The organism is Verrucomicrobiales bacterium, assembly GCA_016793885.1.
GTDB lineage: Bacteria > Verrucomicrobiota > Verrucomicrobiia > Limisphaerales > UBA11320 > UBA11320.
In genome coordinates this window covers 1-42,824 of sequence record JAEUHE010000216.1, presented here as the reverse complement: position 1 = coordinate 42,824, position 42,824 = coordinate 1, and the positions used below count along the sequence as shown (strand labels likewise).

Sequence of the window (42,824 nt, the reverse complement as noted above, 5' to 3'; positions counted from 1 at the left end):
GAGCTTGGCTCTGCCAAAGAGCGCGTTAATTTCCGTCGGGGTGGTTTGGTGAGGGAGAGCGGTAGGTTTGCTTTGCATCAACCCTTATTGCATCAACCCCTTCCACCAATACCACCCTCTTTCCACTTCGGAGTTCGGGTTAAAAGTGGGTGAGATTCAGTTTGAACTCAGCGGGTGATTCCGTGCGATGGTGCGGGCTTTCAGCCCTCAGCGTGTGTGTGGTGACGAAACCTGGGGTTGTCACCCCAGGCTGGGAGGGTGCTGGGCCTGTGGCCCGCGGGTGCCAACCCCAATGATGAATCCGGTTGGAATCTGGGATTAAGGTTCCGGGCTGAATTTGGTATTAGGTCGGAAGCTCGTGCTGCTGGAGCACCAAGGGTGCGTGCTATCCCAGCCTGGGGTGACAACCCCAGGTGTAACGATCCCCCTCCCATCAAGGGCTGAAAGCCCGGCATAAGGCCGCCGAGTCCGTTGGGACTTCACCACCTTTCTCACCCACTTCTAATCACACCCGGGGCTCCCCCAGTGTTTGATTTCGGATTGTCCCGGGCCGGAGGAAAGCTAAGATCTCAGCATGAGTGAGTTCACGCGCATTCTCAACGCTGCTCAACAGGGTGATCCCAAGGCCGCCAAAGAGTTGCTTCCCCCGGTCTATGAGGAATTACGCCGGTTGGCCGGTCAAAAGATGGCCCATGAAGCCGCCAACACCCTCCAACCCACCGCGCTCGTCCACGAGGTTTGGCTGCGTCTGACGGCCAAAGAGACCCCCTACGAGTTCCAGAACCGCGCCCACTTTTTCGCCGCGGCCGCCGAGGCGATGCGCCGGATCCTGATTGAGAACGCACGCCGCAAGGCCAGACAAAAGCGCGGAGGCCAATGGGAAAAGGTGGATCTAGATGATGTCCACATCGCCATGGAAACCGATCCATTACGACCCATACCCTAACTGGACAGGATTTTAGACTCGACGAAACAAGCTCTCGACTCACACTCAACTTGAAGAACGGAAAAGTCGGCAAAACAGGAGCTATTTTCGAGGAACCCATCTCCACGAACTCAAAAAAATAACCATCGAAAACTATGTCCGTACCACGAACTTTCTTCCTAAGCTTGGGTCTCGCGACCTTGCTAGAGCTCAGTCTTCTCCTCAGCCTGCCAGCCGCGGAACCCGGGCACGCCGCCTCGGCGGCAACGCTGGTCAGCGCAACGGCTCAGGATACGACAGGCTTACCCGCAGCTGGCATGCTGGACCCCGATTTCGTGCCGGACATAGGTCTTGGCGACGAAGGCATACCTTTCGATAACGCCCTGAGACGAGGAATTCTGATCCAACCGGATGATAAGATTCTGATCGGTGGCTACGGCCTCACGCGATTGCATCCCGATGGCAAACGGGATACGAACTTCATATCAGGGATCCCGAAGTCGAACGAGTTCGTGACCGAGTTTTTCTTCGTTACCGACATCACTCTCGATACTCAGGGTCGCATCCTGGTCTGCGGAACTTTCCCTTCGGTTCACGACATCGCGAGACAGGGCATCGCACGTCTCCATCCGGACGGCCAACTCGATGAGTCCTTCGACCCAGGCAAACTCATCGAGGGAGGAATCGTAAAGACACTGGCCGTCCAAACCAACGGCCAGATCCTGATCGCCGGAACTTTCACCTCGGTCGGCGGTCTTTCGCGACGTGGCATCGCTCGACTCAATGAGGAGGGCACCCATGATACCAGCTTTGATCCCCTGGCAGGAGCCACACCCACTTTTATCAACTCGATACTGATTCAAGAGGATGGCGCTCTGCTTGTCTCGGGCCCGTTTACCGCGCTCAACGCCCTGATCCGACTGAAGGCGGATGGAACCCCGGACTCAAGCTTTTCGATACCGGTATTCCTTAGCGTTGCATCGAGTCCACGCGGCTCGATGTATACCGCGCTCCAACGAGATGGACGAATCATCGCGGCAGGCGATTTTGTCAATGCCGGCGCCAGCTTACGCGGGGAAAAGCGACCAGGCCTCGCAAGGTTCTATGCGAGTGATGAGCCCTTCTTCCCGCCGTCATTCGTCAGCGACTCCATGCGGCGTCTCCCCGAAGGTCAATCTTCGTTCCGGATCTCCGGAGCCCCGCGCTTCCGCATCGTCACCGAAGCGGCGAGTCGACTGGATCCGCCCGATTGGACTCCCATTCGGACAAACATCATGGGAAAGACGGCGTTGACCCTCTTCGATAATGCGGCCTCGCTCTATCCGAATCGCTTTTATCGGCTAGTGTCGCCCTAACCGGCTTCGGTGGGAACCAGTTTGAACCGCGGATGACTCGGATTTCACGGATGAGATGAAGAACCGAGCTCCTGGAAGGAGGAATTCTTACCACCTGGTCTGTGGGATAGGATCGCACCCCGGCAGTCTTCCTCCTCTGAATCCGTGTCATCCGAGAAATCTGTGGTTAAAGAACCTCGCTGCACGCCCAAGCGCACCTCACCGTGAAGCCCGCTTGGATTCAGTCTTCCAATACTGAGGAAGGCCCTTTTTGGTATCCACCAGGATTTCAAAAATGGCGCGCTTCTTTTCGGAAGAAAGGACCGCGAATTCCGGACTCGAATCACGTTCGGTCAGCACTTCCCAAAGCCGACGATACAATCGCTCCTTCAGTTTCTCAGGCAACTCATCGAAGGCAGGCGAATAAATCAGATAGCTGCAGGGATACTTGAACAACCGGGTCTGCAGATCAAACTCCCGCAACGAACGCCCTTGGCGATCTTTGATCCCTTGGGCGGAGAAAGTTTGCGCGAACTCGCTCGACCCGCGCACCTGGGCCGTGAGCGGCGCTTCTTCTGTGAAGAGCAGATATCTCAGGAAGCCTTCTGACGCAGTTTTGAGATAGTTCACATGACCATACATCTGAAGCGCAATGGTCGCTTCATATTGGAGCCGGGTCAGGAAATTGTGCATGTGCGACTGATGCTCCATTACCATCAACGCAACAATGTCGCTGTGCGGAGTCGGATAACTCTTGAGCTCGAAGAACCGGCTTAAGTCAGTCACATTCCCGAGATAGTTGGGCTCCTTGCGCTGCCGTTCGAACGCTTCTTTTCCAATCAGATTGCCCCGGTGCAGCTGAGGTCCGTGCGAGCCGGTAACGTACCATCCGCCCCATCGATCTTGAAACGGAGTGCGATGATTGACCAAGGAGGTTCCGCTGGTGAGATCGACCACCCCCGATTCATCCGTCTCGAACGAGCGCACCAGATGTCCCGGTACCCCCATGGTCTTGCCACTCGCATGGCATTCGACGCAGGCATCGGTGCGAACAAACTTGGGCTTCACCTTGGGATTCTGTTCCAAGGTGTAAAAGACACCACCCAGCTTGGGATCGACCGAAGTAAATTCCAACAAGGGCGAGCCGAGCACGTAACCGACATAGGCGTCATCACTGTAAAACACGGCCCGGGGAGCATGGGGAGAAATGCGCTCCCTTTGGAAGGATGTCTTCGAGAACACGAGCATCTGCGACTGAGTCGACACTCCCAACTCCCGCAGCACCGCGAGCAGATACCCAAACTGCGGATGAAACTCCAAATTGACTTGGCCCGAGTCGATCCGCTCCTGGAGCCGCTGCACCGGTCCACGAGCCTCGGTTTTGTTGTAGCGAATGGTGTCCTCCTCGAAGGGCATCATGTGGGTGGCACCCTGATAGTCATCCGCTTGCAGGACCAAACCGCTCCCGCACAACGCGAGCAACAACCACGCGTGGAGGAAGGTTGGGGCCGGCCGACCGAACTCAAAGGCTCGCTTTTCTTTCATGACACCAGAGACGATAGCAGGGATATCCATCGGGCGTTTCATCACCAACCCAACTTATCACAATCCCAGCTACTATCTTTGACGTAAGTCAAAGCGACGCCACACAAAAATTGTTAAGGCCTAGCCGAGGCTTGAACCTGGAACCGCAGGACAGAGTTCTATCTGCGAAAGACACTTGGGCCGGGCACCAGGGATTAAATGTCGCCTGGGGGGATCGAACCGAATCCCGACTCGTCTGGTGTCCAGCCGTCCCCATCGCTGATGGAACCGAACGGAGGCTATCGAAATGAGGAAGGGAAGCGGAGACCTGAGGGAGCAACTCCGCGAACCCGGCGTGAGAGGCGTCAATGCAGGCATAACCTTAAGCTTAGGCGGCGGCCGAGGTTGCGGCGTTGATCAAGCGTTCGATCCGCTCCCGCGCTTCAAAGAAGATCGGGCTTTCTTCGGTTGTCCAGAAAAGCTCGCTCAGACGCGCCTGCTCGAGGCGAGGCGAGACATCGATCAGGGAGGGCCGGACCGGGTTCGCTTCGTTCAACTTAGGAGACGTCCAACGACCTTTGGGATAAGGATTTGCATTCATAGGAACCTTGTTCTTTTAGATGGCTTATCAAGTGTTTCATTCGTGATGGGATGCTCTGGTGAGTCGCTCGACTCGAGCATCCATTACCTAACACTACGGTTCCCACTCCTCTAATCTTTCAACCGGAAGCGCAAAAAAAGTCCCGCGCCGATGCAAACCACGACTAAACCGAGGGCAGCCACCGCCGCCCGCGACCGCTGAGCCAACACTGCCCCCGATTCTGAGCGCTGAGTTGCGCGGTCGACCACCGAAGCCACGCCGCCGGATACTGCAGCCGAAGGTTGGCCGGCGGCAGAGCCGAAGGAAAGCCCGTCCTGAGCACCTACTATCTGGGCGGGCGATTCGTCCTCGAGTGTGACCTCCTGATACCCCTGAGATGGACTCTGGCCGGTGCCTCGCTTGTTTAGAATACGACTGGCCTCAATCCGGACCAGTGGATTTTCCGGATCGAAGCCCAGGCTCTGCGCCAATTGGGATTGCAGGTCGGACCTCCATCGCAGCGGCAAACGAACGCCCTGGGTCCACGAGATGTCGATGCCACACTCGCAATCAGCCCCAATGATGGAGAGTACTTTCAGGAGGTTGGCGGACGAGATTTCCTCACCTCGCAGCGCATTTCCGATCCATCGGCCCTTGCCGTAAAAAACCGCAGCTATCGGGAGGTCCGACGGCAGTGAATCCAGCCCCAGACTCCAGAGCAGAATCTTCTCCGTGGTGAGACCCGATGCGGGCAACTCCAGCAGAACGGGCGGTTCGGCGATGGCTTTCGGCAGCGACTTCATCTGCCCCTGGATTTGGGCGATGGCCTCCAGAATCGTCTCGCGCGCCCGCCGATTCGCCTCGGGGCGGGTCCCCTCCACCAACAGAACTGCCGCGAAGGTCTGGCTGACGCTCCGTACGATCTCCTCGCGCTTGGGTGACGACCACAGTCCCTTGAGCAACTCTGCCCAAGCTGCCGAGAACCGAGAATCGAAGGGCGGGAAAGGGACGTGAAGAACCTGTCCACTGGGAGAGACCAACGCCCCGACGCTCACGCCCGGGACGGACGAAACCGGGCGATACTTGAGACCAGGATGATCGGGTTCCGAGGCCACCTCGACGGCCACGAACCGAAGGTTCGTTTCAACCTCCAATTCTGCCCCCTGCTCCTTCATCGTTCGGATCGCTTCAGGCGGCATGGAGGCATCGAGGTAAGCATACAAGGTGTATCCCTCCCCCCCGACCTCGACGAACCCGATGTCGCGGACATTGTAGCGGCACGCGGAAGCTTCAAGGCCACCCCAGCAGAGCGCGAGCCCTATCCAGAGTAGCAACCATCGCGAGGTGGAGAAGAAGCGGTTCATCGTTGGAGCCTTCCTATCTACACAAACAGGATAAAGGTCGAAGCTCAAGGAGAAGTGCTGGCTCGGGTCGGGGAGAGGTGTGATTAGAAGTGGGTAAGACGGGGGTCGAATTCAGTGGGTCATTCCCTGTGATGGTACGGGCTTTCAGCCCTAGGCGCGTCTGGGGAGACGAAACCTGGGGTTGTCACCCCAGGCTGGGATGGTGCTGGGCCTGTGGCCCGCGGGCTTGAGCCCCGGTGATGATTCCCATAGGAATGTGGGGGTAGGCTTCTGTGCTGCAATTGGTATTGGGTCGGAAGCTCGTCGCGCTTGAGCACCAACGGTGCGTCCTATCCCAGCCTGGGGTGATAACCCCAGGTAAACATCCCCCCTTCCCATCAAGGGCTGAAAGCCCGGCATAAGTCCGCCGAGTCCATCGCGACTTCACCACCCCCCTGCCCAACGCCCAATCTTGACGTTTGGAGGGAAGGCCCGTATTAGGTTCGAGCTTATTTATGCCGACTTACGAATACGTCTGTGACAAATGCGGTCATGCGTTTGAATTCTTTCACTCGATGACCGCGAAGCCGCTCACGACTTGTCCGAAAGAACTCTGTCCCAAGAAAACCTGGGGCAAGGGCAAGGTGTCCAAGCAGTTGAGTGCGGGGGCGGGCCTTATCTTTAAGGGAACGGGCTTCTACATTACCGATTACCGCAGCCAGAACTACAAAGATGGCGCGAAGAAGGATTCAACCGCTTCCTCCAGCAGCTCGAGTTCGACCTCCAGCAGCAGCTCCGACAAACCCGCTAGCTCGGCCGCTTCCAGCAGCAGCAGCAGCACCCCGACGCCGGCGGCTCCCGCTCCGGCTGCGACTAAGCCCAAGTCGGAGAAGAAGAAGTAAGTCCGGGCCTACAGCCAGAGATCAGCCGCCCGGGTTTCCGGGCACCTGAGACTGCTCAAGAATGGCATCAATCGTCTGGATGGCATTGCCTTCCAATCGATTATTGACGTAAAGATAGGATCTCTTGGGCTTACCCTCCTTCACCGTCCGCTGAATCAGCCCGGCGGCAGCCAGCCGGGCCTCCGGGTAGGCCTCTTTAAGCTCGGCATAGGGGCTGAAGCGGGCAACCGCATCGGCGTAGGCCCGACCTGGCTTCAACAGCAGTCGCGCCGCTGCAACCTCTGGATAAGCGAACGCACTGGCGATTGCCATCTGTTCGGCGAGGGGAGGCATGGCTTCCCAGCTATTGAAAACCGGGGCCACCCCCCGCTGGGCCAACATCTGAAAATACTCGGGCTGTAAGAAGGTCGCGTTGCGGATCTCGACTCCGTAATCCCATCCAGCAGGCAGCCGCTTCAAGAATTCATCCAACGCGTCCACAAAATCGCGGCCGCGCAGAAAGTCCGAAGCGTGAAAGCGAGTGAACTCAAACATCAGCACCCCCACCCGATCCCGAAATTCTGCGCAGGGCCCCAAGAAAAGCTCCTCAAACTTGGCCGCGTTCAGAAAGTCAGGATTCGGTTTCCCCGCCCGGTGCCCAAAGCGTGGGAGGTTGGGAAACCGTTTCAGGGTGATGTCGTCGGTCACTTTGAAAGAAAACCGAAAATCAGGGGGAACGCTGTCCATCCAGCCCGTTAGCTGATCACGCGTGGGAAAGGCATAGTAGGCCGCATCCACCCCCACGCTCTTGAAGACCTCAGCATATTCGCTCAGGCACATCCGCTGAAACCGGGCATCGGAAAACCGCCCTCGATAGACATATCGCGCCTCCTCATACAGCTGCCCAATCCAGCCAGCGTATTTCCAGGAGGAGGTGCCCAGATACACCCCCCGTTGGGCTAACCAGGCCAACTTGGGTCGGATCCGCTCGACCACTTGGGCGCGGCCGGAGTTGCCGTTGTCGAATGGCAGTTTGAGGGTCATCTCGAGTAAGCCCGATCAACGGCCGTGGCCGGACGGACGAGGAGCCAGGATGGACTGGAGTGACCCACTAGGCAATCTCCGGAAGGGGGAGGCTAGGAGGTGGGATCAGAACCGGGCGAGATTCAGGTTATATTCAGCCGGTAACTCCCTGAAATGGTACGGGCTTTCAGCCCTTAGCGTTTGTGGGGTGACGAGACCTGGGGTTGTCACCCGAGGCTGGGATGGTGCTGGGCCTGTGGCCCGCGTACACCGACACTACTGCTCAACTCCATTCGAATCGGGGCTGAATGGCCTAGGCTAGGTTTGGTATTGGGTCGTGGGCTCGTAGGGCTTAAGCACCAACGGTGCGTGCTATCCCAGCCTGGTGTGACAACCCCAGGTAAACATCCTTTTCCCCATCCAGGGCTGAAAGCCCGGTATAAGCCCGCGTGCCTGTCGCGATTTCCCCACCTTTCTCACCCAATTGTAATCACACCCGTAGCCAAGCTCATCTCCGCTGCACATCGGATCTTTGCCCAAACGAAGCTAGATTCACCCCCCATTTGATATTCCTAAGAAACTAGCTTAGGGTGCCATCAGGTTTTGGTTTACCGACCTGGAATCAGGTCGATAACCCATCAGGATCGGCCAGAGGGGTCCTCTTGGGCGGACGCCCTGCGGATGGCCGGTCTGGGAAGAGTAGCCAGTTCTGCTCGTTGATTGGGAACCAGGCGCCTATGAAGGTGATCACGCCGAACTGCCGGGTGCAGTTCACTGCGGAAGATGTCGAGTTCATTACGAAGGTATTGGACCGGGACGGAAATCGAGACAGCGAGCGGGCCAGCTGCCTGACCGAGCTTCTGGCCGACGAAGCATCGCGGGATGTGCTCTTGGACAACGAAGCCCTGCTGCAAGCCCTGATGGATTTACGGGGCTGTCTCCGGATCTCCTCCCATTGTTACTTTTACATCCTGGTCAGGCATGCCCTCCGACGGGCAGGGATCCAGGAACGGGAGGTCGCGGACTATATAGCAGAGGTGCTGAGCGAGTTCTCACGCGCGGATCGCCTCCACATCAAATCATCCCCCACGGGCCAGCCCATGGAATACTTCTTTGAGATGCTGGCGGCGTTGAAGGAGGCCGATGACCTCAGCCAATTCTTGATTCGGGCCCATATGGGCAACCAATCACTCTTTATGACCGGGGTGTTCCCGAGCCGAATTCGCAGCCGGTGCGAATCGCGGGGATTCCCCGGCCTCGATTATTACGAATCTCTAGGACAATCCAGCTTTCGTGAGGCCAGTCACCATCGACTGGCCGAGCGTTATCACCTCGCTGAGGTGTTCGACAACCTGGGAGCCCACTTCCATCAAGCTCGGCAGGCCCTCAACGACCTGGCTGACCGGGTTTTCTCCGTCGGAGAGGATTATCGGTCCATCGATGCCCTGCTCCGACGGTTCGGGACGTTGTGAAACCCGCTTGCAGGGGCTGAGACCGGCGGTCTAGCATCCGGCACCAATGAAAGTCCTGGTGCTCAACGGACCGAATCTCAACCTCCTGGGCTTGCGCGAGCCGGGTGTCTACGGACGAACCACACTCGCGCAGATCGAAGCGTTGATGTCGGATCGAGCCAAGGCCCTGAACGTCGAGATCGACTTCCGGCAGACTAACCACGAAGGACAACTCATCGATTGGATTCATGAATCGAGAGAAACCCACGCGGCCCTGGTGCTGAATGCCGGTGCCTACACCCACACCAGCGTCGCGCTCCGCGACGCCATCGCCGGAAGCGGACTCCCGACCGTCGAAGTCCATCTTTCCAACATCCACGCCCGCGAGGAATTCCGCCACCGCTCCCTGATCGCAGCCGTTTGCCGCGGTCAAATCGCCGGTTTCGGTCCTCACTCCTACGTTCTCGGCCTGGAAGCGGCCGTTAACATTATCGGAGCGAAAAACACGGCTTAACTCCGGGATCTTTCAAGGTAATTCAGGCAGATTCAGGGAACTATCCCCGTTGCTGGGCAGGATTTTTTACTGCTTGACGGTTGCAATCACGCTCCCTAACGTCCGCCCCAATCGCAGATCACTACCGGCAGGGTCGAGGATCGACACTGGCCTGGTTTACTTTGATGAATAGACTATCCAGCTTACCGACAAGAAGCTTACCGACAAAAGTCGCCGCCAACCGGGAGGGCCTATCGTGGACCTAAAGGATATCAAGGCGATCATCGAACTGATGAAGAAGAACTCGATCTCCGAGTTCGAACTGGAACGGCAGGACTTTAAGGTTAAGCTCAAGCGCGGTTTAGGCCAAAGCGCTGAAGATACGAGCTTCACCTACCTTCCTACCGGCGGAGGGGGCCATCAAGCCCTACCGTCCTCCGCTCCGGCTCCCGCCGCCTCCAGCGACGAGGCCGAGATTAAGTCCCCCATGATCGGCACCTTTTACCGCTCCCCGTCCCCGGAATCAGGTTCCTATGTGGAGGTCGGATCCGAGGTTAATCCTGACACCGTGGTCTGCATTATCGAGGCCATGAAGGTCATGAACGAGATCAAGGCTGAGGTCCGCGGAGTGATCACCCAGGTGATGCTCGACAACGCCAAGCCGGTGGAATTTAACCAACCGCTGTTCAAGATCCGGCCACTGTAAAGATTCGCGGGGAAGTGGGGTTCCTTATGACAAGGCTCCCCAGCCAGCCCCATCCGCTAACCGAGCCCGTTCCATGTTCGAGAAAATCCTGGTAGCCAACCGCGGGGAAATTGCCGTTCGGATCATCCGTGCCTGCAAAGAGTTAAACATTAAGACCGTCGCGGTCTACTCCGAGGCAGATGCCAACTCGATCCATGTGCAACTGGCCGACGAAGCCATCTGCATTGGCAAGAACCCCAGTTCCGAAAGCTACCTCCGGATCGATCGCATCATCAGCGCTGCGGAGATCGCGGACGTGGACGCCATTCACCCCGGATACGGCTTCCTTTCCGAAAACGCCCATTTCGCCGAGGTCTGCGAGAGCTGCAACATCCGCTTCATCGGGCCCAGCTCGCGCGCCATGAACGCGCTGGAAAACAAGGCCACCAGCCGGAATCTGGCCCGCAAGGCCGGGGTGCCCTGCCCTCCTGGATCGGAAGGTTTGGTCGAAAACGAGGCCGATGCCCTCACGATTGCGAAGAAAATTGGCTATCCGGTCATGATCAAGGCCATCGCCGGGGGCGGTGGACGGGGCATGCGAGTAGCCCACAACGATATTTCGCTGGTCAAAGGGTATCACACAGCCCGGACCGAGGCGGAAAAAGCCTTCGGCAACTCAGGGGTCTACATCGAGAAGTTCATCGAGAACCCTCACCATATCGAGTTTCAGATCCTGGGGGACAACCGCGGGAATATCATCCACCTCGGCGAGCGTGATTGCTCGATCCAGCGACGGAACCAGAAAGTCGTCGAGGAAACCCCGTCCCCGCTGATCGAAAACAAGTTCAAAGACCTGCGCAAGAAGATGGGCAAAGCGGCGGTTCGCATCGCCGAAGTTGCCCAGTATTCCAATGCCGGAACCGTGGAGTTCGTCGTGGACGAAAAGGGGAATTTCTACTTCCTCGAGGTCAACAAGCGAATCCAGGTGGAGCATCCGATCACCGAGGAAGTCACCGGCGTCGACCTGGTCAAACAGCAGATTATGATCGCCATGGGCGAGCCGCTGCGCTTGTCCCAGAGCGACATCGTCTTCAAGGGTCATGCCATCGAATGCCGCATCAATGCGGAGGATCCATTCGATGACTTCCGTCCATCCCCGGGCCGAATCGAGATGTATTACGCCCCCGGTGGACGCGGGGTTCGCGTCGATAGCCATGCTTATGCCGGCTACACCATCCCTCCCCACTACGACTCGATGATTGGGAAACTGATCACCTATGGACGGGACCGCCGCGACGCCATGGACAAGATGAGCCGAGCGCTCAGCGAATACATGATCACGGGTGTCAAAACCACGATCCCCTTCGAACAGGCGATCCTCCAGGACCCCAACTTCCGCCGAGGCGTGTATTCCACCAACTTCATCGAACAGCTGCTGGGCGGTGCTCGCCGCGAGTTGTTCGAGGATCGAGCCTAATAGCTCTATGGACTGCGGTGGCATGACACCGCTTTTCCTTCGCCCTAGTTTAGCCCCTCCAAGAGAGTCGTTTACAATGGGCACACCGGCAGCCACTCCGCCCTGCGCAGGAAAAGCGGAGACATGTCTCCGCAGTCCATAGCCAACGCCATCATGATCCCCCGCGTCTCGCTCTACACTTTCGTGGATGCCGCCTATCTGCACGGCCGCTCACCTCGGGCGGTCGCGCAAGCGCTGTGCGATGGGGGCTCCGACTTGATCCAACTTCGAGCTAAAGGCCTCCCCGAGTCCCAAGTCCGCGCAATGGCCGAGGAGATCCAACCGATCACCCGGGCCGCTGGGGTAGCATTGGTCATCAACGATTATCCCGATATCGCCGTCGATGTCGGGGCGGAGTATTGTCACCTTGGCCAAGAAGATTTTTTTGAGAGCGGCAAAGCCCAGATTCAAGAACTCGCCGCCAGCGCCAAAGGTGTCCGTTTCGGCCTCAGCACCCATGCCCCCGAACAGGCGAAACGCGCAATCGCTGCCGGACCCGACTATATCGCTATAGGACCGATTTATCGCACCGGAACGAAGCCTACAGCTCACCCTGTGACCTTAGAATACGTCCGTTGGGCCGGCATCCACGTAACTCTGCCGTGGTTTGCAATTGGCGGAATCACCCTCGAGAACCTTCCCGAAGTGGTTGAAGCTGGGGCCACCCGAATCTGTGTGGTCTCGGCCATCCTGAATGCCCCTGACATCACCCAAGCTTGTCAGATGTTCAAGAACCGCCTAGCTTCCGCCATCGGATCGCCCTGAACTGGGTGAGGCCGCGAACGGAAAGCACAGCGCGATTTTCAGCAACTCAGCTAACAACACATGAGCGTCTTGATAGTCGGTTCAACCGCCCTCGATTCCATCAAAACCCCCAAAGCGGAGAATCCCCGTCTACTCGGAGGGTCAGCCAGCCACGCGGCCGTGGCGGCAAGTTTCTTTTCCCCGGTCAAAATGGTAGGGGTGGTGGGGCATGATTTTCCCAAGAAGTACATCGCCCTATACCGAAAGCACGGAATCGATCTGGCCGGCCTCCAAATCGAAGAGGGCAAGACCTTTCATTGGTCGGGAGAGTATGAGGTCAACATGAACAACCGTCGCACCCTGGCCACCGAGCTAGGCGTGTTCGAAAAGTTCTCCCCCTCCCTCCCCGACACCCACAAATCCACCCCCTACCTTCTGTTGGCGAACATCGCCCCGGCCCTGCAGCACCATGTCCTGGACCAGATGTGGAAGCCGAAGTTCGTCATCGCCGACACGATGGATCTTTGGTTGAACATCGCCCTGGACGACCTGCTGAAGCTGCTCAAGCGCATCGACGCGCTCGTGCTGAACGACAGCGAAGCGCACCAGCTAACCTCGTCTGACAACACCATCGAGGCGGCCAAGCGCATTCACAAGCTGGGACCCAAACACGTCATCATCAAAAAAGGGGAGCACGGCTCCATCCTTTCCAATCGGGATGGTCTGTTCGTGTGCCCCGCCTATCCGTTGCGCAAGGTGGTGGATCCAACCGGCGCAGGCGACAGCTTCGTCGGTGCCCTGATGGGATACCTAGCCTCCAACCGAGGAGCCGCAGAAAAAAATCTTCGTCGAGCCATGATCCACGGCAGCGTCGTAGCATCGATCTGCTGCGAAGGTTTCGGCCTCACCCGAACCACTCGAGCCACCCGCAAAGAGATCAACAAGCGTGTGAAAGAGCTCGAGCAATTGACGCGGTTCTAAGCACGGCCGAACTGTTATGAGTGATGTCGCAAGTAGTCCCAGCGCAGTCAACCTAGCCTACGTGGAGGAGCTCTTCGAAGCCTATCAGCGCGATCCGAGCTCAGTCCCTCAAGAATGGCATCAATACTTTGCGACGCAGATCAACGGCGACGCTTGGCCGGATCGCCGCACCCTGGGCCCCAGCTTTCCCGTCCGCAGCGTCTTTAGTCCGCCCTCCGCCCGGTCGGCCGATGAAGAGACACCCATCGACCAGGTTAAGCTGGCCGACTTCCAGAACCGCGTGGAACAGCTGGTTCGAAACTATCGGGTCCGCGGCCACTACCTGGCCAAGGTGGACCCCCTGGGGCTCCCACGATTTTCCCCTCAGGAGCTGAGCAACGACTACTTTGGCTTCACTCCCGACGAAATGAATCGCCGGGTCCACATCCACACCTTCCAGCACTCCGGCCGTTTGACGCTGGGGGGGCTGATGGAGAAGCTCCGCAACACCTACACGCGCTCGATCGGGGTGGAGTACATGCACATCGACGACATCGAGCTCCGTCGCTGGCTCCAACGGCGGATGGAAGGCACCGAAAACCGCCTCCAGCTCACCCGCCCGGAACAGCTCCGCATCTTGACCCGGCTGACGGACGCCACGATCTTCGAAGAGTTCATCCGGAAGAAATTCGTGGGTGCCAAGAGCTTCTCGCTCGAGGGGTGCGAAAGCCTCATCCCCTTCCTCGACTTGGCGATCGAGAAATCCGCCGAGCAGGGCGTCAAAGAAATCATTTTCGGCATGGCCCACCGGGGACGTCTCAACGTTCTCGCGAACATCATGGGCAAGAGCGTCCGACAGATTTTCCGCGAGTTCGCCGACAAGGACCCTCAGCTCTATCGGGGCCGCGGGGATGTTAAGTATCACCTGGGTCACAGCAACGACTGGGTCACGTCTACCGGCAGGCGGGTGCATCTGTCGCTGTGTTTCAATCCAAGCCACCTGGAATACGTCAACCCGGTGGCGATGGGTCGGGTCCGAGCCAAACAGGACCGGGTGAACGACACGGAACGAAACGGCTCGATGGCCATTCTGATCCATGGGGACGCGGCTTTTGCGGGCGAAGGCGTGGTCCAGGAGTCGCTGAACCTCAGCGATCTTGCCGGGTATCGAGTCGGCGGAGTGCTCCACGTCATCGTCAACAACCAGATCGGATTCACCACCTCGCCTCGCGATGCCCGGTCGGGCTCCTACTGCACGGACATCGCCAAGATGCTTCAGTCGCCCATCTTTCATGTGAACGGCGAGGATCCTGAGGCCGTGGCCCAGGCGGTGCGCCTGGCGTTGGATTTCCGGACCACCTTCAAGCGGGATGTGTTCATTGACATGTACGGCTATCGCCGACTCGGACACAACGAGACCGACGAGCCCGCATTTACGCAACCGGTGATGTATCGCGCCATCGAGCAGCGAAAAACCGTGCGCGAGGGTTATCTCGAGCACTTGCTCAAGCTGGGTGGCGTCAGCCGCGAGGAAGCGGATCGCATCGTGGAGGAGCGAAAGCAGTTCCTAGAGAAGGAGCTGAGTGAATCCACCAGTGAGAACTATCAGTTTCCGAGCGAGAAGCAGCTTGGCATTTGGGCGCGCAGCAGTTTTATCGGCGGACGAGAGCAAGACGCGAAGGACGAGGAGACCGGGGTTCCGATCGAACGACTCACCAAGTTGCTCGAGGTGCAAACGCGCATACCTGAGGGGTTCAAGCCGCACCCCAAGATTGCGAAGCTGTTGGAGACCCGACGCGACATGAGCGCCGGCAAACAGCCTCTCGACTGGGCGGCGGCCGAAGCGCTTGCCTTCGCCACGCTCGCGGCCGACGGCTATTCCATCAGGTTAAGCGGCCAAGATTGCGGTCGCGGAACATTCAGCCATCGGCACGCGGTTTTGCATGATATCGAAGGCGACCGCGTCCATGTGCCACTGCAGCACCTCGGCGTCAGCCAGGCACCCGTGGAGATCTTCAACAGCCCGTTGAGTGAGATTTCGGTGCTCGGATTCGACTACGGCTACAGCCTGGAGTGCCCCGACGGCCTGGTCATGTGGGAGGCCCAGTTCGGAGACTTTGCGAACGCCGCTCAGGTGATCATCGACCAGTTTATTGTCAGCGCGGAAGACAAATGGCGACGGCTTTCTGGTCTGGTCATGCTGTTGCCGCATGGATTTGAGGGACAAGGTCCGGAGCACTCCAGCGCGCGGCTCGAACGTTTCTTGGCCCTGGCAGCCGAGGATAACATCCAGGTGGCGTACCCAAGCAGCCCGGCCCAATATTTCCACTTGCTCCGCCGTCAGGTGATCCGGACGTGGCGCAAGCCGCTCGTGGTGATGACCCCCAAGAGCCTGCTTCGAAACACGGAGGCCACCTCACCGCTGGCTGAACTGAGCCATGGGACCTTCCGCCGGATCATCCCCGACCGTAATCCTCCTACCAAGGCCACCCGACTCGTGTTTTGCACTGGCAAGGTCTTCTACGAACTCGAGAAGCAACGGCTGTCGCTCCGCCGCGATGATGTCGCGATCATCCGACTCGAACAGCTGTATCCGCTCAACCGAAGCGAGCTGGAATCCATTCTAGCGCCCTACGCCGACGGAACCCAGCTCTTCTGGGTCCAGGAGGAGCCGGAGAACATGGGCGCGTGGCGATACCTGCGCCAGATCTTTGGCGAACGTTTCCTTGGACGATTCCCCGTCCAAGTCGTGAGCCGCCCCGCCTCAGCCAGCCCGGCCACCGGCTCGTATAACAGCCATCGGCAAGAGCAGGCAGAACTGCTCACCCGGGCTTTCGCCTGATCCTATTTAAGTCACTTTCCCCTCATTACGCACTATGGCCACAGAACTGAAAGTCCCGGCGGTCGGAGAGTCGGTCACAGAAGTCCAGATCGGCGAATGGCTGAAGCCGGAAGGCAGCGCCGTCCGCAAAGACGAGAATCTGGTCAGCATCGAATCCGAGAAAGCCACCATTGAAATCCCGGCTCCAGCGGATGGTGTTCTCGAAAAGATCCTTCGCAAGAAGGGAGACATCGCCAAGGTCGGTGAGGTCATCGCACATCTCGGCACGGGCACCGGAGCCGTCGCTCCCGCCCCGGCCGCCCCGGCAGCCGCGGAAAAAGCGTCCACGCCTACACCTGCCGCGGCGGCACCCGCCAAGGGTTCGGATAAGATCATGCCGGCCGCCGCGCGTGTGCTGGCCGAAAACCGGGTAGACGCCTCCAAAGTGACCCCCACCGGTCCGGGCGGCCGCCTGCTGAAGGAAGATGTGCAAGCCCACCTGGTCGGGGCTGCGCCCGCTCCGACACCGGCCCCCGTCAAGTCGGCTCCAGCAGCAGCTGTCGCTTCTGGGCTCTCCACCGGGCGCGAGGAAGAGTCAGTCCCCATGAGCCCGCTGCGACGAACGGTCGCCAAACGCCTGGTCGAAGCCCAGAACACCATGGCGATGCTGACGACCTTCAACGAGGTGGACATGTCGGCCATCATGTCTCTGCGCAAAAGCTATCAAGAAGCCTTCCTGGCCAAGTACAACGTCAAGCTGGGGTTCATGTCCTTCTTCGTGAAGGCGGCCGTGGATGCGCTCCGGCTGGTGCCGCAGCTCAATGCCGAAATCCGCGGGACCAACGTCATCTACCGCAATTATCAAGATGTCGGGGTTGCCATCGGCGGAGGCAAGGGACTGGTGGTGCCAGTCCTGCGCGGGGCCGATCGTATGAGCTTCGCCGAGGTGGAAGTGGCCATCAATGAGTTCGCCAAACGCGCGAAGGACAACAAGATCAAGATGGAGGAATTGGAAGGGGGCACCTTCACCATTAGCAATGGCGGTGTTTATGGTTCCCTCCTTTCCACCCCGATCATCAATCCGCCCCAAAGCGGAATTCTGGGACTTCATTCCATCCAAGAACGTCCCATCGCCCTGGAGGGTCAGGTGGTGATCCGTCCCATGATGTATCTGGCGCTTAGCTATGATCATCGAATTGTCGACGGCCGGGAGGCAGTGACCTTCCTCAAGCGCATCAAGGAAGTGATCGAGAACCCGGCACGCATCCTTTTGGAGGTTTAGACCGCTGCCAGCCGAACATCAAACCCCATTCACGACCTATGGCGGACAAATCTTTTGACTTGGTGGTCATCGGGGCGGGCCCAGGTGGCTATGTGGCGGCGATCCGAGCCGCTCAGCTCGGCTGGTCGGTGGCTTGCATCGAGAAGGAGCCGGCGCTGGGCGGCACCTGTCTGCGCGTCGGCTGCATTCCCAGCAAAGCGCTGCTGGAGTCGAGCGAGCAATTCCACAACGCGCAGCACGGGCTCAAAGCCCACGGCATCCTGGTCAACCAGGTGCAACTCGACCTGGCTGCGATGTTGAAGCGGAAAACGCAGATCGTGACAACCCTCACCAAGGGAATCGAAGCGCTGTTCAAAAAGAACAAGGTCACCCGCTTTTCCGGCCACGCCACCCTGCTGGGAACGTCGCGAGTCCTGGTGAAGGGCGAAAAAGAATCCACGGAGATCTCGGCCAAACAGATTCTGCTCGCCACCGGCAGCCGCTCAGCTCCGCTGCCCGGAGTGGTGCTGGATGGAGATCGGGTGGGGACCAGCACGGAAGCGCTCTCGTACTCCGAGGTACCCAAACATCTGGTGGTGATCGGGGCCGGGGTGATCGGGCTCGAGCTGGGCTCCGTCTGGAACCGGCTGGGCGCCAAGGTCACCGTGCTCGAGTATTGCGACCGAATCCTCCCCGGCATGGACGCCGAACTCGCGGCCGAGGCCCGCAAGGTGTTCGAAAAGCAAGGTTTGAACTTCAAGCTCGGGGCTAAGGTCACCTCCGCCAAAGCCAACGGCAACCAAGTTGTGGTCGAGGCCCAAGGCCAGGAACCCATCACCTGCGACCGGGTCCTGCTCGCCGTGGGTCGCAGTCCCAACACCGAAGGATTGGGGCTGGAGTCGGTGGGCATTCAGCCCGATGCGAAAGGACGAATCCCCGTGGATGCCCAGTTCCGCACCACCGCCGCAGGCATTTATGCCATCGGTGACGTGATCGCCGGGCCGATGCTGGCGCATAAGGCTGAGGAAGAAGGCATCGCCTGTGTGGAGCAGATGATCACTGGCCATGGCCATGTGGATTACAATACCATCCCGAGCGTCGTCTACACCCACCCCGAGATCGCCTCGGTGGGCCGGACGGAGGAAGAGCTGCAGAAGGCCGGTATCACCTATTCCAAAGGGCTTTTTCCCTTTCTCGCCAGTGGCCGAGCCCGTGCTCTCGGCGAAACCGAAGGTCGCGTGAAGGTTCTCGCCGATGCGACAACCGATCGGGTTCTTGGAGTTCATATTCTCGGGCCCCATGCCGGCGATCTGATCGCCGAAGCTGCGGTCGCCATGACCTTCCACGCCAGCGCGGAAGACATTGCGCGCAGCTGCCATGCCCACCCGACCTTGGCCGAGGCGCTCAAAGAGGCCGCGATGGCCGTCAGCAACCGGGCCATCCATTTCTAGCTCATCCGCCTCAGCGAGTCACTCCCTCCGAGGCTCCACGCCCAGGAGGTGCCGCACAAAGAAATCCGCGCGACGCCGCTTGCCATACGGGGACTCGGCTGCTCCGTGGCCCGCCCCGGGAATCACCAGCAAATCAAAGTCCTTATCGGCCTTCACCAGAGCGTTCACCACCTGCATCGTCGAGGCAGGATCTACGTTACGATCCAACTCGCCGACCACCAACAAGAGCTTTCCCTGCAGACGATGTGCCTGCGTTACATTGGACTGTTCCTCGTAGTGCTTGCCTATAGGCCATCCCATCCACTGCTCGTTCCACCAGATCTTGTCCATCCGGTTGTCGTGGCAGCCGCAATCAGAAACAGCCGCCTTGTAGAAATCCCCATGGGCCAGCATCGCCCGGGTGGAGTTCTGTCCGCCGGCGCTTCCCCCATAGATGCCAACGCGGGTGAGATCCATGAAGGCATACTTCTCGGCCGCTGCCTTCATCCAAGCGATGCGATCGGGAAACCCTCCATCCCCCAGATTGCGCCAGCAGACATCATGAAACTTCTTGGATCGATTGCTGGTGCCCATCCCATCGATTTGAACCACCACGAACCCCAGCTCAGCCAACTCGGCCACCGAGCCGCGCTGAAGTGCCGCGAAGGCTTTGGGAACGTGTGAGTCGTGAGGTCCGGCATAGATGTATTCGATCACCGGATACTTGCGGGCCGGATCGAAGTTGGTGGGTCGATAGATGACCCCATAGATCTCAGTTGCTCCGTCACGGCCCCTCGCCATGAACCGTTCCGGCGCTTTCCATCCGGTGGCGATCAACTCCGAGAGGTCACCTTGCTCCAGGGATACAATCAGTCCTCCGTCAGAAGCCCGTCGCAGTTCATGGGTTGGCGGCGCATCCACTCGCGAGTAAGTGTCAACGGCGAATCGACGATCGGGGGACCATTGAAGTGAATGCGTGCCATCGCCTTCGGTCAGGAGCATCAGCCCGGTGCCGTCCAGGTTTATCCGAGCATGATGCACCTGATAGGGATCCTGGCCGGATCGAATGCCTCCGGCTCGAAACCACACCTGCCGCAACTCCTCGTCGATTCGGTCCACTCCCAGCACCACCCACTCGCCCCGGGTGATCTGATTCTTCACTCGGCCGTTGGTCGCATCATACAGATAAAGGTGATTCCATCCGTCGCGCTCGGACATCCAGACCAACTCCTTGGTCCGATCCAGCCAATGCAGGGATTGTTTGCCGGAGTAGCTGATAAAGGTCTCGGCCCGTTCGTCGACGAGCACCTGAACTTCGCCCTTGGAGGCACTGACCCCAAGAACGCGCAGCACTTGGTGTCCGCGCTGGTTGTAAGTGAACGTAAAACGAGAGGAGTCGCTCTCCCAGCGCAGGTCCAGGTCGCCGCTCTCCGTGAATGGATTCGGAAAAAGTTCATCCTTGATCTGGATTGCCTGAGCGGACTCCGCGTCGAAAAGGACCGGATGCGGATGGGGGAGCCGGTCCCCGGGTTTGAAGTAGTCGTAGGACTGAAGCTTCGGCTGCACTTGATCAGGGGGAGCCGATTCGATCATGTATACCTTGTGTTCCGCAACCGCAGTGACACGAGTGCCGACCAGCTTCTTGGAATCGGGGGACCAACTGACGGATTCGCTATAAGCCTCCCCTAGCCCGCCATCAAAACTCAGCTGGGATTCTTTTCCCGTGATGGTGGACCGCAGATAGATGTTGTGGTTACGAACAAAAGCGATCCATTTTTTATCGGGGGAACGTCCACGCAGGGACTCTTCGGGTTCGGCTTGTGGCCGTCCACGGCCGCGTCGTCGTCCTTCGGCTCGCGCCTCCCGATTTTCCTCACCGATCACCGCGATGGAGGTGAGCTCCGCTGCCGTGAATCGGCCCAGTTCTCGCTCGCCTTCGCGAGTTTCCACCATCCACACATGACCGACATAGGTGTGTTGTGAGCGCCGTTCGCCAGCCCCGATTCGGCCATAGGTTTGTTTCTTTCCCTCCGCATCCAACCAGAAGAGCTCCACTCCCCCCATCGTGCGATTGTCAAAAATGATGTGCGTCTCGGCTCCGGTCCGACGACTTGCCCGAGCCGAGGGATCGGAGGGCAAGCTGGAGGCGGTTCCCGGAACCTCCTTAAGCTCGTAGGTATTCGTTGCGCATTCCCAGGCTTTGCCCTGCACCTGAACCACCAACGCGGCCCCATTGGTAGTGTATGCCAGCGAATCCACCGGCAGCCGTTCCGCTGAGACGGGCTTCCCCAACGCCCGACTCAGGGCTTCAGCGAGACGGGCATGGTCGAACGCGAGAACCTTGGTACCCTGCTCGGCATCCACCAACACAAACTGGGAATTCCCTCCGGCCAGCTCGCGTCGATACCAAAACCGAGCCTGATTGGTCAGCCAGCGCGGCTCGATTCGAAGGTTAAGGACTTTGTTCTCGGTCAACCGACGCAGTTGCGCGGAACGGTCGTAATCCGCTCGGGTGCCTTGTCCGCAAGCCGGAGAGGCCACCAAGGCCGCAAGCATCCCGAGCGCCAAGCAGAATCGTTGATAAATCGAGGTTTCCATGGACCGATAACGTTCGAAGCACACTGCCGGGCACAAACGGTCGCGTCAACCGCTTGATCCCAATCCGAGAGGACTGACCAGATATGGAGTGCGGCAGCCCTCTGCCGCTTTAGCCCCCCCGGCGGAGCCGGGATCCGCTCTCCTCACCCATTTCGATTCCTTCCCCAACAAATCTTGCTTTTCCTTTTGACACTCGGAGTCGGAAGAATACTCTCAGGCCATCGGCTCTGTGGTATCTGCCGACCCTAAAGCTCTCACTGAAAAGGATGTCAGTGAGTTTTTTTATTCCTCATTTTGCTTTTCCTCGATCGCTCTCGAGCTTAACAGAGAGCCGGATGTCCCGATTACCGAATACTCACAACTGTTTCGCCTGCGGGGTCAAAAACCAGTCCGGTCTCCAGTTAGCCATGGAGACCGACGGGAAGCAGGTCTGGGCCGCTTTCACCCCACGACAGGAGCATGCCGGGTTCTTCCATGCCGTGCACGGTGGTTTGATCACCACGGCGCTGGATGAGGTCATGGCCTGGGCGATCATCGCCAGCACGAAGAAGCCGGCCTATAGCGCTGAACTGAGCGTTCGCTTCATGAAGCCCATTGGGATCGGCGAAACCACGCGAGTCAGTGGAGAAATTACGCTCAACCGGAGAAACCGGCTGTTCGAAACGCGCGGGGAGATCCGAAACCAGGCGGGAGAGCTTTGTGCCACGGCCACAGGCAAGTACCTCCCGCTCCCCCCCTCACAACTGGAAACCGCTTTGCTCGATTTCCCAGCGGAGGCCCGGAGCTACTTCAGAGATTGAAGCTGGATGCTGTTCCGCTCCAGGATCGTTCCATCCACCATATCTAAGTCGGTGAGGGCCTTGTTGAAATCCAAGAGAGCCTGGTTCTCGGCGGATCGCGCTTGGGTTAGGGCATCCTGGCGCTTAAGAACCTCAGTGGGCTGGACGACGCCGCTATCCAGCTTCTTCTGCTCGGCAGCCAAGGCTTCCTCGGCAAATTCACGCGCAAGCCGGGTGGCCTTGATACGCATGGAACTGGAGCTGATCGCGCTGACCGTGTCGTCAATTTCGATCAATACCTGCTGTTCTTTTTGTTCCAACTCAAGCAGCACCTGCTCCTGGTTGACTTTGGCTCGCTTCAGATTGGCCCGCTCCGCCTGCATGGTGAACGGAACCGAGAAGGTGACGCCGTAGGAGTGATACGGTTGGTTGTTCCGACCGATGTCGTGGAAAGCCCCACCCAAATCAGCCGGGGTGCCGGGATGTGTGGAGATGGAATCCAACCCCCGACGACCGTAGCCCCCCGTCAAGTCCAGAACAGGATACATCTGATTCCGAGCGAAACGGAGGTTGATCCGTTGCTGTTCCGCCCGAAAGAAGTAACTTCGGTAATCCGGGCGCTTGGCCAAGCCATTTTTCCAGCTCTCCTGCAGGTCAACCCCCCGCCGCTCGATGGCCAGCAACTTTTGGATGGGTTCCACCTTGGAGGTTGCCACTTCGGGATATTTGCGGGTGAAGTAACCCTTAAGACGACTCTCCGCAAGATTCCGTTCATGCAGCGCCGAGTAGTAGCCGGAAAGCTCGGTTTGGGCCTTGGATTCCGCCTCCTTGTCTTCCAAAGGCGCCGCCGTTCCAATCTCAACCTTTCGACGGATATCACGAGCCAGCTGCGTTGCGAGTTCGTGCGCCGACAGGCGAACCTTGATTCGTTCATCCGCCGCAACGAGTTCATAGTAGGACTTCTGGACGTCCCGGACGACCGTCATGACGATGTTTTCAAACTCCAGGTCCGAAATATCTCGGTTCAGCTTGGCAATCCGGATGGTTCGGCGCTCGGAGTTGATCCAGAAGTCCCGGAGCAAGGGCTGGGTGAGACTGAAGGCACCGACATCCGTGCTGTACTGGTCTAGGGCGTTTCCACCGCTGTTACCCGTCACATGGTTCAAGGAAAGACCAACCCGATACTCGGTCCCAAAGGGCAGTCGGCCAGAAATGCTGGGGGACGCGCTATCGGTGACGTTTTCTGATCCCGGGGAAGGAACCCCAGCGCTCGTCTGGAACTGGCCCTCGCGAACGTCCTCACGTCGGCCGGCAGTCAGGCCAAACACTGGATCATACGAACCATAGGCGGCCTTGAGGTCGTAGCCAACGCCCTCGCCTCGCACCCGCTCAATCGCTATCTGGAGATTGTTCTGCAACGCCCGCACCACGGCCTCCTCCAAGGTCAAACGCAGGATCGGTCGATTCGTCGATGAATCCTGGGCCTGGACGGAAGTCCAGACACTGCAGAGAATCAGAGCCGTCAGATGTCGAAGTCGCATTAGGGGTAGCATCGCTGAAAAACTTCCCTGCCGTCAATTCCCCGATCATGCGGCCGACCGAACCACCTTTTGGACCTTTTCCGGGTCGGTCGCCGACCAGGCAAACTCCGAGGCTCGAAGCTCCCGCCCCATCGGAACCCGCGCATTGCGATAAGTCATCGCGCTGGCCACCGGACCGCTCGCAGAGAGATGAAACTCACGCGCCTTGGAAAGCTTCCGGATTTTATCAAAATTGCGATCGCTGATCCCCCCACCGGGCATGATAACGATCCGCTGACCCGCCCGCCGAACGAGTTCGGCGATCAGGTCGATGCCTTCCAGAACGGTGCGCTCCTGGCCGGAGGTCAGCACCCGGCGAACTCCCAGTTGAATCAGCGCATCGAGGGCTTTGAAAGGATCGGGAGTGACATCGAAGGCACGATGGAAGGTAATTGGCAAGGGACCGGCCAAGCGCATCAAGAGTTGGGTGCGTTTAACGTCCACCGTGCCGTCCCGCTTCAGCAGTCCCAGGACAATACCATCGGCACCCCACTCTCGCGCCAAGCGAACGTCCTCCTTCATCACTTCAAACTCGGCCTCCGAGTAGCAAAAGTCTGCCCCGCGCGGACGGATGATCACATAAACCGGGAGGCGTACCGCCCGGCGCACCCCCAAGATCAGCCCGGCGCTCGGAGTCGTCCCCCCTTCGAACAAGTTCTGGCAGAGTTCGACACGATGCGCCCCGCCTTTTTCCGCCGCCAAGGCGGACTGGATGGAGTCGATGCAGATTTCGATTTGAACCGGTTGACGCGAAGCCATGGGACGTAGGCATAGCGGAAAACCATTTCCAGGACAACGAGAACTAGCACCCCCCCGACACTCCGAGCTCATACTCCAACACGTAGTCATCCATCACAAATCCGCCCCCGATATCCACGCACACCTCGGCACGCTGCCGGAATCCATAGGCCCGGTAGGCCTGCAAGGCGGTGGTATTCCGCTTATTCACACAGAGGGCCAGCCGCTTTCCGCCTGCCTCGCGGGCCCGAACTGCGGCCGCCTGCAGCAGAGCCTTCCCGTAACGCTTTCGCTGGTGGTCGGGATGAACATAAAGCTTGTGCAGCTTGAATTCGCTGGGATCCGGCGTCGGCCCCACGGCGGCAAATCCCACCATCGCTCCCGGAGATCCAATGTGCAAATAGACGACACCTTCCATCAGCAACTCGCGGCGCAGGCGATCGTGGGAATACATCTCTCCCAGCATGTACTCGATCTGGTCGGTGGAGATAATCCCGGGGTAATGGGCATGCCATATGAGGCTGGCCAACCGGGCGAGCTCAGAGAGATCTTCAACCCGAGTAGGCACCACTGCGGCGACGGGAGCACTGATCGGTCGTGCGTTTGAATCATCCGGTTCAGCCATAGGGCGAAAAGTATCGAAACCGCACCCGCGCGAACAAGAACCGAGCCTCAGCCCGCCTCACTCTCCGCCGGCAAGGTGAAATGAAAGGTGCTTCCTTTGTCGATCTCGCTGTTGACCCACACCTCTCCACCATGGATCTGGACAATGTGCTTAACAATCGCCAAGCCCAACCCCGTCCCGCCAGTGTCGCGGGCGCGAGCCCGGTCCACTCGATAGAAGCGCTCAAAAACTCGGGTCCGGGACTCTTCCGGGATTCCCGGGCCGTCATCCTTCACCCATACCTCCACCCCGCCGGCGACCATAGATTTCGCGCCTATCTCCACGGTCCCTCCCACCTTTCCGTACTTGATGGCGTTCTCCAACAAATTGAAGAAAACTTGCTGGAGTCGCTCGGCATCCACGAAGACCGTCATCTCCTCCGGGATCAAATTCACCACCTGCACGGACTGCTCCCGCGCGCGAGTTTCCAGATCCTCTATCACTTGCTGCGCTGCCTCAGCGAGGCCGGTCGGCTTCCGGTTCAAGGAAACCTGTCCGCCCTCCAGCCGAGAGAGAGTCAGGAGATCCTCGATGAGGTAAGTCAGTCGGTCGGTGTGCTTGTTGATGGTCTGCAGAAACTTTTGGGCCTGGACCGGGTCGGTCACGGCCCCGCCCATCAAGGTCTCCACAAATCCCTTGATCAGGGAAAGGGGCGTCCGAAGCTCGTGACTGACATTGGCCACGAACTCTTTGCGCATCCGCTCCAACTCCTTGATCCGGGTCTGATCGTGGAAGACGAGCAAAGTCAATTGATCGCCGGAAAGCCGGTTGCCGTTGGCCTGAAGCACCCGCACAGGGGGGCCCGGCAGGATGATCTCCATGCCCAGGACCTGCCCATCCCGAGCCAGCCGCTCCAACAAACGTGGAATGTCCGGATGACTCACGCATTCGTCCAGCCTGCGCCCTCGGGTCTCCTGAGTGATGTTCAAGAATCGGCGAAACGCCAGATTTGAGGACTGGACGGTTCCCTGGGAGTCCAGAATGGCCACCCCCTCCAGCATCCCATCGAAAATAGTCTGTTGACGGATGTGCTCCCGGTCGCGGTCGCGGGCATGCTCCTCCTGCATCAACTGCTGCAACCGCTCCAGCCCCGCAATATCCGACTGCGCGCGACGGAAACGTGACTTCCATCGGAGATGCACCCCGATGCTAGCAAACAGGAGAATGAGACTAATCCAAAACCACATGAGTCAGGTTACGGCTCCACAAAGCGGTAGCCGACCCCCCTCACGGTATCGAGATATTTCGCTGCGACACCCAGTTTTTCTCGCAGACGCCGCATGTGCGTATCCACGGTGCGAGTGTCGATAAGGCTGTCATATTCCCAAACGTCCTGCAGGAGTTGCTCCCGCGATTGGACCCTCCCGCGGCGCTGCGCCAGAGTGGTGATCAGCTTGAACTCGGTGGCGGTCAGATCGATGCGCTTCCCCTTCACGGTGACCTGATGCCGGGGGATATCCACCACGAGATCCCCCACCTGAATCAGCTCGTTCGGCTCATCGGCCGGTTGCCCCCGCCGAAGCAATCCCCTGACCCGAAGCACCAATTCCCGCGGGCTGAAGGGCTTGGTCACATAGTCATCAGCCCCCAACTCCAGACCCAAGACCCGGTCGATCTCACCCGCCTTGGCGGTCAGCATGATGATCGGGATGCGGGCCGTGGCGGGATCGCGCCGAAGCTGCTTGCAAACCTCAGTTCCATCCATCTCCGGGAGCATCACGTCCAGCACAATCAAATCAGGCAACGCCTCCCGCGCTTTCTTGAGCGCAGTCGGTCCATCTTCGGCCGAAATCACATCGTAACCCGCCGACCGAAGGTTGAATTCCAGCAGCTCCGTGACATCCTGCTCATCGTCTACAATAAGAACCTTAGATTTTGCCATAGTTGTTCAGATACCGTCGACTTCTGACTTCGCATCAGTCCGATGCAGCTCGACTTAAGTTTTCGCCGGAACCACCGCCGCCTTGGGCGAGTGCCGGATATCCAAGCCCTCGTAAAGGAACACCACTTCTTCAGCGATGTTGGTCGCGTGATCCGCGATCCTTTCCAGCGCTTTGGAGATCACCATCAAGTTGAGGCAGCGGGAAATCGTGGAGGGCTTCTCCACCATGTAGGAGGCAAGTTCACGATGAAGCTGTTTGTTCAGGGAATCGACCTCCTTGTCACGAGGGATCACCGCCCGAGCGCGGACAGGATCTCGATTGACGAATGAGTCGAGTGCCTCCCGAAGCATCTCCAACGCCAGACGCGCCATGTGGGGGATATCCACATAGGGCTTCAGCTGCGGCTCCTGATTCAGCTCCACGGTCCGACGGGCGATCGTGGTGGCTTCATCACCCACCCGCTCGAGGTCGTGCGAAATCTTCATCGCCACGGTAATCAATCGCAAATCACTGGCCAAAGGCGCCTTCGCCAGCAGCTGGATGGCCATCTCATCGATCTCGATCTCCAGCTGGTCGATCACCCGATCTTCCTCCTTGGCTTTCGCCGCGCTAGCGCTGTCACGGTCGATCAACGCTTTAATGTAGCGGTTCACTGCCGCCTCGGCGTGGCTCGCCATGGTGATCAGACGTTCTTTGAGATGAGCCAGTTCCTGGTCGTGGTGGGTCATAGGTTTCACAGATCAGCCGAAACGGCCGGTCACATAGTCTTCGGTCTGCTTTTTCCCCGGGTTGGTAAAGATCCGGGTGGTCGACTCGTATTCAACCAATTCGCCGAGGTAAAAAAACGCAGTGTGATCCGAAATTCGGGCCGCCTGCTGCATATTGTGGGTGACAATGACAATGGTGAAGTCTTTCTTCAATTCGAGAATGAGCTCCTCAATCTTGGCGGTCGCGAGCGGGTCCAAGGCCGATGCGGGCTCGTCCATCAACAAGATGTCCGGCTTGATCGCAATCGCGCGCGCAATGCAGAGCCGCTGCTGCTGTCCGCCGGAAAGTCCCAAAGCACTGCGGTGCAACCGGTCCTTGACCTCCTCCCACAGGGCTGCCCCCCGCAGACTCCGCTCGACCACCTCGTCCAATTGCCCCTGATCACGCATGCCGTGAAGCTTGAGCCCATAGGCAATGTTCTCGTAGATCGATTTGGGAAACGGATTGGATTTTTGAAACACCATCCCCACGCGCTTGCGCAGCTCGATGACGTCCACGTCCTTGCTGTAGATATCGTGTCCCCCGATGAGAATCTGCCCCTCCACCCTCACATGGTCGATCAAATCGTTCATGCGATTGAAGCAACGCAGAAAAGTGGACTTGCCACATCCGGATGGGCCAATGAACGCAGTGACCAAACGTTCCCTCACATCCAGGGAAATCTTTTTGAGGGCTTGGGCGGCGCCGTAGTACAGCGAGACATCCCGCGCTTGAATGAGCGGGGGATGCTCCGAGCCACCGGAGCCGGAGGTCTCGCGCTGAGGAACCTCGACCGAGAAACGCGAATCAGAAGGGGGATTCAAGGTGCCTTTCATGAGAGGGTTGTGGTCATGAGTTTAGTGAACGGAGCGCATCTGCTTGCGAATGCGCGAACGCATCAGGATGGCCACGATGTTGAGGGTAAAAGTCAGCAGCAGCAGCACCAGCACCGTCGCGTAGAGAATCGGCCGGGTTTGGTCGACATTGGGCGACTGGGTGGACAGGATGAAGACGTGATAGCCGAGGTCCATGAATTGGTCGGTCAGGGCCTTGGGGTAATGCGCCATATAATAGGCGGCGCCGGTAAAGAGAATGGGCGCCACCTCTCCGCCCGCCCGGCTCACTGCCAGTATGCCGCCGGTGAGAATCCCCGGCAAGGCCTGCGGTAACACGATCTTCCGAACCGTCTCGAGCTTGGTGGCTCCCAAGGCCAAGCTTGCCTCACGAAGACCGGGAGCGATGGCCTTGAGAGCTTCCTCCGTCGCGACAATCACCAAGGGAAGCGTCATGATCGCCAGGGTCAAGGAGGCCCAAAGGATGGCCGGCTTGCCCCACACCGGTTCAGATCCCTTGGGGAGGAACAGATCATCCAGGCTACCACCAGCAAAGTTGATGAAGAAGCCCAGCCCAAACAGTCCGAAGACTATGGATGGAACCCCGGCCAGATTACTCACAGCGCTGCGGATCACACGGGTGGTCAGCGCCACCGGATTGGCGTACTCGTTGAGGTAGATGGCCGTGATCACGCCCACCGGAATCACAAACAGGGTCATCAGAAAGACCCGGGCGGCCGTGCCGATCAGCATGGGGAAAACCCCGGCCTTCTCCACATCGAACATATCCCGGTCAGCGCTCCCAAGAACGAACCTCAAGGAGAGGCCAGGGAGCCCGTGGTACAGAATATTCCCAAGGATCACCGCCAGCAGAGCCACGATGAGAAGCGTTGCAAAACGCGTCAATCCTGAGCCCACCAGCGAGCCATAGTCGTAGGGTCCGGGATGGAAAGGAGCCCGCGTCGGCGTGGTGCTCAGCGATCGCTGCGTGGTCATACCCGTCCCTCCAAACGGTTTTTAAGTCGATGAATGATTTGGTCGGCCAGGAGATTCGACAGAAACGTTACAGCGAACAGCACAGCGCCCAGCAGGAAGAGCATGCGGTAGTGATGCTCACCGAAGACCGTCTCGGCCAGCTCGGCGGCGATCGTCGCCGTCATCGTCCGCGTGGAGTCAAACAAACTCGCCGAGACGATACTCGCGTTTCCGCTGGCCATCAGGACCACCATGGTCTCCCCGATAGCCCGACCGAAACCCAGCACAACCGCCGCAAACACCCCTGGGATAGCGGCCGGAAGCACAATCTTCCACGTGGCCTGCCAGGGAGTGGAACCGAGCGCCAGTGCCCCCTGCACATACGAGCGAGGCACACTGGTCAGAGCGTCCTCCGCGATGGAGAACACGACCGGGATAACCGCCAAACCCAGGGCGATCCCGGCCACAAAAGCGTTTAACCGGGACTCATAGCCGAAAATGGACTGGAGGGCTGAAGCCATCACCAGCAGAGCAAAGAAGCCAAGCACGACTGAGGGAATCCCCGCCAGCATCTCAATGCTGGGCTTGAGCCATTCCTTGGTCTTGGGTCCGGCCAGCTGGGAGACATACAGTGCGGCACCCAGCGCCAAAGGCACCGAAAACAGCAACGCCACCACAGTGGCTTTCAGGCTCCCGATGAGCAACGGGATGACATTGTATTTATGAATCATGGACACCGGCTGCCAAATGTACTCCGGCTTGTCATAGCCAGTCCACTGGTGCGGAAGCAGCAAGGAACGCCAGCCGATCGTGTTCAGCCGCGAATCCTTGTCCTCCGAAACCTCCTTGGCCGCCTCGATCTTCAGGTTCATCAATTCAAGCTTCGACTCCCGGTCCATCGTCTTGAATTGCTCCTCCGACAGCTCAAGGTACTTCCTCAGCTTGGCCGGAGGGGTCGAGTCAAACTGTTCGACGGGGATGATGTCCGAAACTGCTGCGCTCTGGGCTGTTCCTAGTACAACGGGGAGCGCCTCCCGCCCCACAAAGACGAAGATCAGAAAGACCATCACGATCGCCGACAGCGAAACCAGATAAATGCCGCGTTCCACGAGCCACTCCAGCGGACGCTTCCGCTGACCTCGGCGAATGGCCGTCCAGGACTCGTTTTTACTTTGTTCAATGACGGCCATAAATCTTAGCCAAATATCAGCATCAGTGGAACGGTCTTCACCTCACCCTCCCTAAGTGGGGGAGCGACTTACAGCCGCTCCCCCACCATTCGCGGGAACAGAAAAAGGCACTCAGACTACGGACTAGTTGGTAGCCTCGGTGCGGAAGGCCTTCTGCAGGGGATAATACCCGATGTCCTTAACCACAGCTTGGCCTGCATCACTGCGAATCCAGTTCAAGTAATTCGCGACTTCGCCGCGATCGATGGCCGGATTCACATAGACGAACAGATAGCGCCAGATGGGATAGGTTCCATTGACCACGGTCTCCTCCGTAGGCTCAATCGCGGGTGAGGAATCCGTTTTCTTAATAGAAAGGTGTTTGGCTCCAGCACCATAGGCGGCACCGCCATAGCCAATCCCGTTCTTGTCCTTGGCTACCGCCTGCAGGACAGCGGCAGTTCCCGGCATGGTCTGGGCTCGAGCTGCGAAGTCCTTCCCCTTCAATACATGCTCTTTGAAGAACTCATACGTTCCCGAGCTGTTTTCGCGACTATAAACCGTGATAGGCGCGTCGGGTCCACCCAACTGCTTCCAGTTCTTAGTCTTGCCGGTGAAGATCAGCTCCAACTGCTCCATCGACAGCTCCTTAATGGGGTTGTCGGCGTTCACGAAGACGGAGAGGCCATCCAGAGCAACCTTGTATTCGGTGGGACGCTTACCGAAGGCTTTGATGCATTCAGCAACCTCAGAAGCTCTGATCTTCCGCGAGGAATTCGCCAGATCAGTGGACTTATTCTGCAGCGCAGCCAGTCCGACGCCGGACCCGCCGCCTGTGACTTGAATCTTGGTCGAGGCGTTCTTACCCATGTAGACCTCTGCCCACTTCTGGGCCAGAATAACCAGGGTATCGGACCCCTTAACCGTGATGTTGCCGGCTTGAGCCGAAGCCGCATAGCCAAGAATCGCGGCCGATGTGATGAATCCGAGTAGTAGTCGTTTCATAGTTAGTATTATTTCACACAGAAAATGCATTTAGAGGGAGAACAAGTGACAATAAGGTAACGAAGCACTCGTTCAGAACTTTAGGATGGCATCAACCTGCAGACGGCCGATCGAACTGCCGGTGCCCACGGGATTTTCGCGAATCGCTTCCATCATGAAGTAGTTCACCCCGAGAGTGAAGGAATCGAATGGCGAGTACGCGGCCCGCAAAACATGTCCGCGCACATTGGTGCCCGCCTGATAACCGCTGCCCCGACCGCTCCCCGGAAAGGCGGATCGGTAGAAAGCTCCCGTGTCGGAATCCACCAACTCTTCGAACCAAGCGTTCGCTTGCAGTTCACGCCAGCGATAGGAGACCTCCCAGGTCTTCCTCTTGCCCGACTTCCCGAAGGTCAAGCCAACGGAGTAGCCATCCTCGTCGGTGTCGGCGCTGGGATTGTGCAGATAATCAGCAGCCAACTTGATGGGAAACTTTCCGGCGTAACCAGGGAACTCGCTCAGGGAGTAAGTAATGGCTGCGTCCACCACAATGGGGTTAAAGCCGTAGGTGGGAGCACCGCCAGTGACCGGCTTGTGACTGTTGCCCACGTTCAGATTCGCCACGGAGTTGGTGGTCAACAACTGATCATTGGAAATGCTGAACACACCCACGCCAAAGGAGGTCTGCAACTGTTGCCTCTCGCCATAAGTGGATTCGAATCGGGCCTGAGCGGCGGCCAGGTACGGGTTCTTCCCTCGGCCACTCGCCTCATCAAGCACGAAGCCGCCGCCAATAAAACGCAGGGCGTGCTGGTCATTGAACGAGTACTTCAGGTTCATAGCCGCACCTTCAGGGGTGTAGTCGTTGTCGAACACCATGTCGGAAGTGACAAAGGGATTCTCCATCTTGCCAGCCACGATTCCACCCTGCCAATGCTGGTTGTTGATGGGAGTCCACTTGCCATAGGCCAGGTCGATAAAGATCCCCTTCTTGGCCCCATTGTTCTCCAAGGACTGGTTGTTCGAGATGGGATCGATCAAGCCACCTGTGGCGCTGGCATCACCCGAGCCCAAACGAAAGCCCACCTCGATATTGTCCAACATCGTGGCCACAAAGCCGAACCGCAGCCGATACCGATAGCGATTCCGATCGATGGTATTAGCCTGATCCTGAATGAAGCTTTCATAACGTCCTCGCAGGTCCCCATTGAACTTCAATGAGGTTACCCAATCCGGCATGCCGGACTTGGCCTGATAGGACTTTCGGAATCCATCGTCCGCTTCATCGCGGAGTTCGGCCGCCTCGGTTTGCGTCAGAATCCCCTTGGTCACCAACTTGTCCAAAAGGGCATCCTGTGATTGAGCCTGAGCGCTCGTCGGATGAAACACACTTGCGAGCGTCCCCACGAAGAAAGCCCCCTGCTTGAGATGTTTGTTGATCATATATGGTTGTTTGGATGAACGGAAGAAATGTGAAACGGCCCTGTTACAGGACGCGGACGCATTTGTTACAACCCAGTAACGATTGTCCTAAGGCTTCTATCGCTGAAGAAGATCTCGCACCGCGACCGCGATACTGCGAGCGGTCGGGCGATGAGCAGCCCAAAGGTTGGGATGGTAGGGGACCGGAGTATCCTTGGCATTGAGCCGCTGAGGAGGGGCATCAAGCAAATCAAAGCCCTCGGTGGCCACCCGGGCAATCACCTCGGCTGTGACCCCGCCCCACGGGAAGGCTTCCCCCACGCAGAGCAGTCGGCCAGTGCGGGCAACGGATGCCATCACGGTATCGGTGTCCAAAGGCTTCACGGAACGAAGATCCACCACCTCTATCTCCGTGCCTTGAGCCACGAATTCCTCCGCTACCGCCAAGGATTCGTGCACCATGGCGCTGTAGGTCACAATGGTCAGATCCCGGCCAGCACGCGCAATCCGGGCTTTGCCGACCGGCAGAGCCTCGGCCGGCAGCCGATCCGCCTTCAGATGGTAATAAAGGAATTTATGCTCGCAGAAAATGACCGGGTCGTCGATGGCCACCGCCTCTAGCAACATGCTGTAGGCATCCTCCACCGTGGCGGGAGTCAACACCACCAAGCCAGGATAGTGAGCGTAGAGCGCTTCCATGCTCTGGCTATGAAAGGCACCGCTGCCGGAGGTCCCGCCACAGGGCAATCGAACGACGATCGGGCAAGGCACCTGAGTCCGCCAATTCAGGGTCGCCGCCTGATTGATGATCTGATTAAAACCAATGGTCGAGAAGTCGGCGAACTGCATCTCGATAATCGGGCGCATGCCTTCGATGGCGGCACCGACCGCCGATCCAACCATTGCGTCCTCGCTGATCGGGGCGTCGAAGACGCGTCCAGGAAACTCCTGGGCCAGGTTCTTGGTGGCTTTGAAGGCTCCACCGAACGATCCCACATCCTGCCCGTAAACGTAGACCCGAGGATCGTCAGCCAGCGCCTTCGCTTGGGCGGCTCGGATGGCATCAAGGTAGGTGAGACTCACATCGCATCCTGACGTTCGCTCAGGTGTCGGGACGCCAAGGCGCACCAGTCCTCCTGGAACGGATCGGGACTGTCCTCACGCTGCACGGTGGCCACGGCCTGATCAATCTGTTGTTGGAACTCAGCCCGCCAGGTCTCGAGTCGACCCAGGGTCAGCCAGCCCATCTCCACCGCGTGGTCCTCGGCCACCTTCAGACAGTCACGTCCGATGCCCGAAGCTTTCAAGCGAGGATCCACATAGGAGGCGTCGTCGTGTTCCCCGTGCCCACAAAGCCGAAGCAACCGGGCCACCACTAGTTGCGGCCCACCGCCACGGCGAGCTTGGTCAACAGCCTCCCCGAGCACCTCCAGGCAGGAAGAAAGGTCCGTGCCGTCCACCGCATGACCGGTCACACCATACCCAATGGCTTTGTCGACCAACGCCCGACAGGCAAACTGGCGGGCGGTAGGAGTGGAGTAAGCGTATTGGTTATTTGCCACCACCAGAACCAAAGGCAGCTTCTCAACAGCAGCCTGGTTCAACGCCTCATGAAAGGCGCCCGTGGAAGTTCCTCCATCCCCGAGGCAGCTCACGCCCACCATGCCGGTTCGTCCCTGCATGCGCCGGGCCATCAGCGCACCATTGACGACAGAAATCATGGCGCCCAGATGCGAGATCATGGGAAAAAGGCCCTCCCGCGGACGTCCGCGGTGGACGTTCCCCTCGCGCCCGCGCATCGGCCCCAAGGGCGACCCCAGGTAGGTGCGCACCGCATCCAGAATGGGTTCACCAAAGGCCAGCCGACCCGCCTGGTCGCGAATCAGGGGCGCGAAGATATCTCCGGGCAGGAGTTGGACTCCCAACGCGGCGCTCAAGGCCTCTTGCCCTCGGCCCAGGAAAACCCCGCCATGAATCTTGCCGCCCCGGTACAGACTCGCGAATTTATCGTCCAGAAGCCGGGCCAAAAGCATCCAGCGGAAAGCTTGCAGATACCGCTCGCTTTCCTGAACAACCCCGGAGTCCACGGGACTTTGCCCAGAAACCGTGCTCAACATGCGTACCTGTTATGCCGCCGATGTGAGGTCATCACAAGCTTTTCTACTAACCAAGAATTGGCGAGACCGCCTGCCAAAGGAGGCGCAGTGCCAAAATGAAGACGAGGGCGATGAGCAGTGGACGAACCCAGCGCGCCCCCTCCCGGATCACCAGGCGCGATCCCAACTGTGCGCCCGCCAACTGGCCCGCCGCCATGACCAAACCATAGCCCCAATGCAGGGATCCGAGATACGCGAACACGAGCAATGAACCCCCGTTGCTGGCCAGATTCATGGCCTTGGTATAGCCGGTGGCAGCCCGGTAATCCATCCCCAGCAAAACCATGCAGGCAGTCATCCAGAATGAGCCGGTGCCCGGCCCGAAAAAACCGTCGTAGAATCCGAGCAGCACTCCAAAGGCGATCGAAAACATTCCGAGTCCCATATGAGCTGGTCGCGCGGCAAGACCTAGCTCTGGCCTCAAAGCCAGATACACGCCGATGGCGATGAGGAGGAACGGAATGATCCAGCGCAAGAACTGAGGGGAGGTGTGATAGACCGTGATGCTTCCCAAAACCGAGGCAACAAACGTCACTCCAGCCCCTCTCCAAAACGGAGTTCCCTCCAGCAAGCCAGCCTGGGCATAGCGCCAGGTGGCGAGACACGTGCCGCATGAGGACTGCAGCTTATTCGTGCCCAGCGCCAGCTGCGGGGGCAAGCCAGCCCACAGAAGGGCCGGAAGCGTGATCAATCCGCCTCCACCCGCAATCGCGTCCACAAACCCCGCCAGCAGCCCGACTCCAGCCAGAAGAGGATAATCCCAGGTCATGTCTCCAGAAAATCGGAAGCCGGTGCTCCCTAAAGAAACACCGGCTTCGCGGATGTTTGGGTTGAAGCGGGTTTGCAATCCGGAAGGTCCGCTGCGAACGAACCTTGCCGACTTACCAGCCCGAAAACCTAGATTCAATTCCGTGGGCCATTTCGTCAAGCATCGACAGACCCCATCGATTTGCGAACGCAACTCACGGACCGGCCGGCCTCGACCCGGTCACCGTTCATGGGCTGGCCGGGGTAACGATGCGATAGAATCTCTGGCCCGCCGCGCCGCCCACATCGAGAACTTCTGCGGTTCGATCGGCAATTCCCGCCTCCACCGTCCCGAGGCGCTGCCAAACCCCTCCGTTCAAGACATCGCGATACTCGACCGCGTAGCTGCGGCCCGTGACCGCCGCAAACTCGATCCGGATGCCAACGTCCTGCGCCTCGATGCGGCCGATTCTCAGCCGGCTGGCGGCGCTGCGCGGATCGGTCCCAGCGAGGTATTCCTGCAAGTTGCTAAATCCGTCCCGGTCGAGATCCCGACTCGCATCGTTGGCCACCACGTTGAGATCATGGATGTTCTCCCATACGTCCGGAAGTCCATCCGCATCGGAGTCGACTCCGCCGGTAGGTGACGATCCGATCACCGTCACAACCGCGTTGGACAGCAAACGACCGTCCATATGGTAGGCATTCAAGTAAACAGTGTTGCTTCCCAGGATGATCGGAACGCGAGCAACCCAATTGGTCCAGGTCGTCCAGGTGAGATCCACACCGGTGTCCGATCCCGCCAGACGGATGGATTTCACATCAACCCAAGCACGCCCCGCAATGGAAGCGATGCTGGAGTTGGTCACAAAGGGCTGACCGCCGTTGCTGGTAATCCCGAAGCCAACCCGCCGAGGCAGCGCGTTGCTGGCCGTTCGGGCTCGTTGCCCGATGTAGTCCAGATACTGCTTAAAGTCTTGGCCCGGCAGGAAGTTGTCATAGTGGTCGGCCCAGTACGACATGTAGCTAGTGTTGTAAGTGGTCTGCAGGATCTGTTCGATGTGGCCATAATACGAGTGTCGGTTGGCCGGCTTAGACAACAACTTCTGCAGGTCGCCATTGTTCTCAAAACCGTCCCCCGCCCCTTGAGTAAAGGCGAAGTCCGTGTCCCAGATCAGATGAATGAGCTTTCGGTCGCTGGGCCGGACATAGACCTGGATGTTATGGCCCGCCCCGGAGCCGGTGTAATTGTCCCCGGCCCCGCACATCTGTCCCAAGGCAAAGGCGCGAAGCCACTCCTCCACGTCCAATCGTTCTTCAGCAGCCGCCACGAAAGACGCCTGGGGCAGGCTGAACATCTTCAGGTAGGGAATAATGGTCTCAAAGTCGTCCTTGTCCCGGGCATTCTTAATGGTGAATCCGAGGCGATAATTCTCCTTATCGTCACCGAGGTCTTGCATTTGGTTCCCGGTCACACCCGCCTCCTGCGGTGCCTTGAGTCCCTCGGGACCAGAGGGGATCGTTTCGCTCAGCCCATAATAATACTCGACCTCGAAGACGGGATTTTCCGCCCCGTCCTCGTATTGGGAGTTGAGGAAGATCGGGTTGTAGCGGGACATCTGAAGAATCGCCGAGCCGGAGAAAGTTCGGGTCGGGCCGATCATGCGGATCAGGTCGTTGTGCATCGAAGGCACCCCGCCCGCCCGATCCACAATGTGATTGATGAGAATCTCATCCTGACCGAAACGATTACCTCCCCCGGAACGGTCCAACGCGACGGTGGAGTGCACTCCACGGAAAGGTTGGTCCGGATTGAACTCCAGATTGAATCCGATCCGAACTTCCTGCGGACGCCCATGTTCGCTGCCCTTGAGGCGCACCCCACAGTCGTAGAAGACTTCCGTTTCGTCGTAAACCACGGTGCAACCGATTCGCCCATTGCTCATCAAGTTCGTCCGGGAAAGCAGCCAAGCGGCATCCGTCGCGGTCATGATGATTCGGATGTTGTGCGCCAGCGCCAGGTTGGCCTGACGGTCTTCGACCTGATACAAGGCGCGAGAGCTGGGCCCTTCGGCCGGGTAGTGGGAGATCGCACCAGCTGTGTCGGTAGACTCAACGTAGAACTGCACCACGCGGCCGGCCGGGTGTCCCGGAACGGAGGCGCTGTAGGTCCCATCAGCTCCGAGGGTCATGGGAACGTTGAACCAGGCACCGGCATTGGTGGACCAACGGAGCGTGCAGGCAGACACACCCTGAGGATCCTGCGCTCGGATCCGCACCTCGACCGGTTCACCTGGCGGCGGAACGGCCGGCAGATGCTGAAATCCGGTGAAGGTCGGCCCCACATTGTCCTGGAATTGGGAATTCCTCGCCCCCGGGGTACCCCAATGCGACGGCATCTCCAAGACAGTCGTTCGTGGGAGCCGATTGAAGTAGAGCCGGGTGTTGAGCTGGGGCGACCCGGAGATCCAGCGAGCGCGCAGGGAAATCTCGTAGGTCTTTCGGTCATCCAAAGTGACAAACCGAGCGCCGTCCTTCACGGTGGTCTCAGCATGGTTGTTCATGTGCTCGGTCATTCCGGTGGCCACCATCCGCATCACGTGATTGGTCGCGTCGTCTGGATCCTCCACCCACTCCGCACGATGATTTCCAATCACCCGCCAGCGCGACAAGGAGGTGTCAAACCCAGGATTCTGAATCAACTGCACTTCCCCCGTCGCGGCAATTTCCTTGACGGTTACATCGTCGAGCAACACTTCACCGGCATCCAGCAGACCAATGACCAACTCCTGATACTGCGCATCGCCCGGAGTGGAGAAGAGCTGGCTCCCCAAGCCACGATAGGTGATGGTTTGCCACTTCGACTTAGGTCCCTCGAGGCTGGCAGCCCAGACCTCGCCGAGGGAGTTATCCGCCGCCGGATCCCGCAGCTCGAGACTGGATCCACCGCCGTCAGCCGCCGCCGACCAACGTCCTCCCGTGTGATAAGTCACGTCATCCGCTGGATTGCCACGCTGATCCCGCAGCACAACCCGCTCCCCGCTGCCGGACAGACGACCTTCCCAGGGTCCGACGGGCGCAAGGGTGGGGTACTTTTGTCGCAGGGCCTCAGGATCGCGGGCGACCACCAAGTAGCCTCCGGGGGGCAACGAAGCTGCAGCCGAAAACACGTAGCGAACACCCGCATCCAAGCTCCAGCCGGCCAGGTTGATTGCCGAAGCCCCCCGATTGTAGAGCTCAATCCACTGTTCGGGATTCTCAAGAAACGGGACCGCCGGCAACGTGGGAATCTTCGCGTTCAGCTCGAGACCAAAGGCCATGTCGTCGCTGTTGGCGGCCGACTGATGCACCTCCACCGCCACGACGTTTTCACCGGCGATGAGATTGGTCACGGTAATATTCTGCAATCCGCTCAGGGTCGCGTTGGCCACCGTCGTGGCCAGGTTGGTGTAGGCAACCGGCCCCGTTCTGAGCCCCACCCGGTACACTTCGGCTCCATTCACATAAACGACCGCGCCATCATCAACAATCGTGCGTAGGGTAAACGTGATGCCCGCCGGATCGTTGGTTAGAGTGAAGGTCCGACGGAAGTAGAAGGTGATCGGTCCCAGGCTCAGCTGGGTGTTCTTGGCGGCGGGCAGGGCGGAGGTCTCGTTGTAAAACAGCGCCGTCCCACTCGACCAAGAACCATCGTTGTAAGCGGTCTCTTTCCACTCGGAGCCCAAATCAACGCCGGAAGCGTTGTACTTCCAATCGGAAACCATGCCAATCAAAGTGACATTGGTGAACTGCGCCGGCCGCGAGTATTGAGGTGGGGCATGATAGAAAATCTCGTTGATCACGACTTGATCGGAGATCTCAATGTGATTCGACTGTCCAGCGGTGGACGCGACCGGAACACGCCAGGCCCCCGCCCCTGAGTTCTGCCGGGCCTGGGCGGCAGCTGTAATTCTGACAACATCCAGCACGGCCTCCCGGCCAGCCGAGAAGAGGGTGACGACGTCGCCGGCCTTAAAGCGAAATCCGAACTGAGCCTGGTCGAACACCGCGAAACCTCCCGGAGGCAGGATCGTCGATGGCAGGTTGTATTGTCCCCCCCCACTTCCCGACATGATCAGGCCGGCCAAGTTCACAGCCTCGGTGCCGGTGTTCTGCAGTTCAACCCAGAACGGATTGGTCGCGACGTCAGGAAACTCGCTAAACCGGATAGGAGCGAGATCGAGAGCGACCGGTGCATAAAAGGGTTTCCCGGCCATAGTCTGCCGGCTGTGAATACTCAACTCCGAGGTCGACAACCCCTTATTCCAATAGGCTACCTCATCCAAGGTTCCCTGAAAGGTCTCGGAGCCATCCACGCCACTATTGCCAATGAAGGCCAGGCCCGTGCCGCCGACATCCAAAACCCCCTCCACCTCTTGACTGGCGAGCACCACCCCATCCAACGCGATGCCTTGCCGATGAGTCTGCGGCTGATAGAACCCCGCGAGGTGATGCGGTTTCCCATCCTTCAGAGCGGCCAGGCTGGGTCTACCCTCCAAGCCATCGAGGGGCAGCTCCATCTCCCGATAGGCTTCACCCACCTTCAGCCCCCAAACGATAACCGGGGTCGAGGTGACCACCGGATCGGTGAAGTCTGAATCTCCTTGCTGCCTAAACCCGAGGTAGACCTGGTTGCCGGGCCCGGTCAAGGGAATCAGGTCCAGCGGGTTGATCCCCTGCCCCAGTCGAAGCATCAAATCGGCGCTCAGCGCCGTTCGCCACAGGGCGAATTCATCGATCACGCCCGTGAACGCCTGCCCACCCGTCACCCCCCGATTGCCAATCATGGCAAGGGCAGTTCCGCCGCTGCGGATAAGGCCGGGACGGTTGGCCTGGTACCGGCGGGTCCCATCCACCCAGATGCCCATATCTCCGCTGGCCGCATCAAACGTCGCCGCCACGTGATGAGGCTGTCCGTCCTTGAGCTGCTCCAGCGTGGGACGCCCCTCGGCCCCGTCCAACGGCATGTCCAACTCGGAGTAGCGTCCCCCGATGTTCAGACCGAAGGCGAGCACCGGACCGGCGGGCACCGACACCATACCCAGCGCATTGCTGGAATCGGATTGGAATGCAAAAGTGATCCGATTGGATCCATCATCCTTGGAGAAGATCACATCATAACTATTCAGGCTCACCACCCAGAGCGGTTTGATCCATGCGCCAATCGTCAGACCGTTGCTAAAGGACAAGGAACCATCAGTCCCAGCCCCGAGGTTGATCGCCTCCGTTGTGTTGTTTCGGAACGTCACCGCCCCCAATCCGAACAACCCGTTGGTGCGCGTCGCGGTGCCACGAAAAACGCCATGGTTGCGTCCCACCAGATCCAGCGGAACCGCGTTGGTCCCCCTGTCCGACTCGTCCATCGACAAGTACGAAACAAGCGACCCGCGATTGTCTCCCGACTTCCTGAATACGGTGGAGCGGCCGAGGCCCGACCAGGTGGGAACGATGGCAGCCTCGATGGTGAGGCCTTCCTGCGTCGCCAGGCTGTTGCTCACGCCTCGACCCAGGCTGATCGCTCCCGCACCGCCCCCCGAGGAAGCCACGGCACCATTGCCCACCAAGCCGGTCACTCGGGAAATACTGCCGCTGAGCGTACCTGCGTTGGGCCCCGCCAAGTCGAGTGCCGTCCCGGAGCTTTCATCGAAATTCCAATAGGAGAGCAATCCAGCCGGAACCTCGAAAGCACCGCTCGGAAAATTGCGCACACCGGGTGTGCCACCGATCTGGGAACTGCTGACCCAGTTCTCCACCGCAGCCGACCCAAGCTGCGGATGGCTCTTGGCCAGCGAAAGACCGGTGCCGTCAGGCCCCACCGGCCACGGCCCGGTGGACGCGTAGTCCAGCACGTCCATCACCCGGAGGTTGCGGTCAAGCAGCTCCAGCTTCTCCCCGCCATTGTCTAATCGGCCAGAAAAGGGTCCGAACGCACCAGCCACGCCAGCGGCCGCCAAGCTGTTGGGATCGCTCGCAACGACCAGGTAGCCCCTGCCCTTGATTCGGGTTCCGTCCGGGAAGGTAAACTGAATTCCCCCCGAAACACTCCACCCACTCAAATCGACGTCCACCCCGTTTTGGTTATGCAGCTCAATCCACTCGGACGACGCTTCTCGAGTAGCCGGATGGTACATCGCCTCATTGAACACCACGACACTTTCGGCCATGGAAGAAAACCCGAACAACAAGGCACACCCGACCGAGGCAACAACATGTTTCATAATTGGGAGCTGTGAAGATTCAATCAGAAGCGAGGCAAGGAGTAAAGTCCCCTTGTCCACCGCCACAGGGAGGCGCGCGGCCTGACGAATGGATCTGGTCCCTTGAGTAGGCGTGACGCAAGCCTCAGCAGCCGGTAGCATCGCTGCGCGATGCTCCGTGTTTTTACCGGTTCCGGGGGGGCCAGCACCCCCGTATAGCCTAACCGGAGTTATTCACCGGCTGCGGGAGGGCTCCCTGCAGAGCCCTCCACAGCAGACGGTAAATAACTCCGTCGAAAATCATCATTTTGATCTATTTTGGTCTGGATGCCGTACGGACAT

The 42,824-nt window shown here is 58.9% G+C and carries 33 protein-coding genes; 13 read left to right on the top strand and 20 right to left on the bottom strand.

The features are described 5' to 3' along the window. Positions 1–574: 574 nt before the first annotated feature. Both JNN07_24390 and JNN07_24385 read left to right on the top strand, forming a co-directional pair. Positions 575–946, top strand: a complete 372-nt coding sequence (locus JNN07_24390) for a hypothetical protein (GenBank protein MBL9170894.1) — start codon at positions 575–577, stop codon at positions 944–946. Positions 947–1,080: 134 nt separating this feature from the next. Beyond that, on the top strand, positions 1,081–2,280 hold the full coding sequence (locus tag JNN07_24385; protein ID MBL9170893.1) for a delta-60 repeat domain-containing protein: 1,200 nt from the start codon (positions 1,081–1,083) through the stop codon (positions 2,278–2,280). A gap of 198 nt (positions 2,281–2,478) precedes the next feature. On the opposite strand, the gene JNN07_24380 is transcribed toward JNN07_24385, so the two are convergent. The 3 genes from JNN07_24380 to JNN07_24370 all read right to left on the bottom strand — a co-directional run bounded on the left by JNN07_24380 (position 2,479) and on the right by JNN07_24370 (position 5,727). Beyond that, positions 2,479–3,804, bottom strand: coding sequence for a hypothetical protein (locus JNN07_24380; GenBank protein ID MBL9170892.1), 1,326 nt, complete (start codon positions 3,802–3,804; stop codon positions 2,479–2,481). A 367-nt stretch (positions 3,805–4,171) separates the two neighbouring features. Continuing rightward, positions 4,172–4,384, bottom strand: a complete 213-nt coding sequence (locus JNN07_24375; GenBank protein MBL9170891.1) for a hypothetical protein — start codon at positions 4,382–4,384, stop codon at positions 4,172–4,174. A 110-nt stretch (positions 4,385–4,494) separates the two neighbouring features. Then, positions 4,495–5,727 (bottom strand): hypothetical protein, encoded by a 1,233-nt coding sequence (locus tag JNN07_24370; GenBank protein ID MBL9170890.1) that lies wholly within the window; start codon positions 5,725–5,727, stop codon positions 4,495–4,497. 494 nt (positions 5,728–6,221) lie between these two features. Here JNN07_24370 and JNN07_24365 point away from each other — a divergent pair, with 494 nt between their 5' ends. After that, on the top strand, positions 6,222–6,608 hold the full coding sequence (locus tag JNN07_24365) for a zinc ribbon domain-containing protein (GenBank protein ID MBL9170889.1): 387 nt from the start codon (positions 6,222–6,224) through the stop codon (positions 6,606–6,608). 21 nt (positions 6,609–6,629) lie between these two features. Here JNN07_24365 and JNN07_24360 read toward each other — a convergent pair whose 3' ends face one another. Continuing rightward, positions 6,630–7,631, bottom strand: a complete 1,002-nt coding sequence (locus tag JNN07_24360) for a DUF72 domain-containing protein (GenBank protein ID MBL9170888.1) — start codon at positions 7,629–7,631, stop codon at positions 6,630–6,632. Positions 7,632–8,347: 716 nt separating this feature from the next. On the opposite strand from JNN07_24360, the gene JNN07_24355 reads away from it, so the two are divergent. The 9 genes from JNN07_24355 to lpdA all read left to right on the top strand — a co-directional run bounded on the left by JNN07_24355 (position 8,348) and on the right by lpdA (position 18,992). After that, positions 8,348–9,082, top strand: a complete 735-nt coding sequence (locus tag JNN07_24355; protein ID MBL9170887.1) for a hypothetical protein — start codon at positions 8,348–8,350, stop codon at positions 9,080–9,082. Between the two features lie 46 nt (positions 9,083–9,128). Beyond that, positions 9,129–9,575 (top strand): type II 3-dehydroquinate dehydratase, encoded by a 447-nt coding sequence (aroQ, locus tag JNN07_24350; protein ID MBL9170886.1) that lies wholly within the window; start codon positions 9,129–9,131, stop codon positions 9,573–9,575. A 235-nt stretch (positions 9,576–9,810) separates the two neighbouring features. Further along, positions 9,811–10,260, top strand: coding sequence for an acetyl-CoA carboxylase biotin carboxyl carrier protein (accB, locus tag JNN07_24345; protein MBL9170885.1), 450 nt, complete (start codon positions 9,811–9,813; stop codon positions 10,258–10,260). 73 nt (positions 10,261–10,333) lie between these two features. After that, complete coding sequence (gene accC / locus JNN07_24340) at positions 10,334–11,716, top strand: acetyl-CoA carboxylase biotin carboxylase subunit (GenBank protein ID MBL9170884.1); 1,383 nt, start codon at positions 10,334–10,336, stop codon at positions 11,714–11,716. Positions 11,717–11,869: 153 nt separating this feature from the next. Continuing rightward, the gene (thiE, locus tag JNN07_24335) at positions 11,870–12,520 is read left to right on the top strand and encodes a thiamine phosphate synthase (protein ID MBL9170883.1); all 651 of its coding nucleotides are present in this window, start codon (positions 11,870–11,872) and stop codon (positions 12,518–12,520) included. A 60-nt stretch (positions 12,521–12,580) separates the two neighbouring features. After that, the gene (locus JNN07_24330) at positions 12,581–13,480 is read left to right on the top strand and encodes a bifunctional hydroxymethylpyrimidine kinase/phosphomethylpyrimidine kinase (GenBank protein ID MBL9170882.1); all 900 of its coding nucleotides are present in this window, start codon (positions 12,581–12,583) and stop codon (positions 13,478–13,480) included. A 16-nt stretch (positions 13,481–13,496) separates the two neighbouring features. Beyond that, positions 13,497–16,301 (top strand): 2-oxoglutarate dehydrogenase E1 component, encoded by a 2,805-nt coding sequence (locus tag JNN07_24325; GenBank protein ID MBL9170881.1) that lies wholly within the window; start codon positions 13,497–13,499, stop codon positions 16,299–16,301. 34 nt (positions 16,302–16,335) lie between these two features. Continuing rightward, positions 16,336–17,562: a 2-oxoglutarate dehydrogenase complex dihydrolipoyllysine-residue succinyltransferase gene (gene odhB / locus JNN07_24320; GenBank protein MBL9170880.1), complete on the top strand. Its 1,227-nt coding sequence runs from the start codon at positions 16,336–16,338 to the stop codon at positions 17,560–17,562. A 38-nt stretch (positions 17,563–17,600) separates the two neighbouring features. Further along, the gene (gene lpdA / locus JNN07_24315; GenBank protein MBL9170879.1) at positions 17,601–18,992 is read left to right on the top strand and encodes a dihydrolipoyl dehydrogenase; all 1,392 of its coding nucleotides are present in this window, start codon (positions 17,601–17,603) and stop codon (positions 18,990–18,992) included. Between the two features lie 18 nt (positions 18,993–19,010). Here the strand turns inward: lpdA and JNN07_24310 are convergent, their stop codons facing one another. After that, on the bottom strand, positions 19,011–21,569 hold the full coding sequence (locus JNN07_24310; GenBank protein MBL9170878.1) for a prolyl oligopeptidase family serine peptidase: 2,559 nt from the start codon (positions 21,567–21,569) through the stop codon (positions 19,011–19,013). Between the two features lie 335 nt (positions 21,570–21,904). Here JNN07_24310 and JNN07_24305 point away from each other — a divergent pair, with 335 nt between their 5' ends. Further along, on the top strand, positions 21,905–22,369 hold the full coding sequence (locus JNN07_24305; GenBank protein ID MBL9170877.1) for a PaaI family thioesterase: 465 nt from the start codon (positions 21,905–21,907) through the stop codon (positions 22,367–22,369). Here the strand turns inward: JNN07_24305 and JNN07_24300 are convergent. From JNN07_24300 to JNN07_24230, 15 genes are all read right to left on the bottom strand, one after another. Further along, the gene (locus JNN07_24300) at positions 22,354–23,889 is read right to left on the bottom strand and encodes a TolC family protein (GenBank protein ID MBL9170876.1); all 1,536 of its coding nucleotides are present in this window, start codon (positions 23,887–23,889) and stop codon (positions 22,354–22,356) included. The genes JNN07_24305 and JNN07_24300 overlap by 16 nt on opposite strands. A gap of 45 nt (positions 23,890–23,934) precedes the next feature. After that, positions 23,935–24,687 (bottom strand): copper homeostasis protein CutC, encoded by a 753-nt coding sequence (locus JNN07_24295; protein ID MBL9170875.1) that lies wholly within the window; start codon positions 24,685–24,687, stop codon positions 23,935–23,937. A 43-nt stretch (positions 24,688–24,730) separates the two neighbouring features. Next, positions 24,731–25,291, bottom strand: coding sequence for a GNAT family N-acetyltransferase (locus JNN07_24290; GenBank protein MBL9170874.1), 561 nt, complete (start codon positions 25,289–25,291; stop codon positions 24,731–24,733). A 47-nt stretch (positions 25,292–25,338) separates the two neighbouring features. Then, a complete protein-coding gene (locus JNN07_24285) occupies positions 25,339–26,517 on the bottom strand; it encodes a hypothetical protein (protein ID MBL9170873.1) in 1,179 nt (392 codons plus the stop codon). Between the two features lie 8 nt (positions 26,518–26,525). Next, positions 26,526–27,212 (bottom strand): response regulator transcription factor, encoded by a 687-nt coding sequence (locus JNN07_24280; GenBank protein MBL9170872.1) that lies wholly within the window; start codon positions 27,210–27,212, stop codon positions 26,526–26,528. Positions 27,213–27,266: 54 nt separating this feature from the next. Then, positions 27,267–27,941 (bottom strand): phosphate signaling complex protein PhoU, encoded by a 675-nt coding sequence (phoU, locus tag JNN07_24275; GenBank protein ID MBL9170871.1) that lies wholly within the window; start codon positions 27,939–27,941, stop codon positions 27,267–27,269. 12 nt (positions 27,942–27,953) lie between these two features. Then, a complete protein-coding gene (locus JNN07_24270) occupies positions 27,954–28,796 on the bottom strand; it encodes a phosphate ABC transporter ATP-binding protein (GenBank protein MBL9170870.1) in 843 nt (280 codons plus the stop codon). Positions 28,797–28,817: 21 nt separating this feature from the next. Continuing rightward, the gene (pstA, locus tag JNN07_24265) at positions 28,818–29,789 is read right to left on the bottom strand and encodes a phosphate ABC transporter permease PstA (GenBank protein MBL9170869.1); all 972 of its coding nucleotides are present in this window, start codon (positions 29,787–29,789) and stop codon (positions 28,818–28,820) included. Continuing rightward, on the bottom strand, positions 29,786–30,958 hold the full coding sequence (gene pstC / locus JNN07_24260; GenBank protein ID MBL9170868.1) for a phosphate ABC transporter permease subunit PstC: 1,173 nt from the start codon (positions 30,956–30,958) through the stop codon (positions 29,786–29,788). Before pstC ends, pstA begins: the two co-directional genes overlap by 4 nt. Before the next feature lie 123 nt (positions 30,959–31,081). Next, positions 31,082–31,942, bottom strand: coding sequence for a phosphate ABC transporter substrate-binding protein (locus JNN07_24255; protein ID MBL9170867.1), 861 nt, complete (start codon positions 31,940–31,942; stop codon positions 31,082–31,084). Positions 31,943–32,014: 72 nt separating this feature from the next. Further along, positions 32,015–33,364 carry a putative porin gene (locus JNN07_24250; GenBank protein ID MBL9170866.1) on the bottom strand — a complete coding sequence of 450 codons (1,350 nt, stop codon included), beginning with the start codon at positions 33,362–33,364 and terminating at the stop codon, positions 32,015–32,017. Between the two features lie 96 nt (positions 33,365–33,460). After that, a complete protein-coding gene (locus JNN07_24245) occupies positions 33,461–34,426 on the bottom strand; it encodes an alpha-ketoacid dehydrogenase subunit beta (protein ID MBL9170865.1) in 966 nt (321 codons plus the stop codon). Then, positions 34,423–35,376 carry a thiamine pyrophosphate-dependent dehydrogenase E1 component subunit alpha gene (locus tag JNN07_24240; GenBank protein MBL9170864.1) on the bottom strand — a complete coding sequence of 318 codons (954 nt, stop codon included), beginning with the start codon at positions 35,374–35,376 and terminating at the stop codon, positions 34,423–34,425. Before JNN07_24240 ends, JNN07_24245 begins: the two co-directional genes overlap by 4 nt. A 130-nt stretch (positions 35,377–35,506) precedes the next feature. Then, positions 35,507–36,268: a TSUP family transporter gene (locus JNN07_24235; protein MBL9170863.1), complete on the bottom strand. Its 762-nt coding sequence runs from the start codon at positions 36,266–36,268 to the stop codon at positions 35,507–35,509. Between the two features lie 226 nt (positions 36,269–36,494). Then, positions 36,495–42,503 (bottom strand): lamin tail domain-containing protein, encoded by a 6,009-nt coding sequence (locus JNN07_24230; GenBank protein ID MBL9170862.1) that lies wholly within the window; start codon positions 42,501–42,503, stop codon positions 36,495–36,497. Positions 42,504–42,824 lie beyond the last annotated feature (321 nt).

Bases quoted from the DNA above. Each gene is read 5' to 3' on its own strand.
- JNN07_24390 (MBL9170894.1), top strand. From the start codon at position 575: ATGAGTGAGTTCACGCGCATTCTCAACGCTGCTCAACAGGGTGATCCC.
- JNN07_24385 (MBL9170893.1), top strand. From the start codon at position 1,081: ATGTCCGTACCACGAACTTTCTTCCTAAGCTTGGGTCTCGCGACCTTG.
- JNN07_24380 (MBL9170892.1), bottom strand. From the start codon at position 3,804: ATGAAAGAAAAGCGAGCCTTTGAGTTCGGTCGGCCGGCCCCAACCTTC.
- JNN07_24375 (MBL9170891.1), bottom strand. From the start codon at position 4,384: ATGAATGCAAATCCTTATCCCAAAGGTCGTTGGACGTCTCCTAAGTTG.
- JNN07_24370 (MBL9170890.1), bottom strand. From the start codon at position 5,727: ATGAACCGCTTCTTCTCCACCTCGCGATGGTTGCTACTCTGGATAGGG.
- JNN07_24365 (MBL9170889.1), top strand. From the start codon at position 6,222: ATGCCGACTTACGAATACGTCTGTGACAAATGCGGTCATGCGTTTGAA.
- JNN07_24360 (MBL9170888.1), bottom strand. From the start codon at position 7,631: ATGACCCTCAAACTGCCATTCGACAACGGCAACTCCGGCCGCGCCCAA.
- JNN07_24355 (MBL9170887.1), top strand. From the start codon at position 8,348: ATGAAGGTGATCACGCCGAACTGCCGGGTGCAGTTCACTGCGGAAGAT.
- aroQ (MBL9170886.1), top strand. From the start codon at position 9,129: ATGAAAGTCCTGGTGCTCAACGGACCGAATCTCAACCTCCTGGGCTTG.
- accC (MBL9170884.1), top strand. From the start codon at position 10,334: ATGTTCGAGAAAATCCTGGTAGCCAACCGCGGGGAAATTGCCGTTCGG.
- thiE (MBL9170883.1), top strand. From the start codon at position 11,870: ATGATCCCCCGCGTCTCGCTCTACACTTTCGTGGATGCCGCCTATCTG.
- JNN07_24330 (MBL9170882.1), top strand. From the start codon at position 12,581: ATGAGCGTCTTGATAGTCGGTTCAACCGCCCTCGATTCCATCAAAACC.
- JNN07_24325 (MBL9170881.1), top strand. From the start codon at position 13,497: ATGAGTGATGTCGCAAGTAGTCCCAGCGCAGTCAACCTAGCCTACGTG.
- odhB (MBL9170880.1), top strand. From the start codon at position 16,336: ATGGCCACAGAACTGAAAGTCCCGGCGGTCGGAGAGTCGGTCACAGAA.
- lpdA (MBL9170879.1), top strand. From the start codon at position 17,601: ATGGCGGACAAATCTTTTGACTTGGTGGTCATCGGGGCGGGCCCAGGT.
- JNN07_24310 (MBL9170878.1), bottom strand. From the start codon at position 21,569: ATGGAAACCTCGATTTATCAACGATTCTGCTTGGCGCTCGGGATGCTT.
- JNN07_24305 (MBL9170877.1), top strand. From the start codon at position 21,905: ATGTCCCGATTACCGAATACTCACAACTGTTTCGCCTGCGGGGTCAAA.
- JNN07_24300 (MBL9170876.1), bottom strand. From the start codon at position 23,889: ATGCGACTTCGACATCTGACGGCTCTGATTCTCTGCAGTGTCTGGACT.
- JNN07_24295 (MBL9170875.1), bottom strand. From the start codon at position 24,687: ATGGCTTCGCGTCAACCGGTTCAAATCGAAATCTGCATCGACTCCATC.
- JNN07_24290 (MBL9170874.1), bottom strand. From the start codon at position 25,291: ATGGCTGAACCGGATGATTCAAACGCACGACCGATCAGTGCTCCCGTC.
- JNN07_24285 (MBL9170873.1), bottom strand. From the start codon at position 26,517: ATGTGGTTTTGGATTAGTCTCATTCTCCTGTTTGCTAGCATCGGGGTG.
- JNN07_24280 (MBL9170872.1), bottom strand. From the start codon at position 27,212: ATGGCAAAATCTAAGGTTCTTATTGTAGACGATGAGCAGGATGTCACG.
- phoU (MBL9170871.1), bottom strand. From the start codon at position 27,941: ATGACCCACCACGACCAGGAACTGGCTCATCTCAAAGAACGTCTGATC.
- JNN07_24270 (MBL9170870.1), bottom strand. From the start codon at position 28,796: ATGAAAGGCACCTTGAATCCCCCTTCTGATTCGCGTTTCTCGGTCGAG.
- pstA (MBL9170869.1), bottom strand. From the start codon at position 29,789: ATGACCACGCAGCGATCGCTGAGCACCACGCCGACGCGGGCTCCTTTC.
- pstC (MBL9170868.1), bottom strand. From the start codon at position 30,958: ATGGCCGTCATTGAACAAAGTAAAAACGAGTCCTGGACGGCCATTCGC.
- JNN07_24255 (MBL9170867.1), bottom strand. From the start codon at position 31,942: ATGAAACGACTACTACTCGGATTCATCACATCGGCCGCGATTCTTGGC.
- JNN07_24250 (MBL9170866.1), bottom strand. From the start codon at position 33,364: ATGATCAACAAACATCTCAAGCAGGGGGCTTTCTTCGTGGGGACGCTC.
- JNN07_24240 (MBL9170864.1), bottom strand. From the start codon at position 35,376: ATGCTTTTGGCCCGGCTTCTGGACGATAAATTCGCGAGTCTGTACCGG.
- JNN07_24235 (MBL9170863.1), bottom strand. From the start codon at position 36,268: ATGACCTGGGATTATCCTCTTCTGGCTGGAGTCGGGCTGCTGGCGGGG.
- JNN07_24230 (MBL9170862.1), bottom strand. From the start codon at position 42,503: ATGAAACATGTTGTTGCCTCGGTCGGGTGTGCCTTGTTGTTCGGGTTT.